49 protein-coding genes and 1 other RNA gene (1 of these 50 cut by a window edge) are annotated in these 57,671 nt (G+C 47.8%); 45 read left to right on the forward strand and 5 right to left on the reverse strand.

The window, feature by feature from the left end; all coding sequences use genetic code 11:
* Positions 1-259: 259 nt before the first annotated feature.
* From P5G61_RS01325 to rnpB, 30 genes are all read left to right on the forward strand, one after another.
* Positions 260-1,636: a class I SAM-dependent rRNA methyltransferase gene (locus P5G61_RS01325; RefSeq protein WP_301243596.1), complete on the forward strand. Its 1,377-nt coding sequence runs from the start codon at positions 260-262 to the stop codon at positions 1,634-1,636.
* Between the two features lie 202 nt (positions 1,637-1,838).
* The gene (gene addB / locus P5G61_RS01330) at positions 1,839-5,345 is read left to right on the forward strand and encodes a helicase-exonuclease AddAB subunit AddB (RefSeq protein ID WP_301243598.1); all 3,507 of its coding nucleotides are present in this window, start codon (positions 1,839-1,841) and stop codon (positions 5,343-5,345) included.
* Positions 5,342-9,643, forward strand: coding sequence for a helicase-exonuclease AddAB subunit AddA (gene addA / locus P5G61_RS01335; protein WP_301243600.1), 4,302 nt, complete (start codon positions 5,342-5,344; stop codon positions 9,641-9,643). Before addB ends, addA begins: the two co-directional genes overlap by 4 nt.
* Before the next feature lie 71 nt (positions 9,644-9,714).
* Complete coding sequence (locus tag P5G61_RS01340; protein WP_285078134.1) at positions 9,715-10,899, forward strand: exonuclease SbcCD subunit D; 1,185 nt, start codon at positions 9,715-9,717, stop codon at positions 10,897-10,899.
* The gene (locus tag P5G61_RS01345; RefSeq protein ID WP_301243602.1) at positions 10,896-14,315 is read left to right on the forward strand and encodes an AAA family ATPase; all 3,420 of its coding nucleotides are present in this window, start codon (positions 10,896-10,898) and stop codon (positions 14,313-14,315) included. Before P5G61_RS01340 ends, P5G61_RS01345 begins: the two co-directional genes overlap by 4 nt.
* Before the next feature lie 502 nt (positions 14,316-14,817).
* Positions 14,818-15,111 carry a hypothetical protein gene (locus tag P5G61_RS01350; protein WP_285078309.1) on the forward strand — a complete coding sequence of 98 codons (294 nt, stop codon included), beginning with the start codon at positions 14,818-14,820 and terminating at the stop codon, positions 15,109-15,111.
* A gap of 211 nt (positions 15,112-15,322) precedes the next feature.
* Positions 15,323-15,682, forward strand: coding sequence for a histidine triad nucleotide-binding protein (locus P5G61_RS01355; RefSeq protein ID WP_024628477.1), 360 nt, complete (start codon positions 15,323-15,325; stop codon positions 15,680-15,682).
* Positions 15,683-15,880: 198 nt separating this feature from the next.
* A complete protein-coding gene (rpsU, locus tag P5G61_RS01360; RefSeq protein WP_005547957.1) occupies positions 15,881-16,054 on the forward strand; it encodes a 30S ribosomal protein S21 in 174 nt (57 codons plus the stop codon).
* 15 nt (positions 16,055-16,069) lie between these two features.
* A complete protein-coding gene (locus P5G61_RS01365; protein ID WP_024628476.1) occupies positions 16,070-16,513 on the forward strand; it encodes a GatB/YqeY domain-containing protein in 444 nt (147 codons plus the stop codon).
* A gap of 336 nt (positions 16,514-16,849) precedes the next feature.
* Entirely contained in the window at positions 16,850-18,172 is a 1,323-nt protein-coding gene (locus P5G61_RS01370) for an NfeD family protein (protein WP_301244296.1), read from the forward strand.
* 162 nt (positions 18,173-18,334) lie between these two features.
* Positions 18,335-19,345 carry a flotillin-like protein FloA gene (gene floA, locus P5G61_RS01375; protein WP_301243733.1) on the forward strand — a complete coding sequence of 337 codons (1,011 nt, stop codon included), beginning with the start codon at positions 18,335-18,337 and terminating at the stop codon, positions 19,343-19,345.
* A gap of 13 nt (positions 19,346-19,358) precedes the next feature.
* Positions 19,359-19,979 carry a hypothetical protein gene (locus P5G61_RS01380; RefSeq protein ID WP_301243735.1) on the forward strand — a complete coding sequence of 207 codons (621 nt, stop codon included), beginning with the start codon at positions 19,359-19,361 and terminating at the stop codon, positions 19,977-19,979.
* Positions 19,980-20,158: 179 nt separating this feature from the next.
* A complete protein-coding gene (gene yqfC / locus P5G61_RS01385) occupies positions 20,159-20,452 on the forward strand; it encodes a sporulation protein YqfC (protein WP_024628472.1) in 294 nt (97 codons plus the stop codon).
* Positions 20,449-21,642 (forward strand): sporulation protein YqfD, encoded by a 1,194-nt coding sequence (yqfD, locus tag P5G61_RS01390; RefSeq protein ID WP_301243737.1) that lies wholly within the window; start codon positions 20,449-20,451, stop codon positions 21,640-21,642. The genes yqfC and yqfD overlap by 4 nt, the downstream gene beginning before the upstream one ends.
* Positions 21,643-21,648: 6 nt before the next feature.
* A complete protein-coding gene (locus P5G61_RS01395; protein ID WP_094937324.1) occupies positions 21,649-22,620 on the forward strand; it encodes a PhoH family protein in 972 nt (323 codons plus the stop codon).
* Positions 22,621-22,635: 15 nt separating this feature from the next.
* Positions 22,636-24,885 carry an HD family phosphohydrolase gene (locus P5G61_RS01400; protein ID WP_024628469.1) on the forward strand — a complete coding sequence of 750 codons (2,250 nt, stop codon included), beginning with the start codon at positions 22,636-22,638 and terminating at the stop codon, positions 24,883-24,885.
* A gap of 33 nt (positions 24,886-24,918) precedes the next feature.
* Entirely contained in the window at positions 24,919-25,416 is a 498-nt protein-coding gene (ybeY, locus tag P5G61_RS01405) for an rRNA maturation RNase YbeY (RefSeq protein ID WP_063567028.1), read from the forward strand.
* Complete coding sequence (locus P5G61_RS01410; protein ID WP_024628467.1) at positions 25,416-25,787, forward strand: diacylglycerol kinase family protein; 372 nt, start codon at positions 25,416-25,418, stop codon at positions 25,785-25,787. Before ybeY ends, P5G61_RS01410 begins: the two co-directional genes overlap by 1 nt.
* A gap of 289 nt (positions 25,788-26,076) precedes the next feature.
* Positions 26,077-26,490, forward strand: a complete 414-nt coding sequence (locus P5G61_RS01415) for a cytidine deaminase (protein ID WP_024628466.1) — start codon at positions 26,077-26,079, stop codon at positions 26,488-26,490.
* 41 nt (positions 26,491-26,531) lie between these two features.
* Positions 26,532-27,431, forward strand: a complete 900-nt coding sequence (gene era / locus P5G61_RS01420; protein WP_301243741.1) for a GTPase Era — start codon at positions 26,532-26,534, stop codon at positions 27,429-27,431.
* Between the two features lie 101 nt (positions 27,432-27,532).
* Positions 27,533-27,673: a YqzL family protein gene (locus P5G61_RS01425; RefSeq protein WP_079349649.1), complete on the forward strand. Its 141-nt coding sequence runs from the start codon at positions 27,533-27,535 to the stop codon at positions 27,671-27,673.
* Between the two features lie 33 nt (positions 27,674-27,706).
* Entirely contained in the window at positions 27,707-28,459 is a 753-nt protein-coding gene (gene recO, locus P5G61_RS01430; RefSeq protein WP_024628464.1) for a DNA repair protein RecO, read from the forward strand.
* A gap of 402 nt (positions 28,460-28,861) precedes the next feature.
* Entirely contained in the window at positions 28,862-29,749 is an 888-nt protein-coding gene (glyQ, locus tag P5G61_RS01435) for a glycine--tRNA ligase subunit alpha (RefSeq protein ID WP_024628463.1), read from the forward strand.
* A complete protein-coding gene (gene glyS, locus P5G61_RS01440) occupies positions 29,742-31,817 on the forward strand; it encodes a glycine--tRNA ligase subunit beta (protein ID WP_301243745.1) in 2,076 nt (691 codons plus the stop codon). Before glyQ ends, glyS begins: the two co-directional genes overlap by 8 nt.
* 207 nt (positions 31,818-32,024) lie before the next feature.
* Entirely contained in the window at positions 32,025-32,513 is a 489-nt protein-coding gene (locus P5G61_RS01445) for a YaiI/YqxD family protein (RefSeq protein WP_301243747.1), read from the forward strand.
* A gap of 46 nt (positions 32,514-32,559) precedes the next feature.
* Positions 32,560-34,380: a DNA primase gene (dnaG, locus tag P5G61_RS01450; RefSeq protein WP_301243749.1), complete on the forward strand. Its 1,821-nt coding sequence runs from the start codon at positions 32,560-32,562 to the stop codon at positions 34,378-34,380.
* Positions 34,381-34,423: 43 nt separating this feature from the next.
* Positions 34,424-35,563 (forward strand): RNA polymerase sigma factor RpoD, encoded by a 1,140-nt coding sequence (gene rpoD, locus P5G61_RS01455; RefSeq protein ID WP_024628459.1) that lies wholly within the window; start codon positions 34,424-34,426, stop codon positions 35,561-35,563.
* Positions 35,564-35,747: 184 nt separating this feature from the next.
* Positions 35,748-36,506, forward strand: coding sequence for a tRNA (adenine(22)-N(1))-methyltransferase (locus P5G61_RS01460; protein WP_301243751.1), 759 nt, complete (start codon positions 35,748-35,750; stop codon positions 36,504-36,506).
* Positions 36,482-37,597: a Nif3-like dinuclear metal center hexameric protein gene (locus P5G61_RS01465; RefSeq protein ID WP_301243753.1), complete on the forward strand. Its 1,116-nt coding sequence runs from the start codon at positions 36,482-36,484 to the stop codon at positions 37,595-37,597. Before P5G61_RS01460 ends, P5G61_RS01465 begins: the two co-directional genes overlap by 25 nt.
* A gap of 81 nt (positions 37,598-37,678) precedes the next feature.
* An RNA gene (rnpB, locus tag P5G61_RS01470) (RNase P RNA component class A) lies at positions 37,679-38,088 on the forward strand.
* Positions 38,089-38,330: 242 nt separating this feature from the next.
* Here the strand turns inward: rnpB and P5G61_RS01475 are convergent.
* Positions 38,331-39,560 (reverse strand): aminotransferase-like domain-containing protein, encoded by a 1,230-nt coding sequence (locus P5G61_RS01475; protein WP_301243755.1) that lies wholly within the window; start codon positions 39,558-39,560, stop codon positions 38,331-38,333.
* A gap of 108 nt (positions 39,561-39,668) precedes the next feature.
* On the opposite strand from P5G61_RS01475, the gene pdxR reads away from it, so the two are divergent.
* Together pdxR and P5G61_RS01485 are read left to right on the forward strand one after the other, a co-directional pair.
* Positions 39,669-41,189, forward strand: coding sequence for a MocR-like pyridoxine biosynthesis transcription factor PdxR (gene pdxR, locus P5G61_RS01480; RefSeq protein WP_301243756.1), 1,521 nt, complete (start codon positions 39,669-39,671; stop codon positions 41,187-41,189).
* 85 nt (positions 41,190-41,274) lie between these two features.
* Positions 41,275-41,532, forward strand: coding sequence for a hypothetical protein (locus P5G61_RS01485; RefSeq protein WP_024628454.1), 258 nt, complete (start codon positions 41,275-41,277; stop codon positions 41,530-41,532).
* Between the two features lie 97 nt (positions 41,533-41,629).
* On the opposite strand, the gene P5G61_RS01490 is transcribed toward P5G61_RS01485, so the two are convergent.
* A complete protein-coding gene (locus P5G61_RS01490) occupies positions 41,630-43,504 on the reverse strand; it encodes a S8 family peptidase (RefSeq protein ID WP_301243757.1) in 1,875 nt (624 codons plus the stop codon).
* 288 nt (positions 43,505-43,792) lie between these two features.
* Here P5G61_RS01490 and P5G61_RS01495 point away from each other — a divergent pair, with 288 nt between their 5' ends.
* Positions 43,793-44,299: a YpuI family protein gene (locus tag P5G61_RS01495; RefSeq protein WP_079349640.1), complete on the forward strand. Its 507-nt coding sequence runs from the start codon at positions 43,793-43,795 to the stop codon at positions 44,297-44,299.
* Position 44,300: 1 nt separating this feature from the next.
* Here P5G61_RS01495 and P5G61_RS01500 read toward each other — a convergent pair whose 3' ends face one another.
* Positions 44,301-44,573, reverse strand: a complete 273-nt coding sequence (locus P5G61_RS01500; RefSeq protein ID WP_301244325.1) for a hypothetical protein — start codon at positions 44,571-44,573, stop codon at positions 44,301-44,303.
* On the opposite strand from P5G61_RS01500, the gene P5G61_RS01505 reads away from it, so the two are divergent.
* The 5 genes from P5G61_RS01505 to thiI all read left to right on the forward strand — a co-directional run bounded on the left by P5G61_RS01505 (position 44,484) and on the right by thiI (position 48,717).
* Positions 44,484-44,684 carry a DUF1540 domain-containing protein gene (locus tag P5G61_RS01505; protein ID WP_306440240.1) on the forward strand — a complete coding sequence of 67 codons (201 nt, stop codon included), beginning with the start codon at positions 44,484-44,486 and terminating at the stop codon, positions 44,682-44,684. The two genes, P5G61_RS01500 and P5G61_RS01505, sit on opposite strands and share 90 nt — an antisense overlap.
* 34 nt (positions 44,685-44,718) lie before the next feature.
* The gene (locus P5G61_RS01510) at positions 44,719-45,135 is read left to right on the forward strand and encodes a hypothetical protein (protein WP_301243759.1); all 417 of its coding nucleotides are present in this window, start codon (positions 44,719-44,721) and stop codon (positions 45,133-45,135) included.
* A gap of 252 nt (positions 45,136-45,387) precedes the next feature.
* Positions 45,388-46,143: a lytic transglycosylase domain-containing protein gene (locus P5G61_RS01515; RefSeq protein ID WP_301243761.1), complete on the forward strand. Its 756-nt coding sequence runs from the start codon at positions 45,388-45,390 to the stop codon at positions 46,141-46,143.
* Between the two features lie 174 nt (positions 46,144-46,317).
* Positions 46,318-47,466: a cysteine desulfurase family protein gene (locus P5G61_RS01520; RefSeq protein WP_301243763.1), complete on the forward strand. Its 1,149-nt coding sequence runs from the start codon at positions 46,318-46,320 to the stop codon at positions 47,464-47,466.
* 6 nt (positions 47,467-47,472) lie between these two features.
* A complete protein-coding gene (gene thiI, locus P5G61_RS01525; protein WP_301243765.1) occupies positions 47,473-48,717 on the forward strand; it encodes a tRNA uracil 4-sulfurtransferase ThiI in 1,245 nt (414 codons plus the stop codon).
* Between the two features lie 133 nt (positions 48,718-48,850).
* Here the strand turns inward: thiI and P5G61_RS01530 are convergent, their stop codons facing one another.
* Entirely contained in the window at positions 48,851-49,552 is a 702-nt protein-coding gene (locus P5G61_RS01530) for a TerC family protein (protein ID WP_062326458.1), read from the reverse strand.
* A gap of 105 nt (positions 49,553-49,657) precedes the next feature.
* On the opposite strand from P5G61_RS01530, the gene P5G61_RS01535 reads away from it, so the two are divergent.
* From P5G61_RS01535 to P5G61_RS01560, 6 genes are all read left to right on the forward strand, one after another.
* Positions 49,658-50,317 (forward strand): TerC family protein, encoded by a 660-nt coding sequence (locus tag P5G61_RS01535; RefSeq protein WP_301243770.1) that lies wholly within the window; start codon positions 49,658-49,660, stop codon positions 50,315-50,317.
* 306 nt (positions 50,318-50,623) lie between these two features.
* Positions 50,624-51,112 (forward strand): hypothetical protein, encoded by a 489-nt coding sequence (locus tag P5G61_RS01540; RefSeq protein ID WP_301243772.1) that lies wholly within the window; start codon positions 50,624-50,626, stop codon positions 51,110-51,112.
* Positions 51,113-51,289: 177 nt separating this feature from the next.
* Positions 51,290-53,131: a translational GTPase TypA gene (gene typA / locus P5G61_RS01545; RefSeq protein WP_024628443.1), complete on the forward strand. Its 1,842-nt coding sequence runs from the start codon at positions 51,290-51,292 to the stop codon at positions 53,129-53,131.
* Between the two features lie 302 nt (positions 53,132-53,433).
* A complete protein-coding gene (locus tag P5G61_RS01550) occupies positions 53,434-53,730 on the forward strand; it encodes a YlaH-like family protein (RefSeq protein ID WP_053781242.1) in 297 nt (98 codons plus the stop codon).
* A gap of 90 nt (positions 53,731-53,820) precedes the next feature.
* Positions 53,821-54,882: an LCP family protein gene (locus P5G61_RS01555; RefSeq protein WP_301243777.1), complete on the forward strand. Its 1,062-nt coding sequence runs from the start codon at positions 53,821-53,823 to the stop codon at positions 54,880-54,882.
* 99 nt (positions 54,883-54,981) lie between these two features.
* Positions 54,982-55,434 carry a pyridoxamine 5'-phosphate oxidase family protein gene (locus P5G61_RS01560; RefSeq protein ID WP_079349630.1) on the forward strand — a complete coding sequence of 151 codons (453 nt, stop codon included), beginning with the start codon at positions 54,982-54,984 and terminating at the stop codon, positions 55,432-55,434.
* 7 nt (positions 55,435-55,441) lie between these two features.
* Here P5G61_RS01560 and P5G61_RS01565 read toward each other — a convergent pair whose 3' ends face one another.
* Positions 55,442-56,137: a YhcN/YlaJ family sporulation lipoprotein gene (locus P5G61_RS01565; RefSeq protein WP_301243780.1), complete on the reverse strand. Its 696-nt coding sequence runs from the start codon at positions 56,135-56,137 to the stop codon at positions 55,442-55,444.
* 240 nt (positions 56,138-56,377) lie between these two features.
* Here P5G61_RS01565 and P5G61_RS01570 point away from each other — a divergent pair, with 240 nt between their 5' ends.
* Positions 56,378-57,671 carry the 5' portion of a PhoH family protein gene (locus P5G61_RS01570; RefSeq protein WP_024628438.1) on the forward strand. Its footprint extends 41 nt past the window's final position, so 1,294 of the gene's 1,335 nt are visible here — the first part of the coding sequence; its start codon is at positions 56,378-56,380; the stop codon falls past the right edge of the window.

The raw sequence follows: 57,671 nt of genomic DNA on the forward strand, positions 1-57,671 counted from the left end.
GATAACGGAGAGGGCAGAAAAAACCTGTAGAAGCGAAGCGCTCGCCTTTATCCCCGGATTTTCCCTTTGGAGAAAGGGATCAAAAAAATCTGGGGATAACAGCGATCGGAAGGTTGTTCTGTCAGCGTAGTGGCAAGTGTGAAATTTGAGATTTACCTGTACAACGCAACAGCGATCGAAAGTCCAATCCATCTCCGAAGCGGTCTCCTTTGCACCAAGCCTATCTTTTGAACAATAAATTAAAGGAAGTGGATCTATCTTGCCATCAGTTACACTGGAACGCAGCCGCAAAAAGCGGCTTGAACATGCACACCCATGGATATACAACAATGAAATCGCCTCCGTTGACGGAAACCCCGAGCCGGGAGATCTGGTCAACGTTTTGAATCACCAAGGTCGCTATCTCGCGACAGGATACTATAATCCTGCATCTCAAATCACAGTAAGGGTCGTAGCCTATCAACCTTTGGAGTTTGAACAGATGGACACCGCGTTTTTTGCAGCGCGTTTCCGCGATTGCTTGCGCCACCGGGAGCGTTTTATCCAGGATGGAGAGGCATACCGTCTCGTTTATGGGGAAGCCGATTTTCTGCCAGGACTGATCGTTGACCGTTTTGGCAGCATCCTTGTTGTTCAATTGCTCACATTGGGCATGGACCGTTGCCGCGAAGCGATTGTACAAGCTCTAATTGAAGTGATGCAGCCGGAAGGTATCTATGAACGCAGTGATGTATCCATTCGTGAACTGGAAGGCTTGGAGCAAACGAAAGGGCCACTGTATGGGGATTGCCCGCGTCATGTCACGGTAACGGAGAACGGCTTGCTCATTAAGGTGGATATCGTGGAGGGTCAGAAAACAGGGTATTTCTTCGACCAGCGAGAGAATCGTGCAGCCATTGAACCGCTTATGAAGGGCTGGGGTTACAAGAGTGGCATTACGCTCCAACAGACCGAGCAGGATGGTACGCAGCAATTACTTCCTGTCAATAAAAGCGGCAAGGTTGTGACGTTCCCTTATTGGGACGGAGCCACTGTGCTGGAATGTTTTTCCCACACAGGCAGCTTCACATTGAACGCCTGCAAATATGGAGCCAAAAAAGTAACATGCCTTGATATCTCAGAGCATGCGATTGAAAGTGCACGAACCAATGTAGAGCTGAACGGCTTCACTGACCGGGTCGAATTTGTCGTTGCAGATGCGTTCCAATACTTGCGTGAGCAGGTCAAAGGACTCGATGATCGTAATGCACGTGCGCGTGCTGGTGAACAGAAAGTGGATACTTCCAAAGCGCTTGCAGCCGGTGGTAAAACTTTTGATGTGGTCATCCTGGATCCGCCAGCGTTTGCCAAAACGAAATCAGCAGTCAAAGGCGCATGCCGTGGATATAAGGACATCAATCTGCAAGGAATGAAGCTGGTGAATGAGGGCGGGTATCTGGTAACAGCAAGCTGTTCTTACCATATGCGTCCGGATCTCTTTCTGGAAACGATCGCAGATGCAGCCGAAGACGCAGGCAAAGTGCTGCGTCTGATCGACTGGAAAGCAGCCGGTAAGGATCATCCCCAAATTCTGGGTGTAGACGAAGGTCACTACCTGAAATTTGCCATCTTTGAAGTACGCAGCAAAAAGAATTAATCGGAGCGATATCCATTTTAATCGGACATAGATTTACGCAAAGAGCCCACAGTTTGGATAAGCTGCGGGCTTTTTGCTATGTTCGTGTGCAGATGATCTCTCTCTGGAATTGCCGGATAGTGGCAAACGTATGTTCCGAACCAAGTCAGATATGTTATACTGGGAATTAAAATCTTGTTCGTGATGGTTTGGAGGATTAAACATGTCCGTACGCTTTGTTATTGGCCGGGCAGGCAGCGGTAAAAGCACGCTGATTACCCGGGAAATCACATCCCTGCTTCAAAAGGAACCGCAAGGTAAACCACTGATTCTGCTGGTCCCGGAACAAAGTTCGTTTCGAACCGAACAGTCACTGGTATCTTCAGGGGCTATTAAAGGTACCATGCGTGCTGAAGTGCTTGGTTTTCGCCGATTGGCCTACCGGGTAATGCAGGAGGCAGGTGGTTCTGCACGTATTCCCATTGGAGCTGAAGGAAAAAAAATGCTGCTCTACAAAGTGCTCCAGCGTCGTAAGGAAGAATTGAAGCTGTTTGGAGCATCGGGCAGTCAGCTGGGATTTATAGGAGACCTGAATGACTTATACAGTGAGTTTAAACGTTATGAACTTGACCCCACTTCGCTGGAAGAAGGACTTTCCGCATGGAATACTTCCTCGTCTTCTGCACCGATTCTGGGAGACAAGCTGCATGACTTGCTTCTTATATATCATGACTATGAAAAGGAATTGACTGAACTATACATCGACGATGAAGACACGTTGACTGAACTGACAGAGCGGTTGACGGAAAGCACGTTGCTGCAAGATGCACAGATCTGGATTGATGGATTTCAGGGATTTACCCCGCAGGAAATGAGTGTTATTGGAAGATTGATGCTGCAAGCTTCTTCCGTAACAATTGCATTGACTTTGGATCGTGCTTACGACCACGGCGCACTTCCAGGAGAATTGGAGCTGTTCCATCCAACAGCGAGTGCATATACACGCCTCAAAGGCATGGCTGAGGATCTGGGTGTCCTTAATGAGACGATGGTGCTTCAATCGGAAATTTTGCCTAGGTATGAAAGCAGTCCTGGACTGGCTCATTTGGAGGCTGGCTTTGATCGCAGGGTTCGCTGGATGAGTGAAGGGCGCGATGCAGGTGTCCGACTTTATGCAGCTGAGAGCCGCCGGGCTGAGATGGAAGGGGCACTGCGTGAGATGCGTCGTCTGGCGCAAGATGAAGGTGCGCGTTACCGGGATATGGCAGTACTCGTTCGTCAGTTGGATACATACGCCGACATTGCTGAGCCCCTGTTCAGAGACTATGACGTTCCTGTCTTTCTGGATCGGAGAAGAAATGAACTGCATCATCCATTATCTGAATTTATTCGTTCGGCACTGGATATCGTTCGTCGCCGCTGGCGTTACGAGGATGTATTTCGCTGTGTCAAAACGGATCTGCTGCTTCCACGAGACGGTTCCATCACACGTGAAGATATGGACCAGCTCGAAAACTATATATTGGCTTGCGGAATCCACGGATACCGCTGGACAGATGGAAAGCCATGGAAGTATGTACCCAGTCTTTCTCTGGAAGACAATGATCAGGATGTCCGCAATCGGGGTCGGGAGCAGATGCTGTCCTTAATGGAAAAATGCCGAACGGTGATTGTTGATCCACTGGGTGCTTTTGAGAAGCGAATGAGCAAGGCAAAGACAGCCAAAGACCAATGTGCGGCGCTTTACAGATTACTGGAGGATGCCGAGATTCCTTGGAAACTGGATCATATGTCTGCTGAAGCCAAGGCCCAGGGGGATCCGGAACGGTCAAGAGAGCATCGTCAAATGTGGGGTGCCGTTCTAGATCTATTAGATCAGATGGTTGATATGATGGGGGCCGAACGGCTGGATATGGATCTGTTTGCCGGGCTTATGGAGACCGGATTGACCGAACTGAAGTTGGGACTCGTTCCTCCAGCGCTTGATCAAGTGTTAGTTGGATCGATGGATCGTACACGTCTTCAGGATATCAAGTACGTGTTTATTCTGGGTGCTGTCGATGGTGAACTGCCTGCTGTGCCACAGGATGATGGTGTATTAACCGAACAGGAACGACTGCTGTTGACGGAGAGAGGTATGGAGCTTGGGCCAGGGGCAACCAGACAAATGCTGGACGAACGCTTTTTGATATACACCGCCCTGACAGCGGCCAGCAAGCAGTTGTGGCTGAGTTATCCCGTCGCAGATGATGAAGGCAAAACCCTACTGCCCTCGGAAATTGTACGACATGTACGGAGGATGTTCGGTCTGCACGAACAGCCATTGCTTGCCCAGCCGCCAGTTACGAGTTCAGAAGAGGTACATTGGCCATATGTTATCCATTCTGGTCAAAGCCTCTCTTATCTCATCGGACAACTGCGTAGATGGCGTCGTGGAGAAGATATTCCTGAATTGTGGTGGGCGATCTATAACTGGCATGTCTCTCGGGAGACGAGCAGGCCTGGGCTGGAGCAATTGCTTGGATCGGTCTTTTATCGCAATCAGGCGTTACCTCTGCGTACGGCTACCAGCCGGAGATTATATGGCACAGAGGTAAGGACCAGTGTCTCGCGAATGGAGCGTTTTGTGGCGTGTGCGTTCTCCCATTTTGCATCCCATGGACTGCGCCTGAAGGAGCGCCAGCTGTATCGCTTACAGGCTCCCGACATCGGACAACTGTTCCATGCTGCCTTGAGTCAGCTTGCCATACGTTTGCGTGAGCAAAATCGCAGCTGGGGAAGTCTCTCTCCGGAAGAATGCCGGAAGGAAGCGGAGCATACCGTGGAGCAGATTGCACCACAGCTGCAGGGAGAAATCCTGCTTAGCACGAAGCGGTACGGTTACATTTTTCGCAAGTTGAAGGATATTGTGAGTCGGGCATCGGTTATTCTGGGGGAGCAGTCCAGACGGGGAAGTTTCGAACCGATTGGGTTGGAGCTTGATTTTGGACCGGGTAAACCGCTACCACCACTGCGTTTTGAATTGGAAAATGGATGTGTGATGGAGATTGTGGGTCGTATTGACCGTGTGGATGTGGCTGAAGGAGAGAACGGCTTGCTGCTGCGGGTCATTGATTATAAATCGAGCCAGACCGATCTCAAACTGCATGAGGTGTATTATGGCCTATCATTACAGATGCTCACGTATTTGGAAGTGCTGCTTAGTGCTGCAGAGGAGTGGCTTGGAGAATCGGCTATGCCTGGAGGAACACTCTATTTCCATGTGCATAACCCGCTGCTGACATCCGCGAACGGCATGACATCGGAGCAGGCAGGACAAGAACTGCTGAAACGGTTCAAAATGAAAGGCTTGCTTCTGGCGGACCGGGATGCGATCGCTCAAATGGACAATACCCTGGACAAGGGCTATTCAGACATTATTCCGGTTGCGCTTAAGGCGGATGGCAGCTTTTATAGCAGTGCTGCTGTAGCTACGCCGGAGCAATGGGATACGTTGCTCGCTTCCGTTCGCAGTAATATACGCGAGATTGGCACCCGGATTACGGATGGGGATGTGGCGATTGAACCTTACCGTATCCAGCAGGAGGTTGCATGCACCTTTTGTCCGTACAAATCCGTCTGCCAATTTGATGAAACTATCGAAGGTAATGAATATAATCTGCTGTCCAAACCGGGCAAACAGCAAATCTGGGACATGCTGTCTCACCACAAGGGAGGGGAAAGCTCATGACGAATATGCCAAAACCGGAGGGAAGCTTCTGGAGTGATGACCAGTGGAGCGCCATCTCACAGAGCGGGGAAGACATCCTGGTTGCTGCGGCAGCGGGTTCCGGGAAGACGGCTGTATTGGTTGAACGGATTATTCGTAAGATTGCAGACCCTTCCCGGGGATTCAGCGTAGATCGTTTGCTGGTCGCTACATTTACCAAAGCTGCTGCTGCCGAGATGAAGCAGCGGATTCGGGAAGCACTGGAACGTGCACTTGAGGAGCAGCCTGCGGAGGAACATCTGCGCAAACAATTGTCATTGCTTGGGCGTGCTTCCATTACGACACTGCATTCATTCTGTATGGAAGTCATTCGTCGTTATTATCAGCAGATACCGCTAAACCCGGCTTTCCGGATTTTGAATGAAAATGAAGCTGAAATCATGCGGCAGGAATTGTTGGAGCAGTTGTTTGAAGAAAAGTACGGTGAAGAAGACGAAGGCAGTACATTCCGCGAATTGGTGGATTGGTTCAGTGGGGAACGAAACGATGATGCCATGCATCGACTTGTGCAGCGTTTGTATGATTTCTCACGCAGTCATTCCTGGCCGGATCATTGGCTTGCGGAAATGGCATCTGCTTTTCGGGTGGAAAGTGTCGAGGCGCTTGGTCGTTCTGCATGGGTTCAGAGTATTTTACGCGATGCCGCTCTTGCCCTGAGTGGTGCTGCGGGTCTTCTGCGCCAAGGGATCAGCATATCCATGCAGCCGGAAGGCCCAAAACCCTATGCAGATACGTTAAAAGAAGATTTGCTGATGGTGGAAGAGCTTCTGTCAGCTGTTGAGGTGATGCCTTGGGAAAGATTGCCCGAAGCGTTTCAGCCCGCAGCTTTTGGCAAGCTGAAGCCTTGTAAAAAAGATCAGACGGACCCGGGGTTACAAGAACAGGTCAAGGAACTTCGTGAGGCTGCAAAAAAAGCCGTTACAGACCTGAAAGGGTCGTTGTTTGGAAGAAGTGCTTTTTCTTTCTGGCAGGAGCTGGAGCAGGCGGCACCACTCATGCAAGAGCTGTCCAAGCTGGTCAGTGCATTTGGAGAGCGATATCGACAGGCCAAGCAGGAGCGCGGTCAGGTCGATTTCAGTGACCTGGAGCATTACTGTCTTCATATTTTGCGTCATGAAGATTCTACGCCTGAGCTGTCCATGCCTTCGGATGCAGCAATGGAATATCGGGCACGTTTCGATGAAGTGCTGTTGGATGAATATCAGGATACCAATACGGTGCAGGAAGATATCGTCAGATTGATTTCCAGAGAAAATCCGGGCAATCGCTTTATGGTCGGTGATGTAAAGCAGAGCATTTACCGTTTTCGTCTGGCTGAACCCGGCCTATTTCTGAATAAATACCGTCAATATGCAGCGTATACGGATGCGGACGGAGAGAACGGCTCATTACGTGCAGGACGACGTATTGATCTTGCGCGGAACTTCCGCAGTCGTGCAGAAGTAGTCCATTCGGTCAATATGTTATTCAAGCAGCTCATGAACGAAGGGGTTGCCGAGATTGCCTATGATGAACGAGCGCAGCTCGCTTATGGGGCTACTTTCCCGGCAGAGACGCTTGGAGATGAGGCATACACACCTGAACTTATGTTGATCGATCGTCAAGGCGGAGGACCTGATCTCACGGAAAGCACGGACGAGAATGGGGATGCGTTGCCTTCTGCTGAGCTGGAGAGTGCCGAGCTGGAAACCGCTCAGCTGGAGGCTCGGGCCATGGCTCGCCGTATTCGTGAAATGGTCGGAGATACGGATAAACCAGCTCTCAATGTTTATGATAAAGCCCTTAAATCCATGCGACCTGCGCGTTACGGAGACATTGTTATTTTGCTGCGCTCTGCCCTGATGTGGGCTCCGCTCATGATCGAGGAATTCAGACAGCAGGGTATTCCTGCCGGAGGGGAGCAGAGTAAAGGGTATTTTCAAGCAACGGAAGTGGAAGTGATGTTGTCCCTGCTGCAGATTGTGGATAATCCAAGGCAGGATATTCCGCTTGCTTCCGTGCTTCGTTCGCCGATCGTCGGACTGGATGAAGAGGAATTGGCCCAGATTCGCCTTGGGGACAAGAGACAGTCTTTCTATGATGCTGTTGTATCCGCTACAGGAGCGTTCGCAAGTTCGTCGAACATCTCCAGACAGCATGGAGAGCACGCTTCGCATCCTGATTCATCTGCAATTCAGCTGCAATGGCCGGAAGTCTGGTCAGAAATAGAACAAGGGCAGCGGGAATCGGCAGTATCCGCCGAAGTAGACGTTATCGAACGTATACATGAATCCTCTGTACATGCAGATATAGATGAGGTTCTAGATGCAAGTATGGGTGGACGTATAAGCGATGATGCGGATAGGGAAAACGGTACCAGCACTGATCTGCAACAAAAGTTAATTCGTTTTATGCGTCAGCTGGAGCAGTGGCGGCTTGAAGCCAGACAGGGTAGCTTGAGCGAACTCATTTGGCGCATGTATCGGGAAACGGGTTATCTGGACTGGGTTGGTGGCCTACCTGGAGGCATGCAGCGTCAAAGTAACCTGAAGGCCCTATATGATCGTGCGCGGCAATATGAGGAGGCAACGGCCAACCGTGGCTTGTTCCGCTTCCTGACCTACGTGTCCAGACTACGTGAGAACGGTGGAGATCTTGGGACTGTAGCAGGTGGTTCTGGTGAGCAGGATAATGCAGTACGCATCATGACGATTCACCGGAGTAAGGGGTTGGAGTTCCCTATTGTTTTTGTCGGGGGCATATCCAAAATGTTCAATCAGCAGGATCTGAATTCGCCATTTCTGATGCATAAGGAGCTGGGATTTGGCCCGAGGTTTGTGGATCGTGAGAATCGGGTTGCCTATCCAACCTTGGCAAATCTGGCGATTCGTCGTCGGGCCCAGTTTGAGCTGCTTGCCGAAGAGATGCGGGTGCTCTATGTGGCTTTGACCCGTCCAAAAGAGAAAATGATTTTGGTCGGTACGGTGAAAGATGTTGTTAAAAAGGCAGTCGCTTGGTCTCAGATTAAGGACAGTCCGGAACGGGTATTGCCTGACTATCTGCTTGCAGCAGGTCGTAGCTATCTGGACTGGATCGGTCCGTCCCTGATGAGACATCCAGATGCAACTTTGCTGCGTGAACTTGCAGGAGGTACCGATTCATTTGCTGCCTGCCTTGTGGATGATGAATCACGCTGGGGCATTTCCGTCATTTCTGCTGATCAAGTATCCCGAGAAATAGTTCTGGATCAGACGCTTGGTGAAGGAGATGGTATGACTGAGGTGCGGAAACATCGAGTTGCTGCCTTAAAAGCAGTTCAGCCTGTGGAGCTGTTCCCCTCCTCAACGGAAATAGAGATCAACGAGGATGAACAACATGCAGCTCTACGAGACCTCGGGGAAGGTGTATTTACAGCAGCAAGTTTGCAAGAGGGTGTACAGCTAATTCACGAGGTCGATAAACGGCTGTCGTGGACATATCCCCATCAAGCAGCAACTCAAGTGGCTGCCAGCACATCGGTCACTGAGCTGAAAACATTGCTTGCGATGCAGGACCATCCGTCTGTTCAGATGATGGATGAAATGGAAGAACAATCGGAGGCTTTCATGGTTTCTGAGAGCCGTGAGCTGAAGGATGGAGGCTCGGTCTTTAAATTGCATCTTCGTCGCCCCAAATTTATGGAGGAGAAACAACTGACCAGAGCCGAACGGGGAACGGTGTATCATACGTTAATGCAGCACCTGCCTGTGGATGGCTCACCCGTTGACTCGCCAATCGTTGAGCAGATACTTTTGCGGTTAGTTGAGCTCAAGATTTTGCTCCCCCATCAGGCAGAGGTTATTGAGGCTGAACAACTGGCCGGATTCTTCAATACAGAACCTGGGACAGAATTGTTGCGTGCGGAGTGGGTGAAACGGGAGATTCCGTTTATTTATGGACTTCCGGCACATCAGTCTCCTGCCGAATGGCTCCATGAACTGTCACCGAATGCCGACATGCAAACGCTGGAGGAAGACGGTAAGATGCAGGCATCCCTAGAAAATGAGACGGTGCTGGTACAGGGGATTATCGACTGCCTGTATGAGGTGGATGGCGAACTTGTTTTACTCGATTACAAGACAGATCAGGTGTTGGAGCATCGCGGCGGATTGGACAAACTGACGGAAAACTATCGTTTCCAGCTGGAGCTGTATAGCCGGGCTATTGAAGATATTTTGGGTCGTAAAGTCAACCGGAAGTGGCTGTACTTTTTTGATGGCGGACATGCTGTGAAGCTATAAAGTGAAATTTTAAAACGACCGGATGAAATTTGTATCATTGGATTTTGCATGAGAAAGGGGTTGAACGGACGATGCGTATTTTGCACACGGGGGACTGGCATCTGGGAAAAACGCTGGAGGGACGAAGCCGGCTGCGAGAGCAGGAGGATTTTGTGGATGAGCTTGTTAGACTTGCGGATGAGCAGCAGGCAGATGCCATATTGATGGCTGGAGACGTATACGATTCCGTTAATCCGCCTGCATCGGCGGAACAGCTTTTTTACGAGGCTGCGGCACGTCTGACGGAACAGGGAAGACCACTTGTGGTCATTGCCGGAAATCATGATCAGCCGGAGCGAGTGGCTTCGGTGACCCCGCTTGTGAACAGACAGGGAATTACACTTGTAGGTATGCCTACTTCAGAAGCGGTAACCATCCATGCAAAGAGAACTGGAGAGACTGCACAGATTGCTGCATTGCCATATCCCTCGGAAGCGCGATTGAACGAACTGCTGACCACGGATGGGGACGAGAATGTGCTTCGCCAGGCATACAGTCGCCGGGTTGGCATGTTAATGCAGCGTCTGGCTGCTTCTTTTCGTCCGGAGACGGTGAATTTGGCGATGAGCCATATTTATGTTCTGGGCGGGGTTGAAAGTGATTCGGAACGTCCGATTCAGGTAGGGGGCGCCTATACGGTTGATCCTTCCGCACTATCGACAGGTGCTCAATATACAGCTCTGGGTCATCTCCATCGTGCGCAGGCCGTTAAAGGGGAAGGTGTGATCCGATATAGTGGTTCTCCGCTGGCCTACAGTTTCTCCGAAGCGGGGCAGAGCAAGTCCGTCACGATGGTTGATCTGGCACCAGGTGGGGCTGCAAATGTGGAGGAATTACTGTTGACCTCGGGCCGCCCACTTGTGCGCTGGAAGGCGCGTGGCGGTCTGGCTGAGGTCTATCGGTGGCTGGATGAAGGGCGCGATCCTCAAGCCTTTATCGATATGGAAGTATGGCTGGATGATGCCATGTCTCTGAAGGAGATCCAGCAGCTGCGGAAGTCTCATGAAGGGATCATACATATTCGTCCGGTCTATCCCGAGATGGCGGCAGCAGGGCTTTTGGAGCAACGTTCCGAGCTTCCGGTACATGAGCTTTTCCGCAAATTTTATCAGCGTCAGACGGGTGGAGCATTACCTGAAGACAGTCTGGTACAGCTGTTCCTTGAACTTGTCGATGAGGACGAGCCGGGTGTGCGTGAGGAGGTCGAAGGAAATTGAAGCCGATTCTATTAAAAGTTGCGGGTCTACAAAGCTATCGAGAGACACAGGAGATTGACTTCACCGTATTGACTGAAACGGGTTTGTTCGGCATTTTTGGTCCTACAGGCAGTGGCAAATCTTCCTTGCTCGACGCGATTACGCTGGCGATGTACGGAAAAGTGGAACGTGCGGTTAACGGTACCCAAGGGATTATGAATCACGCGGAGGATTCATTGTCTGTTGCCTTTACATTTGAACTCGTATCAGCAGAAGGCACAAGAAGATTTCGGGTGGAACGACGCTTCAAACGAAACAATGAGATTTCGGTAAGCAACACAATTAGCAAATTCATCGAAACTGTCAACGGAGAGGAGCAGGTGCTGGCTGACAAGCTGGCAGACGTGAATCGCTGCGTTGAAGATGTCATCGGGTTGAAAATGGATGACTTTACGCGTGCCGTTGTGCTTCCGCAAGGGAAATTCGCAGAATTTCTGTCACTGAAAGGCAGTGAACGGCGCCAGATGCTGCAACGATTGTTCCATCTGGAAAAGTATGGAGATCAGCTTGCCATTAAGCTTAGCCGGCGGGTGAAGGACAATGATATGGTTCATCAATCCCTGGCCGCGGAGCAGCAAGGGCTCGGTAATGCCAGCAAAGAGACGTTGGCAGAAACGGAGTTTCTTCTTCAAGCTGCTGTGAAGCAATCCGAGCTGTCACGTAAAGCGCTTGATGAAGCGACGAAGGAAGCCGAACAGCTCGGCAAAGTCCGTGAGTTAAGCCAAGAACGGCAGGTACGCACGGAGGAACATGAAAAGCTGAAAGCACGTGCACCACAGATCGAAGCAGGTGAACAACGGCTGAAGCAGGCCGGGGCTGCAGATGCGATACTCCCTTCATTGCAGACGATGCGTGATGCAGCAGCGCAGCAGAAGTTGCGTCAGGATGCAGCCGAGATGGCTCACCAGCAAGCAGTGGAACATGAACGGCTGTCTGTGCTAGAAGGCGAGAAGGCCGAAACGGCACGTGTACAGATGGCTGAGGAAGAACCCAAGTTGCTGCTTCGATTGGAACAATTGGAACAGGCCAAGGCGTTGCAGCGGGAACGAGACGGGCTTCGAGAGGACAGTAACCGTCTCAAGCAGCTTTTGGACAAAGGGCAGGCTGAACAGAACGTCATCGGACAGCAGTTGGAGAAAGAAAAAGAACTTCAGCAGCGTGGGCGCAAACGACGGGAAGAATTACAGGAAAGCCTCAAGCCGAATGAAGTGAAGTCCGAAGAACGCAGACAGATACAGGCTGCACTGGAATTGAGACATCGTCTGGATTCGGCGGCGGAGCAATTGCGCCAGAACATGGCTGAGATGGTAGCCAATAAACAGTCGGCTGAACAAGGTGCCGAGAGGCTGAAGCTGGCTGCCCAGGAAGAGGGTCGTCTGAGTGAACAGCGTCAGCAGCTGATTGAACAGGCGGCAACGGGCCTTGAGGCCTTGCTTGCCTGTGAGCAGGACATTGGCCGCGAACAGAGCCTGCTGGCCAGGGCGGAGGAGCAGCTGCGTGGAACGATGCGCGAGCAGGAGCTGCACCGGCTCTCCTCCGCCTTGCGCGCCGAGCTGCGCGACGGCGAGCCATGCCCGGTGTGCGGCTCCGCACACCACCCGCTCCCGGCTGCGCCGCCGGGAGAAGGTCCGCCCGCAGGCGATGCGGACCTGGAACTGCTGCGCAGCCTGCACGCGGAGCTGCAGGAGCTGCGCTTTGGGCTGCGCCAGCAGCTGCACGAACGTCGCAGCCTGCTGACGCAGCTTGGCGCAGCGGCCAGCGAAGCCCCGGCCGCTGCCGAGGCCGCGCCTGCGGCTGCGGAGCCAGAGTCTGCCGGGTCGCCCGTACACGGGCGCTCCCCGGCAGACTGGGCGGAGCGTGCCGCTGCACTGCGCGAAGCCGCGCGGGCGCTGGCCGCAGCCGCTGCGCCGCTGCAAGCGGAAGCCGCCGCGTTGCAGCAGGCGGCTGTAGGCGCGCAGCAGCGCCGCATAGAAGCGGCTGCTGCGCAAGAGGCCGGCCAAGCCGGGCTCGCCCAGGCGGAGCGCCGATTGGCCGAGAGTGAGGCCGCCGCAGCCGCCTTGCACGGCCGCTGGGCCGCGGAACTGCCAGGCATCGCTCAAGAGGAGGCTATGGCCCTCCACCAGGCGATGCAGGAGCGCGACGCGCGCGCAGAAGACATTAAGGAACGATTAAATAAGAGCGTGACGTTCCTTGAAGAGAAAGAACAGCTGGTACAGTCTCTCCAGCAGAAGCTGGTCGAATTGGACAAACAGCTGATTCAGTGGCAGACGGAATGGCAAGGCAACAGCAAACAGCTTGCTGAGAAGGAAGAGCGTCTGCGTCAATGGGTTGGCGAGCAACGGGTCGAGGACTTAATTGCTGCGGCCCAGACTCGACTGGATGAACTGCGAAGAGTGGCTGCTGAGTCGGTACAGCGTTTCAAGGAAGCGGATGCGTTGAAGCAGGAATCAGCCAAGAAGGATGTCATGGCTCATCAAGCCGCAGCCTCGGCAGCAGAGCATTTGCAGCAGGCGCAGGAACGCTGGAAACAATTACTGGATCAATCGCCATTTGACTCCGAGACTGCCGTTGTGGAAGCAGCCCTTCCTTCCCAGGAAGCGGAGCAGCTGGCTGCGGAAATTCAGCAGCATCGTGATCGTGATCGTGAACTTGTTTCTCAATTACGTGAGCTTGAACAGAAACTGGGCGGAGCCGTTGTATCTGAGGAACAATGGTTGGCATGCACAGAGCGACTGCAGGCGTCTCGTGCAGAGGATGAAGCGGCTCTTAGAGCCAAGGCGCGTGCAGAACGGGATCTGGAAGATGTGCAGCAGCGACACGTTCGATGGACCGAGTTGGAGAATAAACGCGTGGAAGTCAGCCGGCAAGGTGAAATGCTTAGCAAACTGCAAGCAGCTTTCAGAGGTAACGCATTTGTCGAGTATATTGCAGAAGAACAGCTGATGCAGGTTAGTCAGGCTGCTTCACAGCGCCTGCGCTTCCTGACCAAACAACGCTATTCACTTGAGGTGGATTCGGGCGGTGGCTTTGTCATCTGTGACGATGCAAACGGCGGGGTTAAACGTCCGGTGTCCACCTTGTCCGGTGGAGAGACGTTTCTGACTTCGTTATCACTGGCCCTGGCTCTGTCTGCCCAGATTCAGCTGCGCGGTCAGTACCCGCTGCAATTCTTCTTTCTGGATGAAGGCTTTGGCACATTGGACCCTGAACTGCTAGATACCGTCATTACATCGTTAGAAAAACTGCATGATGACCGTCTTGCCGTCGGTATCATCAGCCACGTTCCAGAGCTGCGGGCACGCTTGCCACGCAAACTTGTGGTTATTCCCGCGGGTGAAGCCGGAGCTGGCTCTCGTGTGGTTCTGGAAACGTTATAGGAGACGGAACACATTACTGTTTTAAATGAGTCCCAATTGTGACTCCCTCAGGAACCCACCTTAGAAGGTGTTGATCCTGAGGGAACTCTTAACTGACTAAGTTGGGTTGAATCTCATTTTTATACTCGCTGAGTCAGTGGAGTGAGATAGCTCACAGATACAGGTTCATCCTGTTGTTATACTACAGTTAAGCCGACAAACTTTATGTTAAGTACCCCGGCGGACGTCTGATCAGGAATACTCCTGGTTAGACGTCCGCGACAGCAGAACTCCGTATGGAAACTGCAACGGGGTGCTTCTTTTTTATTTTTTTATTTCACAGGCACAACTCCTATACTGATTTCACTCTTTTGGACCCCGATTCCCGATTCTGAAACTCTTGTCATTCACAGTGTCATTTCGCCCAGATCTGAATACCATGAAAGGGTGATGAAGAGAAGAGCATATCCGGAGGCGATGAAACGTGGAAAAGGTAGAAGCGAAGAAACTGTGTAAGGAACACATGCATCGCTATGTGTGTGTACAGATGCATGACGGTGCCCATTATGATGGCATTATGGAAAACGTGGATGATGACATGATTTATTTGGCTGTTCCCGTGGGAAATGAAGCCATGGTTAATCAAGCGAACTGGGGACCCAATATGATGCCAGTTACTTATCCCGCTCATTCGCGGGGATTCTTCCCGGGCTTCGGCTATCCATACCCCTATTATGGTTACGGTCGCAGACGGTTTAACAGACTGGTACTACCTTTGGTTGGACTGACTGCATTATCCTTATTGCCTTATTATTAATAGAAAAAAATGAATCATCATGCATGTAGCCAATATAACCGTTCACATCTTTGGTGTACGCTCTCAGCAGTCCACTAAGATGTGAACGGTTTTTTTGTCCATCATCCCGGTTTGAATGACATAACTGAAGAGGTTCGATTGGAATTTACTTTTCAGTTCCGGTATGATAGAAGGGTATACATAATTTTTAATCCAAAGGAGGGTATGAACAATGGATTGCTTATTTTGCAAAATTGTAGAGGGCAGCATCCCCTCCAATAAGGTACTGGAGAATGACCATGTCATCGTCTTTCATGACATCCAGCCCGCTGCACCGACCCATGTACTCGTTATTCCCAAGAAACATATTGCTTCCATGAATGAAGTAACCGCAGAAGATTTGCCGTTGATCGGTGAGATTCATTTGGCTGCGCAAGAAGCGGCCAAGCGTCTCGGTGTGGAAGAAACAGGTTACCGACTGATTAATAACTGTGGCAAAGATGGAGAACAAACCGTTCATCATCTGCACTATCATTTGCTCGGTGGGACTCGACTCGGCGTGTTGACAAGTTTGTCTGACTCCCACAAATAAACGAGCAAGTTTACTCAGTTTACTCTGATTCAGGACTTATCCATATATGCTTAAAAGGCATGAATATGGAGCTGAAGTTCACATAAAATAAATGATCATTACGTTAAGGTTGACACCTTTATTACCTTTCGCCTATAATGAAAGGTGATGAACCGTGTTATTGCTCTTGGACGGTCTGGTCGGAGGGAGGGAAAACTGGTGTCTGAAACTAAAGTTCGCAAAAACGAGACTATTGATGCTGCACTTCGTCGCTTTAAACGTTCCATCGCAAAAGATGGCGTATTGGCTGAGGTGAAGAAACGTAAGCATTATGAGAAGCCAAGCGTAAAGCGCAAGAAAAAGTCCGAGGCTGCTCGTAAGAGAAAGTTTTAGGAGGATTTTAACTACATGAATCTTAGCGAACGATTGAACGAAGATATGAAGCAAGCGATGAAGAGCAAGGACAAGTTCAAGCTCTCCAACATTCGGTTGATTCGTTCGACGATCAAGAATCTTGAAATAGATTTGAAAAGAGATTTGGATGATAACGAAGTGCTTGATATTCTGAGTCGTGAAATCAAACAGCGCAAAGATGCCCTCCAAGAATTTGACAAAGCGGGCCGTGATGACCTCGCGGCAAATGCAAAAGCGGAAATTGAATTACTCAGTCAGTACCTTCCCGCACAGCTTACCGAAGAAGAAATTAAAGTTATTGTACAGCAGACCATCCAGGAAACCGGTGCTTCTTCGAAAGCCGAGATGGGGAAAGTCATGTCTGCCCTTATGCCGAAAGTCAAAGGCAAAGCGGATGGCAAACTGGTAAATCAAGCAGTTCAACAATTTCTGCAATAAAGCAAATCAATGAACACCTCCTGACTTGTCAGGGGGTGTTTTTTCCGTTTTACGCCATTGGATACGGTACTCAGTTTGAGAAGAAACCTGAAGCCGGCTGGGAAGTCATTCATCTGTTAAAAGAAATTCACAAATATTGCTTTTAAATGGATAATATATATGATAATGGATTTGGAATGTTGCAATTGCTGGCGATTTTAAATATAATTCTAAGATTTTGAAACGAAATGTTGCATTGTACGTAATAAATACCATAAGCTGGACAGTATAACATTAATGGAAAAGGGGGGACTATTTGTGAAGGGAAAGCGCCGGAAGAAGCTTACGGGGTCATTAATGCTCATGATGCTACTGACGCTGCTGCTTCCTGTCTGGATTGGATCACCGTCAGCGCATGCAGCTGAGAAAAGTGGCGCCGTATATATCATTCCGGTGGATAAACCAATCGAGCAGGGACTTGGAAAGTTTATGGAACGAGGGTTCAAGGAAGCAGAAGAGATGAATGCTGGCCTGATCGTTCTGGATATTAATACGCCGGGAGGGCGTGTCGACACGGCTGAAGAACTGGGTACCCTGATTAAGGAAAGTCCAGTTGAAACCGTTGCATTTGTGCGTGGAGATGCTGCCTCGGCCGGGAGTTTTCTGGCTTTGAATGCAGATAAGATCGTAATGTCGCCAGGCAGCATGATCGGTGCGGCAGCAATGGTGGACAGCACGGGTAAACACGTCGATGATCCGAAGCTGGTTGCATTCTGGAAGAGCAAGATGCAGGGAGCGGCTGAGAAAAGTGGCCGTGACGGCAAAATTGCAGCCGGAATGACGGATGTTAACATGGTCGTGGAGATGCCTGAGATTAATAAAACCAAGGAAAAAGGTGAAATTATTGCTCTCTCGGCCGAAGAAGCGCTAAAAGTGGGTTATGCGGACCATATAAGCAACACGCCAGAGGAAGCAGCAGCCTGGCTTGGTTACAGTCAGGATGATGTGTTCAACGTTCAGAGAACAGCCGCTGAGAACATATCTACATTTCTCACTAATCCTGTCGTCATGACGGTCTTGCTATTCCTGGGAATAGCCGGTGTGATCATTGAGTTAATTGTACCTGGGTTCGGGGTGCCTGGAATTGTTGGCATCGTGTGCTTTGTGCTTTATTTCTCAGGGAATTACATTGCCGGTTTTGCCGGAGCAGAGACATGGGTGTTATTCACTGTTGGACTCATCATGATGATTCTGGAGATGTTTATTCCGAGTATGGGGATTCTAGGTATACTGGGATCAATTGCACTTGTGGCAGGTGTTGTACGGGCAGCTTATGATACAAGCGATGCTTTCATATCGTTGGGTATTGCTTTTGGGGCTGCGCTTGTAGTCATTGCAATTGTCGTTATTCTGTTTAAGGATCGAGGGATATGGAATCGATTCATCCTAAGCGACAGATTGTCGGCTGACCGTGGATATTCTTCCGCTACAGAACGAAAAGAACTGATCGGGTTGCAAGGAATCAGCCTGACACCGCTTCGTCCTGCCGGCACAGCGATGTTTAATGGGGAACGGATTGATGTCGTATCGGATGGGGATTTCATTCCGGTGAATACACCGATTGTTGTAATTAAAGCGGAAGGTACACGCATTGTTGTTCAACAATCGTTACCGGTTTAATCCGCTCTGTTGCCGGGCTGCTCAGTGCTTAGGCAACCGTACATAACCACTATGCTGAAGATGCCAGCAAAGCGGTGTAATCTTTAATTTAGTAACAGATTTATGAATGTATGTTCATATAATTTTTGCCAAAATCAAAACGAAAATGGAGGAATTTATACTATGGAACCAACCATGATTACCGTTTTGCTCATTGCGGTTGTTGCAATTATCGTATTGAGCGTATTCTTCAGCTTTTTCCCAGTAATGCTCTGGATCTCGGCAATTGCATCCGGTGTACGTGTTAGTATTATTACATTGGTAGCGATGAGACTCAGACGTGTAACACCAAGTCGGATCGTAAATCCGATGATCAAAGCAACCAAGGCTGGTCTACAATTATCGATGAACCAACTTGAGAGTCACTTCCTTGCTGGTGGTAACGTGGACCGTGTTGTCAATGCTTTGATTGCTGCTCAACGTGCAAACATTCCACTCGAGTTCGAACGTGCTGCTGCGATTGACCTTGCAGGACGTGATGTATTGCAAGCTGTACAAATGAGTGTTAACCCACGTGTAATAGAAACGCCTGTAGTTTCTGCTGTAGCCAAAGATGGTATTGAAGTTAACGTACGAGCAAGAATTACAGTTCGTGCCAATATTGATCGACTTGTTGGTGGTGCGGGTGAAGAGACGATTATTGCCCGGGTTGGTGAAGGTATTGTAAGTACGAACGGTTCAGCGGACTCCCACAAAGAAGTTTTGGAAAATCCGGATCTGATCTCTCGTACTGTCTTGTCCAAAGGTCTGGATTCCGGGACTGCTTTTGAGATTCTGTCCATTGATATTGCGGACGTAGATGTAGGTAAGAACATTGGTGCATTTCTACAAACCGAGCAGGCAGAAGCTGACAAGCGGATCGCTCAGGCCAAAGCGGAAGAGCGTCGTGCAATGGCTGTAGCTCAAGAGCAAGAGATGAAAGCGCGCGTTGTAGAAATGAGAGCGCGTGTAGTTGAGTCAGAATCCGCAGTACCACTTGCAATGGCAGAGGCTCTGCGTACTGGTAAAATCGGAATTATGGATTACATGAACCTCAAAAATATTGAAGCTGACACTCAAATGCGTAATACACTGGGAAAACCTGCTGAGGGCTCGAATTCTAACGATCAGGGTGATTCCAAAAACGGAAGATAGGCGGTGAGTGCATATGGGCCTATTCGAATGGATTTTTAACAATCTGTATATCGTGGCTGTCATCGGTTTTGCGCTCTTTTCTTTTCTGGGAAGAGCAGCCAAATCAGCTGATCCAAACAAAAAGCGTCAGAACAATGGAATGCCGACCTTTGGAGGCACTGGTGACTCAGATCAGTCCGACCGTTCACCAGCGCAGACCTTTCCAAAGAAAACTGCCAGCACTGAAGCTGCTGGTGAAACCCGTTATGATGAACCCTACGAGAACCAGTACGATGAACCGTATGAGAACCAGTATGATGAAGGTCGTTATGATCAGCCGTATTCAGGACCACAAGCTTCCTCTCGTCCTTCAGATGAAGTAGGTAGCCGAAACTTTAGTGGTGAGATGGAACGTTCGCTTGACCAACAAAAGAAAGAATTCGAAAGGCAACAACGTCTGATTCAAGAAAGGCTAAATCGCTTTTCTTCTTCAAACAAACCTGTTGTGGCTGATTCCAGTTGGGATCAAGTGGAATCAAGTGAATCGGGAAATTCCCATCTTCGTCCGGAAGACATTCGTACGGGTGTTTTATGGGCAGAAGTATTGGGTGCTCCTCGATCCAAGCAGCCTTTCGGTTCAAGAGGGAAACTGTAACAATCTAAGTGATTTAGAAGGAATAGAGCCGTTTCTGGTGAGCAATATGCCGGAGACGGCTTTTTTTTTGCGTTCATCATCTTTTTTCTCATATTTCACATCTAACACGGTCCGTAGTTTTCATAATTTCATGAATCTGCGCATAAGTTGAACTGTAGAGGAAGGGGGAAGACCTTCGAATGACCCGGATCAGCCGCAAGCTGCGCAGATGGACCAGTGAAGTTCTGGATCTGCCGCAGGACGTGCTTTACGATATGCCACGGTTAACCCTGATCGGCACAAAGCAATTGTATATAGAGAATCATCGTGGTGTCATTCATTTTACACCGGATCGCATCGTTCTGGCTCTCTCCCAAGGCCAGCTGGAGATCAAAGGGACTGAATTGATGATTCGCAATATTTTGCCGGATGAAGTGGCTGTTGAAGGAACAATTCTGGATATTCATATGAATGGAGCGGAGGGGAACGGATGAAGCAGCCCAGTCTGTACAAACTGCGCGGAGCAGTCCGAATCACGGTCACTGGGGGTGATATTGAAGCATTGATCAACACGGTGGCAGAGCAGGGACTGGAAGTATGGGACCTGCGTGCCCATGACGGGCGCAAGGCAGAAATGTATATTCTGCTACCGCATTTTTTTAGGCTGCGTCCTTTGCTGAAACGGACAGGCTGCCGTGTAAAGGTGACACACCGGAGTGGATTTCCTTTTTTTGCAGCCCGTTTATTGAGAAGGAAGTTCTTTCTGGGCGGCATGCTGTTTTTTATAGCAGCTCTGTTTGCGTTGTCATCGATGGTTTGGAATATAGAAGTCAAAGGCAATGTGACGATTCCCACGGATGAAGTGCTTGCGGCAGCAAAGAAAGAAGGCATTTACCCCTTCCAGTGGGCATTTCGGCTGCAAAGCCAGGACAAGCTCTCCAGACAGCTCGCGCTCGCTCTGCCGGATGTAACCTGGATTGGGGTGAGCAAAGAAGGGACAACCATCACCATCCAGGTTGTGGAGTCAGCACAGCCCAAGCGTGAACCGCTGCTGAACCCGAGACATCTGGTCAGTAAAACAGATGCTGTAATCACTCAAATATACGCGGAGCAGGGACGCCCTGTCGTGCAGAAGGACATGCGTGTCAAGAAGGGACAGGTACTGATATCCGGTATTTTGGGAGATGAAGAGAATACAAAAACCATTGTTGCCAAAGGGGAAGTACGTGGACTGGTGTGGCGTGAGTATCAGGTCGAAGTCCCCCTTGTGCAAAAACATAATACGATGACCGGGGAGAGCAAGGAACGTTTTTACATTGTGCTGGGGAAATGGGCGATTCAGCTCTGGGGATACGGGGATACGCCTTTCACTTCATTTGATACAGAAAGTAATCATAAACCGCTGACCTGGAGATCCTTCACACTTCCCATGGGATGGCTGACGGAGAAAGATTTGGAAACTCAGGAAAAAGAGCAGCAAAACACGATAGAATGGGCTAGAACAAAAGGACTGGAAGGAGCGAGAAACGATATTATCGCCAAAAATGGCAAAGGAACGAAAATTTTAAGTGAAAAAATTTTGCATGAGAAGAAAGAGAATGGTAAAGTTTATATGAAAGTATTGTTTGAAGTAGAAGAAAGCATTGCGGAAGAACTTCCGTTAGTCCATAGTCAAGGAGAATGAGGCTATTTGTCAGAGCAAACACGCAGCATACGAATCTCCCTCCAAAGTGCGGGAGAGGGTCAATCTCTTTTTGGACCCCAAGATATTTTTCTGAAACTGATTGAATCCGAGATTCCCGCCCAGATCGCATCCCGTGAAGCGGAGATTGTGATTCATGGCAACATTCAAAATGTGGAATCACTTGAACAATTATTTGATGTGTTGTTGCAATTGGTACGTAACGGATATGTGTTAACCGAAAGGGACGTTAAGTATGCCATTGAGCTTGCAAAGGAACTGCGTGCAGACCAGCTTCTGGATCTGTTCAAAGGCGAGATTACAACGACCTACCGTGGTAAACCGATCCGGGTTAAGACGATTGGACAGAAACACTATGTAACTACAATTAAAAAACGTGATGTTGTATTTGGTATCGGTCCTGCCGGTACAGGTAAAACGTATCTTGCAGTTGTGCTGGCTGTGGCAGCACTCAAGGAAGGAAGCGTCAAACGGATCGTGCTCACAAGGCCTGCTGTTGAAGCAGGAGAAAGTCTTGGCTTCTTGCCTGGTGATCTTCAGGAAAAGGTTGACCCTTATCTACGGCCCCTGTATGACGCCTTGTATGACGTTATGGGACAAGAGCAGACGGCCAAGGCACTGGAGCGCGGATTGATCGAAATTGCACCTCTAGCCTATATGCGGGGACGTACACTGGATGATTCGTTTATTATCCTGGATGAAGCCCAGAATACGACACCGGAACAGATGAAAATGTTTCTGACCCGTCTTGGTTTTGGTTCCAAAATGGTCATTACCGGTGACGTGACACAAATTGATTTACCGCGCGGCAAAAAGTCGGGGCTTGTGGAAGCAAATTCAATACTGGGCCAAGTGGAAGAAATTGGATTTGTCTACTTTGCCGAGCAAGACGTTGTACGGCACTCCCTCGTCCAGAAAATTATCGTGGCCTATAACCACGCCGCAGAAAATCAAGAATAGAAAGGGATTGTCTCGATGACCTCGAAGGAACTGTCAAAAGGCAAATCTTTTCAAAATAGAGCTACAGGATGGAAGTATAGCGTGTGGGCACGCTATCTTCTGTTTTTGTTTCTGGTGATCCTTTTCTACGTGAGTCTTGCCTCCAAACTGCTCCCTGAGCGGTATGATATTCAGGAAGGCACACGAAGCGAAGTGAATATTGCTGCGCCCATGCAGATTCCGAATACCAAGGCTACACTAAAAGCGCAAGAAGAAGCCGCTGAACGTGTGCAGCCGATGTTTCAGATCGTGCAGATGCGGAATGAAAATCTGATGACCACGCTGCTCGATCGTATTGATCGGCTGAATCAGGATGATCAGATTTCCAGTCAGGACAAGATTGACATTTATCGTGATGAAATACCGCAGCGCCAGAAAGACTTTGTGTCCAATTTTATCAACAACAACCGGAAAGCGGGTACATACTCCGAAACTCTTTTGGAAGAGATCAGAAATGTGGTACAGGAGCAAAGCTACCGTATCCCGGAAGAAACATATATCAAAATTTCACGTCTGACTTCGGATGATATTCAGGAGATGAAGTCCGTTGCGCGGGATATCGTCTCCAGATTAATGACCGACCAGATTAGCGAGGCTACAACAGCTCGTGCCAAAGTGGCCGAGATGGTGAGTGTGAGCTCCCTTAGCAAACGTACACAGCGTGAGGTTGTACAGGAGCTTGCGCGTCTTGTAGTAACGTCGAACCGCTTCTACGATGAAGAGGGTACAAAAGAAGCTAAAGTGCAGGCGCGTGAGAATACTCAAACGGTCTTTATCAAGCAAGGAGATACGCTCGTTGCCAAGGGTGAGATGATCACCCCGGAGATGTACACTCTTTTGGGCGAGAACGATTTGCTGAAAAACGAAGTAAACTATTGGCCTCAGCTTGGATTGCTTATGCTGTCCTGTCTGTTGTCGGCAGCGATTCTCATGTATATTCAGCAATTCAGCGGAACGCACTTCAAATATAACAATGCTCAGCTGCTGATGCTTGTTCTCATATTTATTATTACCATTGTGGTTATGCACGTCACAGCGATACTCCAGACCAGTGAGAAGTCATATGTAGGCTTTCTTGCCCCTGTTGCCGTAGGCGCAATGTTAATTGCATTACTGCTGGATACATCACTTGCTTTTGTATGTTCGATTATTATCGGGATGCTGTCGAGCATTATTTTGAATACACATCAGGGTCAGATTTTTGACTTTGAACTTGGTTTCTTCGCGGTGTTGGTATCATTTGTTGCGATCTTTGCCACCCATCGGGCAAGTCAGCGGTCTACGATCCTGAAAGGCGCCATTATGGTGTGTCTGTTCGGATCAATCGCGGTCTTCACGCTGGCTCTGATTGACTCGAGTGACTGGAACCGGACGACAACGCTGTATGGCATTGGATTCGCGTTTGCTGGAGGCGTACTGACCGCCATATTAGTCATTGGGCTGATGCCGTTTTTCGAAACCTCGTTTGGCATCTTGTCTGCCCTGAAACTGGTGGAATTGTCTAATCCCAATCATCCGCTATTGCGCAAACTGCTAACAGAGACACCCGGCACATATCACCACAGTGTGATGGTCGGAAACCTGTCAGAGGCGGCAGCGGAGGCAATTGGTGCAAACGGCTTGTTATGTCGGGTCGGCTCGTATTACCATGATATTGGCAAAACCAAAAGACCCATTTATTTTATTGAAAATCAAAATAATATGGAAAATCCGCATGATTCGATTGATCCCAAGCTGAGCAAGTCCATTATCGTTGCTCACGCACGGGATGGTGTGGAGATGCAGAAGGACTATAAGCTGCCAAGGCCTATTCGAGACATTGCCGAGCAGCATCATGGTACAACCTTCCTGCATTACTTCTATCACAAAGCGCTGCGTCAGGCCGAGGAAGCAGGGGTGGAACCTGATTTCACTGAAGATGATTTCCGTTATCCGGGTCCCAAGGCCCAGTCCAAGGAGTCGGCAATTGTTGGTATCGCTGACAGCGTGGAAGCTGCAGTTCGTTCCTTACGTAAGCCTACCGTGGAACAAGTGGAATCCATGATCGAAAAAATAATTAAAGGTCGGCTGGACGATCATCAGTTTAACGACTGTGATCTGACGATGCGCGAACTAGACATCGTTGCCAAAACCCTTAAGGAAACCGTCATGGGTATATTCCACTCCAGGATTGAATATCCGGAGGAAATGAAGAAACCGAAGCCAACATCGCCTGAGGCGGGTTGATTCGCTAATATGAGAAGACAGGAGTATGAAAGAATGAGTCTTAACCTAGCATGGAATAATGAACAACAGGACAAAGAAATTACCGAACCGATGATTGCAATGCTGGAGCAACTGCTGAACCTTGCCGGAGAAGCAGAAGGTGTTGCGGACGGGGAAGTGGCTCTGACTTTTGTAGATGATGAACAGATCCATGAGTTGAACCGTGACTATCGCGGCATTGATCGTCCAACGGATGTATTGTCTTTTGCAATGAACGAGACTGTGGATGAGGAACTGGATATTATCTACGAACTGGACGAGGATGAAGAAATGGAAGAAATGCCGGATGTTCTGGGGGATATTATTATTTCGGTTCCACGGACCATCCTGCAGAGTGAAGAATATGGGCATTCATTTGAACGTGAGCTCGGGTTCCTGTTTGTTCATGGATTCTTGCACCTGCTTGGATATGATCATCAGGATGAGGCCAGTGAAGCCGAAATGATGGGCAAACAGGAAGCGGTACTCGCTCAAGCCGGGTTGACACGATAATGAAAAGGCGCTCCTGGGGGATGGTATTCCGCAATGCTGCGGAAGGAATCGTATACGGGCTGCGGACTCAAAGGAATGTAAGAGTTCATACAGGAGTCGCCATTTTGATGTGTGCAGCCGGATTTTTTTTCGGGATTTCAAGAACAGACTGGATGTTTGTACTGACAGCCGTATTTCTGGTTCTTGTGACGGAGCTGATGAATACAGCAGTGGAAGCTGCTGTAGATCTGGCGCATCCGCATATACATCCGCTGGCAAAAGCGGCGAAGGACACCGCGGCCGGTGCAGTTTTGCTGGCTGCGGTGTTCGCCGTCATCATCGGGTGTATCGTTTTCATCAAGCCAGTGATGAGCTGGCTAGGATTGCTTTGATTTTGTTTTTGATTTGATTTTAATATTACACACTAATTGTAAAGTTGGACTCATTTTTTAAGTTTAACTTTTGATTTGCACATTAACGGAGAGGTCAGAAATAACCTGTAGAAGCGAAGCGTTCGCCTTTATCACCGGATTTTCACTTTGGAAAAGGGAATCAATAAAATCCGGGGATAACAGCGATCGTAAGGTTGTTCTGACAGCGGAGAGGCCAGTGCAAATATTTTTAAGTTGAACTTAACTCATTGAGTGCAACTTTATAACACCCCAAAGGGAGAGATTGATTATGGATAATGGTTTGTTGATGCAAGAAGCGATTAAGGCACGTACGAAAGCGTATACGCCGTATTCTCATTTTGGTGTAGGTGCAGCTTTGCTTGACAGCGAGGGACATGTGCATCATGGTTGTAATATTGAGAATGCTGCTTATACGCCAGGCAACTGTGCTGAGCGTACAGCCATGTTCAGTGCAATTGCAGGAGGCAAGCAACCACGCAGCTTTAAAGCTATTGCAATTGTAGGAGATACGGACGGTCCAATTGCTCCGTGCGGTGTATGTCGTCAGGTGATGTACGAACTGTGTGATCCGGATATGAAGGTCATTCTGGGTAACATGAAGGGTGATCTGCAGGAGACTACAGTTGCCGAACTATTGCCATGGGCCTTTGGGCCATCTGACCTAAACTCTGCCAAAAAGTAAAAACCAATACATTCCAGGCCTAGGCGCCTGAGGAGGAACATATGAAAAAACAAGCATTCAAATCCGGCTTTGTAGCCATTATCGGTCGTCCCAATGTAGGTAAATCCACGCTGATGAACCAAGTCATTGGACAGAAAATTGCCATTATGTCAGACAAGCCGCAAACGACGCGTAATAAGATCCATGGTGTATACACATCGGAACAACAACAAATCGTGTTCCTGGATACCCCAGGGATTCACAAACGTCAATCCAAGCTGGGCGATTACATGAACCAGACTGCTTTGAACACACTCGGAGAAGTCGAAGCTGCTCTGTTCCTGATTGATGCTTCGGAAGGCATGGGTGGTGGTGACCGTTACATTGCAGAACAATTGAAAAATGTGCGAACGCCTGTCATTCTGGTCATGAACAAAATTGATAAAATTGAGCCGGAAGCACTGCTTCCGCTGATTGAGGCATATCGGAAGCTGCACAATTTCGCTGAAATCGTTCCGGTATCTGCCATGCTTGGCAGCAATGTAAGCACCTTGCTGGAGCAGCTCGGTAAATATTTGCCGGAAGGCCCTCAGTACTATCCTGATGATCAGGTTACAGACCATCCGGAGCAGTTTGTTTGCGCCGAGTTGATTCGGGAGAAAATTCTCCAGATGACGCGTGAAGAAGTGCCACACTCCATTGCGGTAACGATTGAGGATATGAAAGTACAGGATAACGGGGTTGTTTATATTTCAGCCGTTATTTTTGTGGAGCGTGATTCGCAAAAAGGAATCATTATCGGGAAACAGGGTGCCTTGCTTAAAGAAGTGGGGAAACGTGCTCGCCAGGATATTCAAAATCTGCTCGGTTCCAAAATCTTTATGGACCTGTGGGTTAAAGTGAAGAAGGACTGGAGAAACCAGGAGCGTGTGCTGCGAGATCTTGGCTTTGGTCGCGAATAATAAATTTAGTATCCAGTAATTGCAACACATAGTTTACCTTGCAAGACTCCATCCTATCTGGTAGATGCAAATGTCATTTTCGAAGAGAGGATGAAATTCCGATGCGAGATTTTTCGTGGAAGGTTTTTGCGATGACGGGGGATGTGGAGTCCTATCTGTTGTATACCGAGGCATGCAGCTCGTTGGGACAGGAGTCGGAACCTGCAAGGGAAGTGATTGAAGATGAAGAAGCCGAAGGTTAATTGGCTGATTCGGGAATGGTTAGGTGACGAGGCATGCTATACAGGGTGGAAGGGATTGTCATCCGCAGCATGGACTACGGCGAGGGGAACAAAATTATTACGCTTTGCACCGAAAGCGGCGGGAAAGTAGGGGTACTCGTCCGCGGTGCCAAAAAGCCCAAAAGCCGACATGCTGCACTGGTGCAGCCATTTACGTACGGTCAATATGTTTATTTTCGCAACACCGGACTGGGAACGCTAAACGCAGGAGAAATCATTGAATCATATCATGAGTTGCGTGAAGATTTGGTTAAGGCTTCCTATGCATCTTATGCTTGTGAACTGCTGGATCGCGTATTGCAGGATGAAGAGACAGGAACGTTCTGGTTTAAACAGCTGAAAGCCTGTCTCCAGGCGTTGAAGGAAGAGAAAGATCCGGTTGTCATTACCAGCCTGTATGAAATGAAAATACTGCAGGCAGCCGGGTACGGTCCTCAGCTGGATGATTGCATTTCTTGTGGTCAAGAGCGACCGGATGAGCAATTATTTGTTAGTCCAAGGCTTGGTGGAGTCCTGTGTCGTGCCTGCAAGCACTTTGATCCTCCGGCGATGTCTGTGAGTCCGAAAGCGTTGAAGTTGTTACGTTTGTTTGCGCAGTTGGATCTGCAAAGACTCGGTAATATATCGGTAAGTGAAGGCACGCGGGATGAGATCAAAAAGATTATGCGGGCCTTTATGGATCATCAGCTTGGATTGAATCTGAAATCCCGTTCTTTTCTTGATCAGATGGAAAAGTACGGGATTTGAGTCGTCTTGTTATGAAATAAGTAAAATATCTTGACTTCGTACTTATTTTTATATATTATGAACTATAATTTCTCTTTTGGAGACATGCATTGAACGAGAAAGTAGGAGACTTGATTTATTACATTCAAGAAGAGGTCGGTTGACCTAATCTTGTGTGAGCGAGCCGGGGATGGTGGGAGCCGGGTTGAATCGGTCTGTGAAATGGCACTCGGGAGCATGAATGGACACGGAAAAGTGGGCTTGTATGAACAGGATCTCCTGTTTATATCTAAGCCAAGTAGGGTGGAACCGCGGGAATAGCTCTCGTCCCTATGTCTGTATAACAGGCGTAGGACGAGGGCTTTTTATTGTCTGTACCGTTCTAGGCTTGTTTATCACAAACCATCGAAAAGGAGCATGATTATGAATTTTCAGCAGATGATTCTCACGCTGCAACAATTCTGGGCCGAGCACAACTGTATTATTGTTCAGCCATATGATACGGAAAAAGGGGCAGGTACGATGAACCCCATGACCTTTTTGCGTTCGCTTGGACCCGAGCCTTGGAAAGTAGCTTATGTAGAGCCGTCCCGCCGTCCTTCGGATGGTCGTTATGGAGAAAATCCAAACCGTCTCTATCAGCATCATCAATTCCAGGTTATTATCAAGCCTTCTCCGGACAATATTCAGGAAATTTACCTGGAAAGTCTGAAACAGTTGGGCATTGATCCGCTCAAACACGATATTCGGTTTGTTGAAGACAACTGGGAGAACCCTTCCCTCGGCTGTGCCGGTCTTGGCTGGGAAGTATGGCTGGACGGTATGGAAATTACTCAATTTACGTATTTCCAACAAGTCGGCGGGATTGAGACAAATCCGGTAGCGGTTGAAATTACGTATGGCATGGAGCGTCTTGCTTCATACATTCAGGAAAAAGAAAATGTGTTTGAACTGGAATGGGTAGACGGGATTACATATGGTGATGTGTTCCGTCAGCCTGAATTTGAACACTCCAAATATACGTTTGAAGTATCTGATGTCAAAATGTTGTTTACACTCTTCAACATGCATGAAGAGGAAGCAAACAAAGCCATGGCACAGAATCTGGTTTTCCCGGCATATGACTATGTTTTGAAATGTTCACATACGTTCAACCTGCTGGATGCGCGCGGAGCAATCAGTGTAACGGAGCGTACCGGGTACATCACCCGTGTCCGTAATCTGGCTCGTCAAGTGGCTGCAACATATGTGGAAGAGCGTGAGAAGCTCGGCTTCCCGCTGATCAAGAAAGGGGGAGCTGAGCATGTCTAAGGATCTGTTGTTTGAAATTGGTCTGGAAGAAGTGCCTGCACGCTTCATGCGGGCAGCAATTGAACAGCTGCAGGATCGTGTCGTGAAATGGCTGGATGCCTCCCGCATTGCTTATGGTGAAGTGAATGCCTATGCCACACCGCGCCGACTAGCTGTTTTGATCAAGGATGTTGCCGAGAAGCAGGAAGACGTGGAGGAAGAGGTAAAAGGACCTTCCCGTAAAATAGCATTAGACGATAGTGGTAACTGGAGCAAAGCTGCACTCGGATTTGCCCGTAGTCAGGGTGTTGAACCGGACCAGTTCACATTCAAGGAACTAAGCGGCGTGGAATATATCTATGCGACCAAAAGCAGCAAAGGCGTAGAAACATCCTCTGTAATCGGTCAGGGTTTGCTGGCTATCCTGCATGCTATGACGTTTCCGAAATTCATGCGCTGGGCTTCGTATGATTTCAAATTTGTACGTCCGATTCGCTGGATTGTTGCTCTGCTGGGCAGTGATGTGATTGAGTTGGAAGTTGCAGGAGTGAAGTCTGGCAATGTAACCCGTGGACATCGTTTTCTCGGAAAAGAGGCAGTCATTACGGACCCCGCTTCGTATGTAGAAGTGCTGCGTTCCGAACACGTCATTGCAGATATTAAAGAACGTGAACAGATGATTGTGTCCCAGATCCAGGCACTGGCTGCCGAGAAGAAATGGGACATTGCGATCAAGGAAGATTTGCTGGAAGAGGTCTTGTTCCTAGTGGAGACACCAACCGTGCTGTTCGGAACATTCGAGTCTTCATTTTTGAATATTCCACAAGAGGTATTGATCACTTCGATGCGCGAGCATCAACGTTATTTCCCGGTGCTTGATAATGATGGACAATTGTTGCCATACTTCGTTACGGTTCGTAACGGCGGCAGCGATTCACTGGATGTCATTGCGAAAGGGAACGAAAAGGTACTTCGTGCACGTCTGTCTGATGCCAAGTTCTTCTACGAGGAAGACCAGAAGCTGGAGATCAAGGACGCATTATCGAAGCTGGAGAGCATTGTCTTCCAGGAAGAGCTGGGCACGGTTGGAGATAAAGTACGCCGTATTCGCAAAATTGCGGATGGCCTGGCTGGCAAGCTGCAAGTACCAGCTGATGTAGCCGAAGCGGTGAGTCGTTCTGCGGATATTTGCAAATTCGATCTTGTTACACTTATGGTGGGAGAATTCCCTGAACTGCAAGGTGTGATGGGTGAGGATTATGCTCGTAAAGCTGGTGAAAAAGAAGAAGTGGCCAAAGCGGTATTTGAGCATTATCAGCCACGTTTCGCCGGAGATCAATCTCCTGCTTCGCTCGTTGGTGCCATTGTCAGTGCTGCGGATAAAATGGATACAATCGTAGGTTGCTTCTCGATCAATATCATTCCAACTGGATCTCAGGACCCTTATGCGCTGCGTCGTCAGGCAGCAGGTATTGTTCAAATTTTGCTGGATCACGATCTTCCACTGACCCTGTCCGACGTGTTCGGCGTTGCACTTCAAGTGCATGCCCAGATGAACTTGTTGAAACGTGCGGATGAAGAGGTACGTAAAGATTTACAGGACTTCTTCGGTCTTCGTGTGAAGAAACTGTTGTCCGAAACGGTTCGTTATGATGTGGTTGATGCAGTAATTTCTTCCGGATTTGATGATATCAGCGCGGTAGTTCCAAAAGGTGAAGCCCTTATGGCAGCTGTTCAAACGGGAGATGCTTTCAAAACTACCGTTGAATCTTTCAACCGTGTCGGTAATCTGGCTGCCAAAGCATCCAATGCTTCGGTACATGCAGAACTCTTCACAGAAGAAGGAGAGCGTCAGTTGCATGAGGCTTGGAGCAAAACCAATGAAGAATATCGTCAGGTATTGTCTCAACATGCAGCAGCTGAAGCACTCGCGATTGCATCGGCTTGGAAGGACGCTATCACCGTATTCTTTGATTCAGTTATGGTTATGGCTGAAGACGAAGCTGTGCGGGCAAATCGTCTGGCACTGCTTGCAGCGATTGACCGTGATCTGAAAGCTTTTGCTGATTTCTCCAAACTGGTCTGGTAATCGGGTCCGTCTTTGCTCATGGAGCACAGATCTGAGACAAAGCACAAATTCAGTATTAAAGAAGGATATATGAGGGTATAAATATACGGAACGGATTGTGAAAAATTTATATTTACAGCCGTTCCGTATTTTAGCCTTTGATTTCCATAGACTGGTCAGAAGGATTTTGGCTGGCTGGGGTCGTATATTACAATATGCAGCTATTTTATGAAACCGGGTGGTCTGGGTTTGAGTGAGTTGAATGTACGCCACATTGTTGTGGATGGTGATGCTTGCCCGGTCAAGGCCGAGATCGCAGAAACAGCACGGCAATTCAAAGTTCCTGTACTGATGGTTTCTTCATTTGACCACTTTCTTCAGGGCGGAGAAGGAGTGCGCACCGTTCAGGTAGATCGAAGTGATCAGAGTGCAGACTTGTACATTGCCAATCACATCAAGCCATACGATGTGGTGATTACACAGGATTATGGACTGGCGGCGCTCGCACTTGGCAAACGGTGTTATGTTTTATCATTTCGTGGTCGTGAGTTTAATGATCGTGACATTGATTTCATGCTGGATTCCCGTCATACTGCGGCCAAAGCACGAAAAAGAGGGCATTATGGAAAAGGACCAAAGCCTTTCACAGAGCAGGATCGGGAAATTTTTCAACATAAACTGACAAAACTTTTGAGAGATTTGCAGGAGAATGTGTAAGTTTATCGAATAATATTTACGTGTTAAGAGATGAAGGTGGATCAAGATGAGTACCGGACAAGGCGGTATACCCGAAAGCATTATTGAATCGGTGTTACAGCAGCATGATATCGTCGATACGGTGAGCCGATTTGTACATCTGACCAAACAGGGGAAATATATGAAAGGCCTCTGTCCTTTTCATTCTGAGAAGACGCCTTCGTTTACAGTTACGCCTGAGAAACAAATTTTCTATTGCTACGGTTGCGGCACGGGTGGAAATGCCATCAAATTCAGGATGGAAATCGAAGGGTTATCCTTTCCCGAGGCTGTCAAGACGATGGCAGAAGAAAGTCACATCTCAATGGGGGACTGGCAAGGGCGTGAATCGGCTCATGTTAATCCAGAGACTGAACGTTTATTGGAAGCCTATGAGCTTACCGCGAAGCTGTATCATTTCTTATTGAAAAATACAGAGCACGGTAAAGTGGCTATGGAATATTTACGCTCACGCGGGTTTAGCGACAAGCTGATTGACCAGTTCCAGATAGGCTATGCGCCGAATCGCTGGGATACCTTGGTACAATTTCTGGAAAAGCGCGAATTTCCGCTTGAAGAGATGGAGAAGGGCGGGTTACTGTCGCCGCGAAACGAAGGTCAGGGATATGTGGACCGTTTCCGAGACAGAGTCATGTTTCCGATTAATGGCCGGAGCGGAAAGCCGATTGCATTTGCAGGTCGCATTTTGGGAGACGGGCAACCGAAGTATCTAAATTCACCGGAAACCCGGTTATTTAACAAAAGCCGTGTTCTTTACAATCTGCATCATGCCAAAAATGCAATTCGCAAACAAAGGCAGGCCATATTGTTCGAAGGGTATGGCGATGTTATCTCCGCTTGGGATCAGGATATCCAAAATGGTGTAGCGGCAATGGGTACTGCGCTCACTGAGAATCAGGCACTGATGCTTAAAGGCATGTGTGATGAAGTCATTGTATGTTATGACGGCGATCGAGCGGGACAGGCTGCGGCTCTCAAAAACTTTCCTATTCTTGAGGAAGCGGGATTGCAGGTCAAAATTGCTCTAATACCGGATGGACTCGACCCGGATGATTTTATCCGCAAGCATGGTGGCGAGCGGTTCCGAAACCAAATTGTGGACGGCGCCGTAACGACTACAAAATTTAAGCTTATAAACCTTAAAAAAAACCATATACTGCTAGAAGGCGGCGGACAGATCGCTTATTCCAAGGAAGCGGTGAAACTTATTGCTCCTTTGTCTTCTCCTACAGAACGGGAAGTATATCTTCGGGAACTGGCTGCGGAAGTGGACGTATCTTTTGAGACACTGAAGCAGGAGTGTAATGAAGAACGGGAGGCCATGAAAAATAACCTCCAGTATGGGGATAATAACCCGAAAAGGTGGAATAATGGTAGGCAACAAAATAGGCAGGTGCCTACACCCAATCTGTTGCCGGCTTATCACGCTGCTGAACGCAAACTGCTCGCCTGGATGCTTCAGGATGAAGAGGCTGCCCAGTACGTGAATGAGCATCTTGGTGAAGCTTTTAACTTGGATGATCATGCAGCTATTGCTGCTTATCTATATGCCTATTATGCGCAAGGCAAATCGTCGGATACAAGCCGCTTTATGTCTTCACTGCATGACGACCGACTGGAAAAGACAGTCAGTTCAATCTCGATGATGGATGGTCCAGGTGAATGGAGTGTTCAAATGCTCGACGATTGCATCAGGGAAGTGCTGAAATATCCGCGTAAGAAAGAGTACGATCTGAAAAAAGAAGAAATGATTGCTGCAGAGCGGGCAGGTGATTCTGTACGCGCGGCACAAATTGCAATTGAAATGATTGCCCTAGAGAGACAGTGAACGTCTGAATGTTGGATGTTTCTAGGGAGGAGGGAGTCGAGTTATGGCGAATGATCAGCATACTGAACTAGAAACAGAATTGACGCTGGATCAGGTTAAGGATCAATTGATTGAATCAGGTAAGAAAAGAGCTTCGTTGAACTACAAAGAAATTATAGAGAAACTCTCCCCGTTTGAGCAAGACGCTGAGCAGATGGATGAGTTTTATGAACAACTGAGCGACCTGGGTATTGATGTCGTGAACGAAAATGATGAAGAGGTAACCCTTCGCCCTAGTGAAGATTCCGAGAACAACACCAGAGAGGGAGACGATGAATTCCACTTTGATGATGATCTGAGCCTTCCACCAGGAATCAAAATCAACGACCCTGTTCGTATGTATCTCAAAGAAATTGGTCGTGTACCTTTGTTGTCTGCGGATGACGAAGTAGAACTGGCTAAACGGATTGAAAACGGGGATGAAGAAGCGAAACGTCGTTTGGCTGAAGCTAACCTTCGTCTCGTGGTCAGTATCGCGAAGCGTTATGTTGGACGTGGAATGCTGTTCCTGGATCTGATTCAGGAAGGTAACATGGGTCTGATCAAAGCGGTTGAGAAGTTCGACCACAAAAAGGGTTATAAATTCAGTACGTATGCAACATGGTGGATTCGCCAAGCGATCACCCGTGCGATTGCGGACCAGGCGCGTACCATTCGTATCCCTGTGCATATGGTGGAGACGATTAATAAGCTGATCCGGGTATCCCGTCAGCTGTTGCAGGAACTTGGTCGTGAACCGACACCAGAAGAAATCGCTGCCGAGATGGATCTGAGTGTGGAAAAAGTTCGTGAGATTACAAAGATTGCTCAGGAACCGGTTTCCCTGGAAACACCGATTGGTGAGGAAGATGATTCCCATCTGGGCGATTTCATCGAGGATCAGGAAGCACTGGCTCCGGCGGATGCTGCTGCTTATGAATTGCTGAAAGAACAGCTCGAAGATGTCCTGGATACATTGACTGAGCGTGAAGAGAACGTACTTCGTCTGCGTTTCGGTCTGGACGATGGACGTACAAGAACGCTGGAAGAAGTAGGCAAGGTATTTGGTGTTACGCGTGAGCGTATTCGTCAAATTGAGGCCAAAGCTCTTCGTAAATTGCGTCACCCTAGCCGTAGTAAACGGCTTAAGGATTTCCTCGAATAACATCACTATGGGAGACTTTCCGCAAGACGCTTTAGCGGCGGCGGGGTCTCCTTTATTTTTAAATTGAACATCTAAATTTCTTGGTTTTGGTAATTCATCCTTGAAATGTTTTATTGGATTTCATTTTATCGCTTTTCGTTGTTCAATGCAAATCAATAAATTAAATGAATGGTGTAGGTGCTTCATGAAACTTTCGAATCGATTACAGCGAATACATGATCAAATTCCCGAAGGCAGCCGCTTGGCTGATATTGGCTCGGACCACGCTTTGCTTCCAGTAGCTGCAGTACGCAGCGGAAAAGCAGCAAGTGCAGTAGCCGGTGAAGTGAACCCTGGCCCTTATGAAGCTGCACGCAAGCAAGTCAGCGATGCAGGTCTGAAGGAACGAATTACAGTACGGCGTGGAGATGGATTAGATGTCATCTCTGCAGGAGAAGTGGATGTTGTGACCATTGCAGGGATGGGAGGGGCGCTAATTGCCTCCATTCTGGATCGTGGTCTCTCCAAACTGGATGAGGTCAAGCTTCTTATTTTGCAGCCTAATGTGGGTGAAGATATTCTTAGACGTTGGTTGCTCGAGCATCACTGGGTGGTGGTTGCAGAACAACTGCTTGAGGAAGATGGCAAAGTGTATGAAATCATTACAGCAATGCCGCAGGAACTCAGTCCGATCGCCAATGAGGAAGTGTATCGCGCGCGTCCCCTTGAAGGCGGGGTGGAATTGACATCAGATCTGCTGCTTCGCATGGGGCCTTATTTAACAGATCGTCCAACGGATGTGTTTTTTGCCAAATGGGAGAGCGAAATTGTCAAGCTGCAAAGCGTTGTTCAGTCCATTTCCAAATCCGATCAGGAGTCTTCCCGGGAGAAGGCGGCAGAGGTAGAGCATCTTATTGTGAACTTGAAGGAGGTACTCTCATGTTTGCCAAAGGTCAAACGGTAATTCAATTGATGGAGCAGCTTGCTCCAAAACATCTGGCCGTGCCGGACGATCGAATTGGTCTTCAGCTTGGCAGTTTGCAAAAGGAAATTACACACGTGCTTATCGCGCTTGATGTTACGAACGAAGTTGTTGACGAGGCGATTCGGATCGGGGCCAATCTGATTATTGCGCATCATGCTATCATTTTCCGTCCGGTCAAATCGTTGAATACCGACACACCTATGGGGAAATTGTATGAGAAGCTGATCAAGTATGATATTGCGGTATATATTAGTCACACCAATTTGGATGTGGCTGAAGGCGGCATGAATGACTGGATGGCCGAGGCCATTGGAATAGAGAGTAAGGAGTCACTTGAGGATGTACATACAGATCATTTGTACAAACTGGCTGTATTTGTACCCCGTACTCATCATGAGCAGGTGCTCCAGGCCATTCTCGAAGCTGGGGCTGGCAGTATTGGTCAGTACAATAAATGCAGCTTCAATACGGAAGGCACAGGCACTTTTGTCCCGGGAGAGGGGACACAGCCTTTCATCGGTACAGAGGGACAGATGGAGCGTGTAGAAGAAATACGGATTGAGACCATCGTACCGCAGAGTTTGCGCAGCAAGGTTGTTCAAGCGATGCTTAAGGCTCATCCGTATGAAGAAGTGGCCTATGACCTCTATGCAATGGATTTAAAAGGCCGTACGCTGGGTCTGGGGCGCTTGGGACCACTCAAACAACCAAAGACACTCGGTGAGCTGGTGGAGGTCGTGAAGGCCCAACTGGATGTGCCATACGTTCGGGTAGTAGGCGATCTTACTCGGCAAATCAAAAAAGCAGCAGTGCTTGGCGGTTCAGGTAGCCGTTATACCCTTCCTGCACGATTCAAAGGTGCTGATGTCATCGTGACTGGAGACATTGATTACCATACGGCTCACGATGCGTTGATGGCGGGTATGTGTATCATCGACGCCGGGCATAATGCCGAGAAAATTATGAAAACCAAAACGGCGGACTGGCTGCGTTCACGTTTGGAAGACAAACGTTATGAGACGAAAGTAACTGCATCAGAGGTTAACACGGAAGTATTCCAGTTTATCTAAAAGCACCCGGGTTCATTTCTTCCAGTAAGATTAAGCTTGTTTGTAAACTCAAATGCCTGTATACTATGTAATGTTGTTCGGAAAGCTTGACAGACAATCGCTGGTGGCCTTCGTTGCCACGAGAGGAAAGTCCGGGCTCCACAGGGCAGGATGCTGGATAACGTCCAGTCAGCGCGAGTTGAAGGATAGTGCCACAGAAATGGACCGCCGATGGCCGGATTTTCCGGCACAGGCAAGGATGGAACCGAGGTGTAAGAGACCCCGAGGAACGCTGGTGACTTCGTTCCTGGTAAACCCCATCTGGAGCAAGACCTAATGGGACACAGTCGACTCTTCGGAGAAGACAGCCTTAGCCCGAGGTGTGTCTAGGTTGGTCGCTTGAGCTGTGCAGCAATGTATGGCCTAGATAGATGATTGTCGCTTGTGGTGGGAGGGTAGTTCCCGTCTGAACCACGAAGAGCACAGAACCCGGCTTACGGTAAGCTTTCCTAACTACAACACAATAGTAACAAGTATAGTCCACTATCAGTCAAGGGCAAACAGAACGATTGTACCTGATGTGCCTGACTGATCAGAAGGACGCCATTAAATTTCAAAAGACTTCTTCCTGCTCTTGCAGGTCATATAAATAAGGCGTCAGACTTCGAGCTTTCTCGGGTCTGACGCCTTATTTTTGTTGTTAGTTTGTGTGGGATGAAAAATGGTTCCTAATGATACAGTGGATGACAGTTTGTTACAGTGTAACTACACTGTCCGACTGTAATGATGCATGCCAGCGTTGAATGGCGCGATCCATACGCTCTACAGCCTCAGGAAGCAGATCTGGATCGGTATGGGTGAAGTTAATCCGCATACGGTTGAGCTCCGGTGTACCTGCATAGAAGGAATCCCCAGGTACGATGCACACTTTCTCTTGAATTCCATAAGTGAACAGATTGCTGGCCAGCATACCCTCAGGCAGTTGCAGCCATAGGAACATACCGCCTTGTGGTGAATTCCAGGAAATACCTTCCCATGATTTTGCAGCCATGAGAGTGGTCATTTTTTTCATCCGTTGTTCATAATCCTGTGAGATATTGCGAATATGCCCGTCCAGATCGAAAGACTCCAGTAGCGCATGAAGTGCTCTCTGGTCAATGCTGCTGGAATGCAAATCTGCACCCTGTTTGGCGCGGGCGGCTATTTTGATAACATCCGGAGCAGCCAGTATCCAGCCAGTGCGGAGGCCTGGAGCTACTGTTTTGGAGAATGTGCTGGTGTAGATGACATTGGACGGTCCCTCGTAGGATGCTGCATCCAGCTGCGCCAGCGCAGGGGCATCCAATTGTTCCGGTTTAAAACGAATTTCACCATAGGGATCGTCTTCCAAGATCAGCACCCCATATTTCCGACACAGGTCCACGGCTTGTTGCCGTCTCGCGCGCGACCATACTTTGCCCGACGGGTTAGAGAACGTTGGGTTGATGTAGACGAGCTTGGGACGATGCAATTGCAGCTGTTCTTCCAGTGATTCAGGCAACATCCCGTCATCATCACAAGCAACACCGTGCGCTTCAGCCTGATAGGAATGAATGACTTGAAGCGCAGCCAGATAGGTTGGTGATTCAACCAGTACGCTGTCGCCTGGATCAAGCAAAATTCGGCATACCAGGTCAATGGATTGCTGAGATCCGGTAGTCAGAAGCATATGGTCAGGTGAAGCCGGAATGCCCTTGGATTCAAGACGTTCAGCAATTTTGGCACGTAATGGTCGGAATCCTTCCGTCTCTGCATATTGAAGAGCCGCTGAACCGCCCATGAATACTTTTTCGTATGCGTCACGGATAGCTTCAAGCGGGAACGATGTTTGAGCAGGTAAACCTCCGGCAAGCGAAATCATTCCAGGCGCCTGTGCAGCCTGTAACATGTCGCGAACGACAGAGGACGGGGTGTTTTGTGCCATTTTGGACCAAGGGATATTCATATTATTCTCATCTCCTGTTATTCACTGTTATACTGATATTATAAACTATAATAGACGGAATGCAGTATAACAGTAAAATGCTGATCATAACAGTTGGGAGGTGCATGTGTGCATATTGAATTAAAACGGGGAAGCAGCACTAAATTATATGTTCAGATTGCACTCACCCTTGCGGACCGAATAAGGTCTGGATTAATCGAGCCTGGTACCCGTTTGCCATCAGTTCGTAAAATGACCACAGATCTGGGCGTCAGTCTGGTCACCGTGTCCAAAGCCTATGCAGAGCTTGAAGCCATACAGCTGATTACCTGTTCCCAAGGGAAGGGATGTTATGTACGGGGGACGCAGGAGATGGAGAAAACAGAAGATATGGAGAGGGCTCACCGTACTCAAGCAAAGAATGAATCCAGCACGCCATGGAACTGGCAGATGGCTCTTGTGGATTATTTGCCCAGAGCTCAGCTCTGGAGACATTTTGATGCATCTCCTCAAGTTAGATATGAGCTGCATATGTCGGCCATTCAGCCTGAATTGTTGCCAACGCGAGAGATTATCGACAGTGCCTACCGACTGTCCTCGGATCATCCGGAGCGAATGGCTGCATACGGGTCCTTTCAGGGGGATCGGGAACTGCGTCAGACGTTCTCCGGGCATTTTGCGGAAAGAGGTCTGCGGGTAATGCCTGAACGGATGCTAATAACGAGCGGTACCCAGCAGGGGATTGATCTTGTGGCGCGTACGTTTGTTGGTCCTGGTGACGTCGTTTACATGGAAGCACCAAGTTATACCGGAGCGATTGATGTGTTTACAAGCAGAGGAGCAAAGATCATTACAGTGCCGATGGATGACGATGGTATGCGTATTGATCTGTTAACCCGGTTATGTGATACATACCCGCCGAAGTTAATATATACGATTCCTACGTTTCACAATCCTACAGGCATTACGATGAGCGCCAAACGACGTGCACAACTGCTGAATCTTGCTCAGAGTTATCATTGTCTCATCCTGGAGGATGATCCGTTCGCTGATTTGTATTTCCGTGATCCACCCCCTGCTTCTATTAAATCCATGGATGGGACGGGCCACGTGATATATATCAAGAGCTTCAGCAAAGTGCTGTCTCCCGGCTGTCGAGTGGCGTGTGCGGTTGCAGACGGAAGTGTACTCACCCGGCTTGTTGCTGCCAAATCCACTGCGGATCTCGGGAGCCCGCTGCTCACGCAGAAGGCATTGCAATCTTTTATTCAACATCAATACAGTGCGTATACAGCCCGTCTGAGGGATGAGTTATATTCCCGTCTGTGTGCCGCAGCGGATGTGCTGGTGGAACATGGTCCTCCGGGGATGTATTGGACTTTACCTGATGGGGGATTAAATCTGTGGCTGCAATTGCCGGATGGTTTGGATATGCGTGAGCTGCATCGCCAGTCACTTGCTGCAGGTGTTTCCTTTTTGCCGGGTTCTGCCTGTTATGTGGGGGAAACGGATACGGCGAGTCTGCGGATCTGCTTCACGGTTACGAATCAGGAACTGTTATGTGAAGGGCTACGGGTGTTATGCAGGGTTATTGAGAACATTACACCGCAGCAGGGTGGGACAACAGCGGACAGGCTCCCGCTTATTTAATTTTCTTGAACACGGACATACATCCAATCCACATTGGACCCTGTGCAATACGTTATAGTATCACTTGAAAGGGAGTTGGTTTGAAATGAACCATTTCTGTCCACCGCTTTGTCCGATTGTATGTGACCCGATCCAAGTTGTTGAAGATTACTACATCCCACAAATCGTACCCGTAATTCACCCGATCGAAGTCATCAAAAAACATCACTGTGTGCCAATTCATCATCACATGTATCCTGTCGTGGTCAAAGAAGAAGAACCTTGTTTTGTTTCAAGCCATAACGGTAAGAAAAAATCCGTGAAAAAATCAGGCAAATCCCGCACAACTACTCGCAAGCGCTAGTCGCAGCGGGTGCCCCGGGGGAATAGGTAAACATACCAAAGAGCAGCATACGCCCCGGGGCGCAGCTGCTTTTGTTTTTTTTATATTCAGTGTTCGGCTAATGTTTGATGTACTTTTTCATCGCATTATCCATTTGTTGTCTCACATGCTGCGGCCAGAATTGAAGTGGGGCGCTGCTGCCAGAGGCCGCCTCCAATGCTTTAAACACATCGATTTGACCGTAACCGAAATACTTGTCATGACCTGGGTCACCAAGATCTATGACACTTTGACGCATGAGATCCATAACTTCCGTGTTGGTCAGATCGGGATTGAGCGAGCGAATCAAGCCTGCAAGTGCCGCTACATGGGGGCTAGCCATGGACGTTCCGGACAAGGCCGCATATTGGTTGTTCGGATACGTACTTGCGATGCTGGACCCTGGAGCCGTTACATCCACGTAATCCCCGTAGTTGGAATAGGAAGCTTTGCTCATGTCCGGATCCGTAGCAGATACCGCAAATACTTCCGGATAGGCGGCAGGGTATCCTGGACGCTCCGTATTGTCGTTACCGGTCGCTGCAATTAATACGATATCGCGATCAAAAGCGTATTTGATGGCATCATGAAGAAATTGGGCATCGGCGTAATTCCCCAAACTCATATTAATGACCTTGGCTCCATGATCAGCGGCCCAAATGATGCCTTCGGCAACGGCGTAGGTTGTGCCTGAACCCGAATTGTCCAGCACTTTAACAGGAAGTACCTTGTTATACCAGCTCATGCCTGCTACACCTTCGTTATTATTCACAACAGCGCCGATGATGCCTGCTACATGTGTACCATGGCCCACATCATCAAGCGGTTTGCTTGCTGGATCAACAACGTTATAACCATCCAGCAGCTTGCCCTTCAAATCGGGATGAGTCAGATCGACGCCGGTGTCTACCACGGCAACGATAACATCCTTGTTGCCTTTCGTAATATTCCACCCGCGGTTAGTCTCAATGGCGGGCAGGTTCCACTGGTAGTCAGAGAACAAGAGATCATTGGGCACGGTTACATCTTGTTCAGGTAAGGTCTCATTGGTTAAATACATGTAGTGGGGTTCCATATACAGCGGATTCCATTTACGTTCAAAATAAGCATGCAGTTGCTCATAATTCATATGTTCTGACCGAAAAACATACGTATATCCAAGCTTACGTGCCGATTGAGTGCGCAGATCGGATTTAATGATGCGCATATCCCGCTCCCCTGGCTCCTGACGGAAACGGATGACAATTTCATTTTCGTAAAAATGACTGGCATTGGCGTTATCATGCCCTGTCTTTACGGTGATTTCGTTAAGGGTGTCGGGGTGTACAGATTCTATTTTGAACTTGCCTTCCCGCGGATAAGGGATCATGCGCAAATTTTTGCGCTGGTGCTGCTCGACAGCATTCAGGACATTTTGGCTAAACAAAGCGATGACGGCTCTTTTTCCATCTTTGGAGGGCTGCCCCATGACAAAAAACTTTTCTTTTCCCAGAGGAAAGGATGAAGATTCGAAGCTTTGACGTTTACTCACGGCTTTTTTGGCCAAGGCGAGAGAATGTTCCAGCTTCTGCTGTTCCACTTTGCTTCCTTTTGCTGCTGTTTTGTCAAAGTGCCGACTGCGTGATCCATTGGTATTCATTATATCAATAGACCGGATATGATCATGTGTTTGTTGTAGTTCATTAACGTATTTGCTTATTTGTACATCATTCATTTTGGAGGTTTTCTCAAGCATGATGCTAAGGTGCTGTTTGGCATCCGCGCGGGTTAGCAGATCGGTTGACTTTACATCCTGGACTTTGAGACGTTGTTTGCTTGCATGCTCCTCGTGTGGAGAATCGGGCATGGCACTTGGAGTAGGAACAGGACGATTGGACGTTGGAAGCAAAAGTGTCAAGGCAAGTGCGCCTGCACCCGCGGCAATGGCCCAATTAATCCATTTCGGTCTGGACATAAGGGATGGAACCTCCTCGTTTGTTTTGACAATCATCTTACAGTGCTCTAATTTCATCGTTGTCACTGGATATATGTATCGTTAGGAAAAGCGGTTATTTTTATGCAGGTGAAGATCAGGTGAGCTGTGGGTAATGGACATGTTCAGGGGCAGGAAGGGAAAGCCTGATTAAGGGATACCGCTCGTCATCTTTTTATGGTAGGATAGTAGCTGAGAATTCAAGGTCAGGGGAGAACCTCCCGTTGGCCGATCTATATGTAAGGACTTATTTAAGGGGGAGCTACCTTTATGTCAGCAGCCAATGTACAGAAAACATGTGAGTCAACTAGGGAAAAGTTAAAACCGGCTATCGATCGGATCGAACAATTTTTGAATGAAAATGCCTTGCCTGAACTGGATCAGAATCAGACGGAGGAGTCATCAGCCTTCTACAAAGGATTTCTTTCGGATCTCCGTCATTTGCTCGTTTTTTCTGAAGTTTCTTACGAAAAACTTGGCGTTGTGCTGCGTCGTGCCAATTTTGATGTCGATTTTGCCGAGAAGGCTCTCTATAACACATACCATCAAAGCATAAACAGCTTTTTTTATCCTAAAAATGAATGTTACTCCGAAGATGGAAGATATGCTTACACTGGTCAGGATGCAATCCGTTTCCGTGATAAGCCCATTCGTGCAGTACGGGATGTCATTCTTGAGATATCAAAAACGTACGAAGAATTGCGCGATGACCTGGCATATTATGAAAGTGACTACCTAACGCAGCGTCGGATGCAAAACCAACGCAATCACGCGTGAATCAATTTTTTAACTCATATGCGAATTCGACAAAACCGCCCTTGTGGCGGTTTTTTTGCGTTTTCTTCAACTGGAATTGCGGAGAAGGGCCCATGTCATCATCTGGCATTTCGTTGGAGAATAGCTCATTTACGGTGCGGAGACAATAGATGTCGAGGTGATAAAAATGAGCCATGAGAAGCCAATAGTCAAATGCAGTGTTGCTAACTGTCACTTTTGGGGAGAAAACAATTTCTGCCAGGCCGATGCCATCATGATTGACATTGACCAACATGCCACCCGCCGCTTACATGAGGAATTTGCCGGAGAGACCTTTGATTCCGATCATCATGATCATGCACGTACATCTTCTGCGACATGCTGCCACACATTTAGACCGAAATGAGCAGTCATTCCCATTTATATGGAGGTGCTTTGCATTGAATAATGACCATAGAGATGATTACCCGTTCCATCGTCAAAAAACAACTTCGTTAGATGAAAAACAGCGTGAGCGTGTAGATTATCCAAGACGCAGCCACAAGGAAGAGTATGGTGCGGAGGTAGCACCTACAACTGGTTCTATTCGAACAGAACCAACGGAAAGAACAGATCATACACCTGTAAAGCACGAAGAAGACGGTGTCATGAAATCTACCGGCCGAATCTCCGGTTATATGGGGCTGGCCTTTGGTATTGCTTCCTTGTTCATGTGGTCCATTGTTCTGGGTCCGGCAGCAGCAGTGCTTGGATACTATGCTTATGTCAACGGCCGTAAAACGGCGGGGGCGTGGTCCATTGGACTTGGGGCCGTGGCAACACTCAGCTATTTCTTTATGATTCCATTCGCTCGCTGATACGTAAAAACATGATCTGAAAAAGCAATCCTAATGAGCATATAACCGACTGATATGAGTTGCTTATTGTAGCCTTCTGCTTCCACTTTACTTAAAGGTGATAGCAGAAGGTTTCTTTCGTATTTACGCAATGATGTTGTACAATCGGTTTATTTTTTTGAAAATATTTTGAAAACAATAGAAGCTTCCTGTAAAATAATGTAGAATAAAGTCATAATCTACGTTTACATTATATGGGAGTGAATATAACTCATGCAGATTGATCCGCGCGCGTCGCGGCAGTTGCTGGAACTGCAATTGTCCAATAGTCTCAACGAAACAAATGCATCGGATGGAAATTCCGATTCAAAGGTGGATTTTGCCAGTATGATGGACGGGCTGCTCGGGACGAATTCAACTTCTTTAAACAATACCGTAGGAGAAGGCGTGAACTCTGCTGCGATCTCCAAACGATCCAGTGACGGTCTGTTGTGGCTGCAATTGGGCAGCATGTATAATCCGGATGCAAGTTCTGTTTCTTCCTCAAACAGTAATGGGATTTCTTTATCTTCTCTGATAAATACTGGAGTAGTGGATTCGGGTGCATCTGTACCTACGGATTATGAATCTTTGATTGCTTCAGCGAGCGCCAAATATGGGGTACCTGAATCTTTGATCAAGGCAGTTATTGATACAGAATCCGGCTTTAATCCAAATGTAGTGTCTTCCGCAGGTGCCAAAGGACTCATGCAGTTGATGGATGGCACAGCAGCAGGGCTGGGTGTAAGCAACGCTTACGATCCCGCTCAAAATATAGATGGTGGAACCAAATACCTTTCTCTCCAGCTCCAGCGTTTTGGTGGCGAGGTGAAGATGGCACTTGCTGCATATAATGCCGGACCGGGACGGGTTTCGAGTTTGGGTGTATCGAGTGATGCTGAATTAATGAGTGTACTAAACCGTCTCCCTTCAGAAACACAGGCTTATATTTCCAAAGTGGAGAAAGCGCAGTCGAAATATATGGTATAAGTGGTATAGATCAAAGAAATAGCAACACAACAGTATGCCTGGGAAGAGATCAAACGCGGGAACAGCAGCCTTAAATGTGCTTAGTTCCTGTTTGGTCTTTTTGTGTTGAGCGGGGATCGTGTTACAATGCTCACTGTAGATTCCACAACGAAGAGACAAGGAGGGGAACCTCATTTGAAATATTTTGATCATGCCGCAACGACGCCTCCTCATCCGGATGTCATTCGTACAATGACCGAGATTATGGAGGCACAATATGGGAACCCGTCATCGATTCATGGATATGGTGAGCGAGCCCATCAACTGTTGCGCCGAGCGCGATCTGTCTGCGCAGCTGCTATTGATGTGAAGCCGGAAGAAATTATATTTACCTCAGGTGCAACCGAGAGCAACAACCTTGCCATCAAAGGCGCGGCATTACAGTATCAATCTCGGGGCAAACACATGATTACAACGGCAACGGAACATGCTTCGGTATATGAAAGTTTTGCACAGTTGCAGCAGTGGGGCTGGGAGGTCACATGGCTTCCTGTGGATTCCGACGGGCTGATTAGCTCCCAGCAGATGATGGATGCCATAAGATCGGATACGGTGCTTGTGAGTCTGATGCATGTGAATAATGAAACAGGAGCGATACATCCAATTGCTGAAATCGGAGCACGTCTGAAAAAGGAAGCACCAAAGGTGCTTTTTCATGTGGATGGTGTGCAGGGCTTTGGCAAAATGGAGGCTAAACCTGCAGCATGGGGCGCTGATCTGTACAGCTTGTCTGCTCACAAGATTCGTGGTCCCAAAGGAGCGGGACTTCTCTATGTACGAAGTGGAGTGCAGCTTACGCCTCTACTGTCAGGAGGTTCCCAGGAGCAGGGATTGAGAGCGGGAACTGAAAACGTACCTTTGCTTGTCGGCATGGCGAAGGCGATGCGTCTTGCAGCAGAACGTCAGGCTGACTTTGCGCGGCATACAACGATTTTGCGAGATCGTATTATGGAGATCATCGATACGATTCCCGGACTTGTCCTAAATAGTCGTAAAGAGGGAGCACCGCACATAGTTCATTTTTCTTATCCTGGAATGAAGGCAGAAGTGGCGCTTCATACCCTAGAACAACTTGGAGTAACCGTTTCTACACAATCTGCCTGCTCTTCGCGATCAGCAGAACCCAGCAGGGTATTGCTTGCCATGGGCAGGGATAATGCTTGTGCTGCTGGTGGATTGCGTATTAGTCTTGGAGATGAACATACAGAAGAAGATGTGGCTCTGCTCGGGCAGGCTTTACATCAGATGGTGGCGCAGCTGCGCCCGTTGGAAAGGCGGATGTGATTTTAGATGAAATATGATATGCTGCTTCTCCGTTTCGGAGAGTTTATGTTAAAAGGAAAAAACCGTGCCCGGTTCGAAAAAACAATCATTACCCAGGTACGTTCCCTGCTCAAACCGTATCCAGGCGCAAGTCTTCGGAAGGAGTTTGGACGGTTATATGTCGATTTAGGTGGCGAATCTCATACCGAGCTGATTGCTGTGCTGAAACGAGTGTTCGGTGTTATGTCGATCAGTCCGGTTAAAGTGACTCCATCTGAGCTTGACCAGATCGTGGAGACGGCCGTAGCTTTTATGGATGAAAGAGTGAGTGAATTCAAAGAAGGGACTACATTCAAAGTTAATGTGCGGCGTGTATGGAAAGAGTTCCCCAGTTCTTCGCATGAAATGAACCATCTGGTAGGTTCTCCGATTCTTCGGAAATTCCAGCAGTTGAGTGTAGACGTGCGTCAACCTGACATTGAACTGCGCGTGGAAATTCGGGATCAGGGCACATATATCTTCAATGAGGTGATTCCGGCCGTAGGCGGATTCCCCCTGGGTACAAATGGAAAAGCGATGCTCTTACTCTCGGGTGGCATAGACAGCCCTGTAGCGGCATGGTCTTCGATGCGTAGAGGCCTCGAAGTGGAATGCGTCCACTTTTACAGTTATCCGTTCACAAGCCAGCGTGCCAAAGAAAAGGTCATTGATTTGGCGCGTGCACTTGCTGATCATGCAGGCACAATTAAACTGCATCTGGTTCCTTTTACGGAAATTCAAACAGCATTTACCCAACTGGGACAAGATAACTTGATCATTACACTGATGCGCCGCTCCATGTTACGTATTGCCACCAAGCTGGCTGAACGTGAGCGTGCGCTTGCACTAATTACCGGAGATAGTCTGGGTCAGGTAGCGAGCCAGACCCTGCCGAGCATGAATGTTATTGGGCGTGCGACGGATCTGCCGTTGCTGCGACCACTTGTTATGATGGATAAACAGGAGATTATAACGCTATCCAAACAGATCGGGACGTACGATATATCGATTCTGCCCTATGAGGATTGTTGTACTCTTTTTGTACCGAAATCTCCAACCACGAACCCAAATCTTCGCATTGTGGACAAAATCGAAGCAACCATGAGTCAGCTGCCGGAATGGGTGGAGCAGGCAGTGGAGCAGACAGAAACAATTACGCTGCATGCAGGCGAAAACTTTATGGTAACCAGTCAGCAGGATGAAGCTAATGAAATGAAAGAAGAGTGGTTCTGAGGACCCGTATTCTGGTTTGAATGACATAATAAGGACTATGTTATCTTCCAGCATAAAAAGGACTGGCCGATGTATTATCGGTCAGTCCTTTTTATGCTGCCTGTGGTTAGTGGGAGCAACATTTATTAAATGCTTAGGAATAGGAGTGCTGCCGCTCTCCACCTGGTTTATTGCTGCTTGCACGTTTGCGATATCCTGCAAACACGACACCAGCAGTGACGAGAACGATAAATAAGATTCTCAGTGCAGGATGCTCAGTGAAGAAAGGCACGAGACGATGTTCCTCTGTAATCATGTTAGAAGCCGTATATCCCAGCACAATGGCTCCAAGATAGATGATCCAAGGGAAACGGTTAATTAATTTGATGAACAGCGTACTGCCCCAAACGATAATAGGCACACTGATCAGCAGTCCGAGTATAACAAGTACCAGATGCTGCTGAGCTGCACCAGCAACGGCGATGACGTTATCCAGTCCCATGGCAGCGTCTGCGATCACAATCGTTCGCACAGCTACCCAGAGAGAACTGCCGGCCTTGATATCCGAATGCTCTTCCCCTTGATCTGCCAATAACTTGTACGCAATCCAGATTAGCAGTAATCCCCCAACAAGAAGTAGCCAAGGCACTTTGAGCAGCCAGAGTACAATCACAGTGGCCACAATGCGAATCAACAGTGCGCCGCCTGTTCCATAAAGAATCGCCCTTTTTTGCACAGAAGGGTGCAAATTTCGAGCTGCGAGACCAATTACGATGGCATTATCGCCAGCCAGAATTAGATCAATAAATACAACGTTCAACAACGCTAGCCAAAAAGCGGGGCTAAACAGCTCCATACGATGTCACTCCTTCTATATTTCCAACCCTAAGAAAGCTTGTTCAACGTTTAAGAATAGCATGGACAACTTTGACATACAAGTTAGAGTGGGGGGATGAGAAGCATGGATACGTTATGGCTATTGACCGAAATATTAATGATCAATCTGGTTCTGAGTGGAGATAATGCGGTTGTTATTGCACTTGCAAGCAAGGATTTGCCAGCAAGACAGCGCAAGCAAGCGGTGTGGTGGGGAGCTTTCGGCGCGGTTGTTTTACGTTGTGTGTTAACCTTTGCAGCCGTGCTGCTCCTGGGCATTCCTTTTATTCAGGCGGCAGGTGGTCTGCTGTTGCTCTGGATTGCCGTCAAGCTGCTGCTTCAGAATGAAGATGAAGTACATATTCGTAAGGCGTCCACCACCTGGAAAGCGATCCAAACGATTTTGATTGCTGACTTTGTCATGAGTCTGGATAACGTTCTCGCGATTGCTGCACTGGCGGATGGGGATTTGGCGCTGACAGTCATCGGGATTGCCATAAGTATTCCGATTGTGGTGTGGGGCAGCGGATTAATTGTTGGTTTGTTGAAACGGTTTCCGATTCTGGTGTTTGCCGGTTCAGGTATTCTGGCCTTCACAGCAGGTGAGATGGTGATGAATGATCCAAAGCTGGGCCAGTGGCTTGGCGGCATGGCAGCTGAAGCGCATACATTCCTGCCTGTAGCTATGGCTTGTCTTGTAATCGCGGTTGGCGGAGCTCATAAATTTGTTCGTCGAAACGTGTAAATTAAATTTGATAAATGAATGATAGATGAATGATAAATATAGCTGTAGACTGCCCTTTAAGGGCAGTTTTTTGTCGTATATGATGTTCTCTGCAGGAGAGGGCTGACTCAATTGAGTCATAGTCCGGCCATTTTAGGGTAATACAGGATAATGGAGAGTCGAAGTACGACATAAAGTGTAGTTTTTTGCATACACATCGGCTAAACTAGAAGCAGGCTGGAAGCAGTCAGTCATCATGGAATGCTGGGAATGCTTTTCGTTCAGCTTACGGGATACATAGCCAAATGTTATAAGAGGTGATTGTAGATGAAAAATGAAAAAGCAATTGGAATATTTATTTTAGTTGCAGGTATTATCATTTTACTAGGTAAATTTGGTGTGTTTGGCTTCATGGGACGGCACTTCTGGCCTTTGCTTATTTTGTTGCCAGGTATTGCTCTTCATGCATGTTATTATGCAAGGCTTACACCATCCTGGTCACTCGTTCCAGCAGGCACGTTAACCATCTATGGTCTATTGTTCGGGATTACGAATACATGGGGCGGCGGTTTGATGAGCAGCCTTTGGCCAACGTTTTTGCTTGGGATTGCCATTGGTTTGCTGGAATATGCACTGGCCGATCAACGAAGACCTGCACTAGTACTTCCGGTTGCACTGGGCATGGGTAGCCTTTCAATTATTTTATTCGGATTTACATTGCTTCACACCGGTATTATCTACGTGCTAGCAGTACTTTTGATTGTAGGCGGGGTATGGTTGCTGATTGGTCGTAGACGCCAAGGGAGAGGATGGTAACATTCCCAGTGGTCTTTCAAGCGAAATATCTTGATTTTTACCTATGATCAACTATAATATAAGGGATATAGACATGCGTCGGGATATCACCGACGCTTATTTTGGGTGAGTAACCTGCGAATTTGCGGGAAGTTTAGTAGATAAGAATTGAAATTGGAAAGGATATGGATACAAACCATGCATTCAAGAGAACACATTCGCAATATTGCGATTATTGCCCACGTCGACCACGGGAAAACAACGCTCGTCGACAAGTTGCTCCAGCAATCCGGTACTTTCCGTGATCACGAAACGGTACAGGAGCGCGCAATGGACTCCAACGATTTGGAGCGTGAACGCGGTATTACGATTCTGGCCAAAAACACAGCTATTACCTATAAAGATTACCTGATCAACATTGTGGATACACCAGGACACGCCGACTTTGGTGGTGAAGTGGAGCGTATCATGAAAATGGTTGACGGCGTATTGCTCGTTGTTGATGCTTACGAAGGCTGTATGCCACAAACGAAGTTCGTACTTCGTAAAGCACTGGAGCACAACCTGACACCAATCGTTGTTGTAAACAAAATTGACCGTCCAGCGGCTCGTCCGACTGAGGTTATTGATGAAGTACTGGACCTGTTCATTGAACTGGGTGCCAACGATCAACAACTTGAATTCCCTGTTGTATATGCTTCCGCATTGAACGGAACATCCAGCATGGATAATGATCCTGCGAAACAGGATGACAACATGATGGCGATCTACAATACCATCGTTAGTCATATCCCACACCCTACCGAAAATGTTGAAGAACCACTTCAATTCCTCGTTACTTTGATGGACTACAATGAATACCTTGGCCGTATTGCCATTGGTCGTGTTAACCGCGGTGTGATCCGTCAAGGACAATCGGTAACGGTTATTATGCGTGATGGTAAGAGCAAAACTGCACGTATCGAGAAACTGTTCGGTTTCCAGGGTCTCAAACGTATTGAGACGGAAGAAGCAGGAGCAGGCGACATCGTTGCCATTGCAGGGATCAAGGACATCAACATTGGTGAAACCATCGCTGATCCGAACAATCCAGAAGCACTTCCAGTTCTGAAAATCGATGAGCCTACCCTACAAATGACGTTCCTCGTGAACAACAGTCCATTCGCAGGTCGTGAAGGTAAATGGGTAACTTCCCGTAAACTTCGTGAGCGTTTGTTCAAAGAATTGGAAACGGACGTTTCCCTTCGTGTTGACGAAACGGAAAGCCCGGATGCATTTGTCGTTTCCGGACGTGGTGAGCTTCACTTGGGTATCCTGATTGAGAATATGCGTCGTGAAGGATATGAATTGCAAGTATCGAAACCGGAAGTTATCATTAAAGAAGTTGACGGTAAGAAAATGGAACCGGTTGAGCGCTTGTTGATTGATATCCCTGAAGAAAGCATGGGTTCCGTAATGGAGAGCCTGGGCGCACGTAAAGCAGAGATGGTTAACATGGTCAACACAGGTAGTGGTCAAGTTCGTCTGGAGTTCCTGATTCCAGCACGTGGTTTGATCGGATATAGCACAAACTTCCTGACATTGACTCGTGGTTACGGTGTTATGAACCATGCATTTGACAGCTACGCTCCAGTAGTATCCGGTCAAGTGGGTGGACGTCACCAAGGTGTACTGATCTCAACTGAAACTGGTACATCTACGTTCTATGGCATGATGGGCGTTGAGGATCGCGGTACTCTCTTCTTGGAGCCAGGTACTGAAATCTACGAAGGTATGATTGTTGGTGAACATACACGTGACAATGATATCGTTGTCAACATTTGCAAAGAAAAACAACTTACTAACGTTCGTTCTTCAGGTAAAGATGATACGGTTAAAATTAAAACTCCGATTATCTTCTCGTTGGAACAGGCGCTTGAATATCTGAATGAAGATGAATATTGTGAGATTACACCGAAATCTATTCGTCTTCGTAAGAAGATCCTGAACAAATCCGAGCGTGAGCGTGCAGAGAAACAACGTAAAATGGCTACAAAATAACGCCTAACGACAACTAAAATAAAAGATATAAGTTGATGTTTGAGGATGCACGGAAAGTAACGAAAGGTTTGTACAGCAAAAGTAGTGGAGGGATCGGAATCGATTCTGAAGAAGCGAAGCGCTCGCCTTTGTCTCCAAATTTTAACCTTTGAAGATTCGTTCAAGAAAATTTGGAGACAACAGCGATCGAAAGAACGATCCGAAACCGAAACGGTCACCATGTACTTCTCTTGAGTTATAGAAAGGGTATCATCAACCAGTTAACCTATATCTAGCATGAACACGAAAGGAGCTGGCTGTGCATGCAAGCATGGTTTGCATCAAACCCGATCGTAGCCTACATCGTCATCTTTGTATTGATTACTTACGTATATAACAAGGTGTTTCGGGTACGTCAGAAATTACCGCTTGGTAAGGAAATCGTTCTCTATATATTGATGGCGATGGGCACATTCATGCTTCTTGTTTTTCAAATTGACAAGCTGCCGATAATTCAATGTTTGTTGGTAGCGGTTGGTTTGATGCTGTTAGTGCGAGTGCGCTATTTCATTGAAGGTCGTCAAAAGAAAAAAGCGGAAGCTGCCGCTCGAAACTCATAAATTCTGTATAGTATAGACCATCCGTTTTCCCTAGGGAAAGCGGTTGTCTTATATATAGGCCAAAACAGATGTGATAAAGGTGTTGAAGATATGAACTCGAATTCGAACGGACTGCCTCCACGGAGACAGGCACCGACTCAATCCGGCGCTTCTGGATCGAAGAACGGTAAAGGCAAGCAACCAAAGAAGAAGAGACGGATGCGTACCTTTGGCAGACTAATTTTAAGTTTATTGGTTATTGCAATTGTGGTAGGCGGCGGATATGCGTATTGGGTATACAACCAGGTAGCGGATACGGGCATTGACAAGCCAGTACCTCCGGGGATGTCAGCCAAGACCAAACCGATTACGATGTTGTTACTAGGCACAGATAACCGTCCTGAGACGGGTACGTACCTTTCAGATGTGGTTATGGTAGCTTCTCTAAATCCGGAGACCAAGACGGCAACTATTGTGTCTTTACCTCGGGATACGCGTATTCAGTTGGATGGCTACAAAGCAAACAAGTTGAACTCCTACTATCCCAAATTCAAAGCACAAGAAAAAACCTCTGGCAAAAATGCAGAGGATCAGATGAAAGAAATGATGGGCAAATATCTGGATGTGGATATCAATTATACTACGGTCCTGAATTTTCAAGCGTTTCGTGATGCGGTCAATGCTGTAGGTGGCGTTGATGTAACGGTGGATAAAAATATGTGTTACAAAGATACGGCCGATGGCACAGATATTAATCTGGTGGCTGGCGCACAGCATTTGGATGGCAAAGAAGCACTTGATTTTGTTCGTTACCGTAAATCAAACTGCAAACCAAAAACAGATGAATCCAACGACTTTGACCGAAATAAACGTCAGAATCAAGTGCTGAATTCCATGTTGGATCAGTTGAAATCATTGGGCGGTGTAACGAAGATTGGTAAAGTGATCGGTGCCGTTGATGACAACATGACAACAGACGTGGAATCAGAACAAATGAAGAACTTCATTTCTACCTATTGGAATATTTCCAAATCGGATGTGCATTACACACCTGTAACCGGAGAATGGAAAAGTCCCTATGTGTATATCAACGAAACCGAATTGGCAAATGCCAAACAGGCGTTGAAGGATACACTCTCAGGTAAAGTAACAGCTTCTCCATCAGCTGAGTAACATGCATTCTTTTAGGATTGGAAGCAGCTTTGGTGGTATGCTATAATAACATCAACAACGAATCAAGAATTGCATAAAGAAGATTAGGGGGCTGGTTGGATGTCCGAAGCCGTCACACAATTGACTGAATCTCTTTTACAGCAATTCAAGAACGAAACATTTGTGCTCTTGAGCACCGTGGACGTTGAAACTGGAGGTCCAACATCAACAGCAATCTCCTGGGTTTATGCGGAGAATGCTTCTACCCTGCGTGTGGCGATTGATCATCGCTCACGTCTCGTGAACAATATGATCGAGAATCCCGCTATTACCGTCACCATTTTTGGAGAAGAGATGGTGTATGCGGTAAACGGACGTGCTTCCGTACGACAAAATCCGTTACAGGATGTTCCGTTTAATATGTGCTGTTTCGACATTTCCATTGAAGCGGTAAGGAACGCCCTTTTTTATGGAGCCCAACTCTCCTCTGTGCCTCAATATGTCAAAATATATGATCAGCGTGCTGCTGAGAAATTAGATGAGCAGGTTTTTACTGCCATGAAAAAAGCCTAGTGAGAGATCACTGGGCTTTTTGTTGTCTTTTGTCAGAAGAATGCAGCTGCTGCATTTGTTGTTTACGCTCTACATGTTCATCCGGATTTTGACGGACTTTGACATCTTTGGGCAGTTGGGGAATGATTCGACCAACCATGTCAGCGAGTTCTGAGGCAAAACCGGATATCGGATGACCTTGACGAATATGCTCACCAATTTCCTTGATTCGTTCGGAAACATCGGCATCTGCGGTAACAATGGAATCCACACCTTCCGGATCTTTGCGGAGGGCTTCGGCAACAGAGTATTTAATGGTACCCACTCGTGCTCGTTCCAGTTCACCGTCAACATCAATGCCAACTACGGCTGTATTGCCAAGAATGACACAGTTGGCATCTTTAACACCTTCCACTTGTTTGGCAAGTGTTTTGAGGTGGGTGACCCTTTTTTCATTTGGCATCCGATCAGCCGTGGTGTTGTTCTTGACGTTTTTCTCATGAACCTCACCTGTATTCTCGGTCAGATGATCCACAGCAGAAGGGTGCAACCGATCCTCCTGAGTATTGAGCATGTGAGATCCTTTACGTTGATCTTGCTGAGTTGTAACATTTCCTCCGTAGCCTTTGGCATGCTGACCTTGTTGCTGCGAGGCATTACGCGTAGAACTGTTGCAGCCTGTAAGTATAAAGATCAGAAGCAGCGTGCAAATCCAATATTTCATAAATGTTCATCCTTTCCTGGAGTTTTTCAGAATGGTTGACAATTATTTTGTCCTAGTCGAATACATTTATGTATGGGAGCATGATTGTCCATGCCGCTGCTGAAAGATCACACGATCAAAGATGAACTTGGGAAAGGAAAAAAGGACTGCCCATGTATGGTAACACAATGATTTAATCTGGCATTCCCGAGTTTACGTTCTAGTCCATGCCTTTAACGACGCCGCTTTGGAGGGGATTGAATGAAAAAGATTTTTGTATTGGATACGAACGTGCTTCTGCATGACCCCAATGCCATATTTGCCTTTGAGGAACATGAGGTAATCATTCCCGCGGTTGTACTGGAGGAAATCGACTCCAAAAAGAGAAATGCCGATGAAATTGGCCGCAATGCCCGCAATGTATCGAGACTTCTTGATGGGTTGCGTGAACTGGGGCATCTGCACAGTGGGGTACCATTGGCTAATGGAGGCAATCTGAAAGTGGAACTGAATCACCGCAGTTTTGTGAAAGTACAGGAAATGTTTGGAGAAGTATCCAATGATAATCGGATTTTGGCCGTCGCCCTGAATTATCAGATTGAGGAAAATGAGAAAGAGGTTGTCGAGCGACAAGTGGTTCTGGTCAGCAAGGATGTGCTTGTTCGTATCAAAGCGGATGTACTCGGCCTATTCACACAGGATTACTTATCTGATCGGACGGCAGGTCTCAGTGAATTATATCCAGGATATACTGCACTGAAGGTTCATCCTTCGGTCATTGATGAGTTTTACACATATCGCTTTCTACCGATCAAACCGTTACAGTTGTCTTATTCGCTTTACCCGAATGAATTCGTAATTCTCAAGGATGAGATGGGAACCAATAAATCAGCTTTGCTCAAAGTAAATACAGAGGGAACGAAGCTGGAGCCACTTTTCCTGAGTAATGATAATGTATGGGGCATCAGTGCACGTAACGCCCAACAGCGTATGGCTCTGGAACTGCTTTTGAATGATGACATTCCACTGGTCACGATTACCGGGAAGGCGGGAACGGGGAAAACCTTATTGGCGCTTGCTGCGGGATTACTTAAAGTGGAGGATGACCATAAGTATAAAAAATTATTGATCGCTCGCCCGGTTGTTCCAATGGGGAAAGATATCGGTTATCTACCCGGAGAAAAAGAAGAAAAACTGAGACCGTGGATGCAGCCGATTTATGATAACTTGGAATTTTTGTTTGATACCAAAAAAGCAGGCGACATTGATAAAATTTTGATGGGTCTTGGCAGCATTCAGGTTGAAGCTCTCACTTATATTCGTGGGCGTTCCATACCAGGACAGTTCATCATCATCGATGAAGCGCAGAATCTGTCTCGCCATGAAGTGAAGACCATAGTATCGAGGGTGGGCGAAGGCAGTAAAATTATTTTGATGGGTGACCCTGAGCAAATTGACCACCCTTATCTGGATTCGGCAAGTAATGGTCTGACGTATATTGTGGAGCGATTCAAGCAAGAGGGGATCAGCGGACACATCATGTTGGAAAAAGGAG

The sequence above is a fragment of the Paenibacillus vandeheii genome, from assembly GCF_030433635.1.
Taxonomy (GTDB): Bacteria; Bacillota; Bacilli; order Paenibacillales; family Paenibacillaceae; genus Paenibacillus; species Paenibacillus vandeheii.

Excerpts from the sequence above, each read along its gene's own strand:
- addB (WP_301243598.1), top strand. The coding sequence starts at position 1,839 with ATGTCCGTACGCTTTGTTATTGGCCGGGCAGGCAGCGGTAAAAGCACG.
- addA (WP_301243600.1), top strand. The coding sequence starts at position 5,342 with ATGACGAATATGCCAAAACCGGAGGGAAGCTTCTGGAGTGATGACCAG.
- P5G61_RS01340 (WP_285078134.1), top strand. The coding sequence starts at position 9,715 with ATGCGTATTTTGCACACGGGGGACTGGCATCTGGGAAAAACGCTGGAG.
- P5G61_RS01350 (WP_285078309.1), top strand. The coding sequence starts at position 14,818 with ATGCATCGCTATGTGTGTGTACAGATGCATGACGGTGCCCATTATGAT.
- P5G61_RS01355 (WP_024628477.1), top strand. The coding sequence starts at position 15,323 with ATGGATTGCTTATTTTGCAAAATTGTAGAGGGCAGCATCCCCTCCAAT.
- P5G61_RS01365 (WP_024628476.1), top strand. The coding sequence starts at position 16,070 with ATGAATCTTAGCGAACGATTGAACGAAGATATGAAGCAAGCGATGAAG.
- P5G61_RS01370 (WP_301244296.1), top strand. The coding sequence starts at position 16,850 with ATGCTCATGATGCTACTGACGCTGCTGCTTCCTGTCTGGATTGGATCA.
- floA (WP_301243733.1), top strand. The coding sequence starts at position 18,335 with ATGGAACCAACCATGATTACCGTTTTGCTCATTGCGGTTGTTGCAATT.
- P5G61_RS01380 (WP_301243735.1), top strand. The coding sequence starts at position 19,359 with ATGGGCCTATTCGAATGGATTTTTAACAATCTGTATATCGTGGCTGTC.
- yqfC (WP_024628472.1), top strand. The coding sequence starts at position 20,159 with ATGACCCGGATCAGCCGCAAGCTGCGCAGATGGACCAGTGAAGTTCTG.
- yqfD (WP_301243737.1), top strand. The coding sequence starts at position 20,449 with ATGAAGCAGCCCAGTCTGTACAAACTGCGCGGAGCAGTCCGAATCACG.
- P5G61_RS01400 (WP_024628469.1), top strand. The coding sequence starts at position 22,636 with ATGACCTCGAAGGAACTGTCAAAAGGCAAATCTTTTCAAAATAGAGCT.
- ybeY (WP_063567028.1), top strand. The coding sequence starts at position 24,919 with ATGAGTCTTAACCTAGCATGGAATAATGAACAACAGGACAAAGAAATT.
- P5G61_RS01410 (WP_024628467.1), top strand. The coding sequence starts at position 25,416 with ATGAAAAGGCGCTCCTGGGGGATGGTATTCCGCAATGCTGCGGAAGGA.
- P5G61_RS01415 (WP_024628466.1), top strand. The coding sequence starts at position 26,077 with ATGGATAATGGTTTGTTGATGCAAGAAGCGATTAAGGCACGTACGAAA.
- era (WP_301243741.1), top strand. The coding sequence starts at position 26,532 with ATGAAAAAACAAGCATTCAAATCCGGCTTTGTAGCCATTATCGGTCGT.
- P5G61_RS01425 (WP_079349649.1), top strand. The coding sequence starts at position 27,533 with ATGCGAGATTTTTCGTGGAAGGTTTTTGCGATGACGGGGGATGTGGAG.
- recO (WP_024628464.1), top strand. The coding sequence starts at position 27,707 with ATGCTATACAGGGTGGAAGGGATTGTCATCCGCAGCATGGACTACGGC.
- glyQ (WP_024628463.1), top strand. The coding sequence starts at position 28,862 with ATGAATTTTCAGCAGATGATTCTCACGCTGCAACAATTCTGGGCCGAG.
- glyS (WP_301243745.1), top strand. The coding sequence starts at position 29,742 with ATGTCTAAGGATCTGTTGTTTGAAATTGGTCTGGAAGAAGTGCCTGCA.
- P5G61_RS01445 (WP_301243747.1), top strand. The coding sequence starts at position 32,025 with ATGAAACCGGGTGGTCTGGGTTTGAGTGAGTTGAATGTACGCCACATT.
- dnaG (WP_301243749.1), top strand. The coding sequence starts at position 32,560 with ATGAGTACCGGACAAGGCGGTATACCCGAAAGCATTATTGAATCGGTG.
- rpoD (WP_024628459.1), top strand. The coding sequence starts at position 34,424 with ATGGCGAATGATCAGCATACTGAACTAGAAACAGAATTGACGCTGGAT.
- P5G61_RS01460 (WP_301243751.1), top strand. The coding sequence starts at position 35,748 with ATGAAACTTTCGAATCGATTACAGCGAATACATGATCAAATTCCCGAA.
- P5G61_RS01465 (WP_301243753.1), top strand. The coding sequence starts at position 36,482 with ATGTTTGCCAAAGGTCAAACGGTAATTCAATTGATGGAGCAGCTTGCT.
- P5G61_RS01475 (WP_301243755.1), bottom strand. The coding sequence starts at position 39,560 with ATGAATATCCCTTGGTCCAAAATGGCACAAAACACCCCGTCCTCTGTC.
- P5G61_RS01485 (WP_024628454.1), top strand. The coding sequence starts at position 41,275 with ATGAACCATTTCTGTCCACCGCTTTGTCCGATTGTATGTGACCCGATC.
- P5G61_RS01490 (WP_301243757.1), bottom strand. The coding sequence starts at position 43,504 with ATGTCCAGACCGAAATGGATTAATTGGGCCATTGCCGCGGGTGCAGGC.
- P5G61_RS01495 (WP_079349640.1), top strand. The coding sequence starts at position 43,793 with ATGTCAGCAGCCAATGTACAGAAAACATGTGAGTCAACTAGGGAAAAG.
- P5G61_RS01500 (WP_301244325.1), bottom strand. The coding sequence starts at position 44,573 with ATGTTGGTCAATGTCAATCATGATGGCATCGGCCTGGCAGAAATTGTT.
- P5G61_RS01515 (WP_301243761.1), top strand. The coding sequence starts at position 45,388 with ATGCAGATTGATCCGCGCGCGTCGCGGCAGTTGCTGGAACTGCAATTG.
- thiI (WP_301243765.1), top strand. The coding sequence starts at position 47,473 with ATGAAATATGATATGCTGCTTCTCCGTTTCGGAGAGTTTATGTTAAAA.
- P5G61_RS01530 (WP_062326458.1), bottom strand. The coding sequence starts at position 49,552 with ATGGAGCTGTTTAGCCCCGCTTTTTGGCTAGCGTTGTTGAACGTTGTA.
- P5G61_RS01535 (WP_301243770.1), top strand. The coding sequence starts at position 49,658 with ATGGATACGTTATGGCTATTGACCGAAATATTAATGATCAATCTGGTT.
- P5G61_RS01540 (WP_301243772.1), top strand. The coding sequence starts at position 50,624 with ATGAAAAATGAAAAAGCAATTGGAATATTTATTTTAGTTGCAGGTATT.
- typA (WP_024628443.1), top strand. The coding sequence starts at position 51,290 with ATGCATTCAAGAGAACACATTCGCAATATTGCGATTATTGCCCACGTC.
- P5G61_RS01550 (WP_053781242.1), top strand. The coding sequence starts at position 53,434 with ATGCAAGCATGGTTTGCATCAAACCCGATCGTAGCCTACATCGTCATC.
- P5G61_RS01555 (WP_301243777.1), top strand. The coding sequence starts at position 53,821 with ATGAACTCGAATTCGAACGGACTGCCTCCACGGAGACAGGCACCGACT.
- P5G61_RS01560 (WP_079349630.1), top strand. The coding sequence starts at position 54,982 with ATGTCCGAAGCCGTCACACAATTGACTGAATCTCTTTTACAGCAATTC.
- P5G61_RS01565 (WP_301243780.1), bottom strand. The coding sequence starts at position 56,137 with ATGAAATATTGGATTTGCACGCTGCTTCTGATCTTTATACTTACAGGC.